The following is a 57,671-nucleotide window of genomic DNA, read 5'->3' on the forward strand; positions in this document are numbered from 1 at the left end:
CTACATATCCAATCGTGGCGAGATCGATGTGCACCTTTTGAGCCACCTCTTCGATAAGCGCACGTTGAGCATCTTCGCTCGGCATTGTTAATGACAGGGTACGACCGTCCTGATTGACGCCCGTTCCCGCGATCACACCATGAATAACGTCTCCATCCCGCTTTGCGTCCGCAAGTCGCTTGAGCAGGACGATGCCAGCACCCTCCCCGCGGCCATAGCCATCCGCATCAGCAGAAAAGCTTTTGCAGCGCCCATCAGCCGCCAGAAAGTGCCCTTTGGACATGGTGATGGAAGCTGGTGGAGCAACCATGATGTTGACGCCACCGGCCACGACGACATCAGTTTCCCCATTCAGCAGGCTGATACGGGCCTGATGAATGGCCACCAATGATGATGAGCATGCCGTATCGATAGACATGCATGGTCCCTGAAGACCAAGATTATGCGAAATACGCGCGGCGAGCATCGTGGCTGACGCTGCGGTTGCGGCAAAATGATCCGTGATCAGGGGCCGGTTAAGTGGGGAACCGCAAGCAACGAGCCAGTCCAGAGAAAACGTTCCGATGAAAACACCGGTGCGGGTTCCTGCCAGAGCGGCAGGAAGAATTCCGGCATTTTCCATCGCCTCCCAGACGACTTCCAAAAGAAGCCGCTGCTGAGGATCCATGAGAGTGGCTTCACGCGGCGAAATACCGAAAAACAACGGGTCCATTTCATCGATCTTCTGATCAATGAATGACCCACGTCGCATATAGGTCTTGTTGGGGGTTTCGTATTCAGGATCGTAAAAACGCTTGATACCCCACCGATCGGCCGGAACATCGGATGTGGCGTCGCCTTGTTTACACAAAAAGCGCCAGAGAGCCTCGGTTGTCTCTATTCCCCCGGGAAGGCGACATCCGATCCCGACGACTGCCACTTCATGTCCGTAATCGATCATTTAAAACCCGCTTTTTGTCTTCTAATCTGTATGGAACGGAGCATATAAAATATTATTGTTCAGGAGGGTTTGACTGCCTTCTGTAAAGCCACTCTGTCAGGCTGGCCGTCCTCGGTCCGGGGAAGAGCATCAATCCACACAGCCGCCGCATCCGGCAGATTGGGAAAATCCTGCCTCATCCATTTTGAAAGCAGTTCCAGGTTAAAATCATCTTCTGTCACGAGAGCGACCCATGGCATCGGAAGTCCCTGATCATCAGGGACAACAAACATCGCGCCATCCTTGACACCGGCACATGCCAGAAGGCGCGCGTCCAACCTCTCCAGATCGAACTTGTCCCCGCCAAAACTGATCAGATCGTCCGCGCGGCCCCGCAGGTGTAATGTTCCATTCGCGTCCACAAAACCGGTATCACCAGGGTAGAACCATCCGTCCCGAAATTGTATTGCAGTCGCAACCGGGTCCAGATCGTATCCGCCGATAACCCCAGTGCCGCTGACACGAATGCGCCCCACTTCACCGGCAGAAACGCGTTGATGATTTTCGTCCACGATCTCCAGTCCAACCCAGGGAAGTGGCTTTCCAACCTCATCATCGCTGGACTGAACGTCCGTCGAGACAATGGTAATCACTCCACATTCATCAGCGCCGTAAACAACCTGAACATTCGGGGTGAGCTTTTGCCGGATGGAGGCACAAAGCGCTTTTGGTAACTTCCCTCCCGCAACCGTCAGAAACAGATTGTCCAAGGGACTCATGCCGGGTGGTAGCTGAGAAAGTATGCCCTCCACATGCCGAGGAGAAACAACGGCAACTGTCGGAATATCCTGGCTGAAGACGAGCCCTAACTCGGAACCCGTCATCATTTGCAAACGCGTCCCGGCTACCAGGGCAGAGAGAATGATGAGAAAGCCGCTAGAAGTCTCCGCCCCCAGCGTCGGTAAGACGCGCAGGTTTTCAGGACGATGGGTGTGGGACAACACATCCTGAAACAGCACATGATAAACCGCTGTTTCTACGTATCGCGATGTCAGGGCGATACGACGCGCATCCTGGCTTGTCCCGCCGGCTACAGAGAAACGCACGACGTCGTCAGGCTGAACTGTGATGGTTTCAGCACATTCTGCCCCGGTCTGGCAGACATGCTCAAACCAGGCGTCGTTCAGTACCAGAACCTGTTGCTCGAGCCCGTCGACAGGCTCATCAAGCAATATGATGTCCGGAGACAGGATTTTCACAGAGCGGTGGAAGTTCGCATCCACATATCCCGGCAACGAAGCCGAGGGTATTCCGAGCCGGGCCAAAGCAAGAATGAAAACCCAGTGTCTGTATGGATGTACGCATCGAATGGCCACAACTGACGGGAGAAGATCCCGAAGTTGAAAAAGTGCGTTGGCAACTCGGCTGACATCGTGGGAAAGCTGATCGAAGCTTGCTTCTCCCTCAAACCAGCTCATCGCAATTGAGGCCGGATGTCCGGCTGCATATTTCAGGGCCAGACGTTCAAACATATTGCGTCAACCTATTCCTCGGAACTCTATGAAAATCCTGCAAATAGAAAGAAGGAAGTAACGTGCGTTCCTGAAACGCACGTTACTTCCATTTCGTTCAACTTTCTAAGCAGTTTTTCAGGATGCGATGACAGCTACGTTGTCAGTCTCATCTTCAAGCAGGTATGGCCCTGCATTCTTCACTTCAATTGTCAGAACAGCAATCGAAAGATCCTGACGCGCAGGAAGCTTCAGAACAGCGTTGCCATTCGTCCACCGAACGCCACCCTCTTCGCGGTTGTTCCAACCCGACAGCTCGTCTTCCGTGATGTGTGCAGTCAGGCTCTTCTGACCGTTACCTGCCCAGAGGCTGATACCCCCGACCAGAACGCCAAGGTAACGACGGTCATCAACCACCGGACCAAAGACATCGGCCGGACGAGACGCACGGGACATGATACGGACTTCGTCAACGCCAGCAGGAAGCATGAAAACAAAGTCACCGTTTTCTGCACGACGTGCCGCGTTAATCCGATGACCAGCAGGCGTCACAAGATGCAGGTTGGCATCTTCGGTTACAACAACGGGCTTCCGCTGGTCTGGAATGGACATTTCTACAGCGCGTTCTTCAAGTGCACGGTAGATTGGCTCAACCAGATCACGCGTCACTGCCAGCGGTGCCGCTGCATCAACACTCCACTCACGAACCGGACCACTGACAAGACGGACAACACCACCCTGCTGACCGAATTCACGACGGTTTCCAGTGTCCAGATAGCTTTCGCTGAGGGCACCGTTGGACCACAGAATGGAATGATTTTCCGTCTCGACGTGGAAGTACTCGTAGTTCGTCATTGTCAGATCGTAGAAAACGCTACGACCGTTAACGAGCATACGTGCCGGGACGAAGCGCCCTTCGAAATACAGGCAATGCTCGGGAGTAACCACGAGATCCTGATGAGGCACGCCAGGAGAGATAGCATCCTTGAGGATACGGACAGGATATCCAGCCTGATCAACCGGCAGATCCGTACGAACCTGCGCCGTGCGATGACCAACCCAAGTGATAGGCTCAATGACTTCACGACCAGCCACATATGTGATGGCGCGGTCACCAATCTGAAGATCCTCGACGCGCTTTTCGCCATCTTCTGTAAGGATCAGCGTCCCGGCGCAGAAGCAAACGAATGTTGCAATCGTGCTGCCATCGGTGTCACGGCCAATCACAAAATAGTCGGTGCTCTTGAAGGTGCCACCAAACGTTGTCTGCCAGGTGGAACCACCTTCGGAAATCGTAAGGGTGTTACCGTCAAGCTTGACAGTGCCGCCCGAAGCGTAGGTCAGCGTATCGACATCGATAACTGCACCCTGAGCAACCTGTGTTCCAGACAGGACAGCGCCAGCAACAACTGTGAGCGAGCCGCCGGACGAGACTGTGACGTTGTAAGACGTTGCACCGGAAGCAACAGATTCCTTGCCGCCGCTGAGCACTGTGCCGCCAGAAATGACACCACCAGACAGCACGCTCTCCGTACCGCCAGACGATACAGTCACGCTGGATGCAGTTGCGCCACTTGAGACAGTAAGCTTGCCCCCGGCGCTCACGACCGCACCGCGGAGAATAGCGGCAGCATTCAGCTGAACCACACCACCAGAAATGTTTGTCGCACTGATGGTAGCGCCACCGCTCGCAACCGTCGTACCACCAGAGGCAACAATCGTCCCACTAGTGATAGCACCACTATACAGGTTCTGAACGCCACCACTGTTAACAGTGTTGCTGATCGTGAGGCCACCGGCAGAAACATACTGACTGCCCTGGATCAGGGATCCCCGATCAGTACCACCACTCGTGATGATTTCCTGTGCCCCAGCATGCAAGGTGCCAGCCGAGACAATGCCAGGCCCACTTAGATTTGTCAGTCCCTTGGACGTCAGGATCGCAGAAGCAGACGTGTTGAGCGACTGATCGCCAACAAAAACTGCGCCACCTGCTGCTACATTATAATTCGTAACGGTTCCACCGTTAAAGGCCAGAACTGCGGCAGAGTTTCCAACCGTTGCGCCAGTAATGGTACCGCCGGAAGCAAGCAGAGCGCCCGCAGACGTCGCAGAGAGATTTGTTCCGACGTCGCCAGTTTGAGCTATAATAGCTCCGTACTGCGCCGCAGTAGAACCAGAAAGCGTATTATTTATTAGAAAATAGGATTCATTAACGGTCACATCTCCAAAAATATCTGTCGATGTAGAGCCCGATATTGTCCCACCATTAGCAAGTGAGTACTGCCGAGTACTATTATACGTTGTTCCGCCAGCCATGCTTAATTCCTCCATCACCAGAAGCGTTAAGCATTTATTAACGAATTATAAATTGTTAATCCGTGCTCAGCGCCGGAATCGAACATAAGGTAGTACGTTAATTTTAATCAATAGGAATCATTGATGATGTTGATATAAAAAAAACCAAATAACTATCGATTAACGATATCGGTTATCGTTCCGCAAATTTCGGCGTAAATTAATCGTCATACGGTATGGGTCAAGGTAAAATTCTCGGCATCATTCTCAATTTCTTCCACGCTCATGCAGCATATTGATCAATATCAAATTAGCCGAGTGCTCGACCTCAGAGCCATTACAATGCGACATGCGCGCAGCCGCACAGCACGAGCCGATGCTGCGCGGCTTGCTCTTTATGATTGCTTTAAGGGTGCTGTTACGAAGTAGAAAGGCAAACTACAGGCCGTTTACCTATCAAGCAGATGGGCGCGCATCGCTTTAAAACGGCTTCAACGAGCATGCATCTCGTTTCACTCGTAAATTATTCGTAAATCTCTTCCGACGCTAAAAACTGTGGCGCTCTTATGTATACACCCACAGTTCAGTCGTGACGCTTCGCTTTCCGGGCTTCTCTATTAAGACGCAACTGTTCGCGCCGCTCCGCTCTTCGTCCCGCTGGATTTTTCTGCTCCTGCAGCAGGATTTCATGCTTCATCTTAAGCCAGTTATTCCAGCGCCGCTCATCAAGCTTCCCATCTTCACGAGCCTTCCGGACCGCACAACCGGGCTCGGCTTCATGTTTGCAGTCCCGGAAGCGGCATTGCTGAGCAATCTCCTCGACTTCAGCATTGAATTCCCCGAATGCGGCGGCGAGACCCTCCGCGGCATTCACCATGCCAAGTTCACGCATTCCTGGCGTGTCGATCAGCAGTCCACCCGAAGGAAGGCTCACCATTTCCCTGTGGGTCGTTGTATGCCTGCCCTGCCCGTCATACTCGGAGACAGCCCCCGTTGCAGCATGGTCGGTTTTCATTAGGGCGTTAAGAAGGGTCGATTTTCCTGCCCCGGAACTTCCCACCATGACGCCAGTACGATGCCCGTCGAGATATGCCGAAATCTCGCTCAGCCCCGTCCCCTCAAGAGAAGATACGATCCTGAGATCAACCCCAGGGGCGCAAGTCTGGGCAGCATTGGCGACTTGCTCAATATCCTCACACAGATCAGCCTTGGTCAGGACCATGACAGGCTTTGCGCCGCTTTCTCTTGTGAGCGCCAGATACCGTTCAAGGCGGGACAGGTTGAAATCTGCCCCAGTTGTCATAACCAGGAATGCGACATCAATATTGGCTGCAATAACCTGCGACTGCGTCCGCTTTCCGACTTCTTTACGGACAAAACAGGTCGTGCGCGGCAGGACAGCCTGAATAGTGCCACGTCGTTCGTAAAACCTCGGATGGCACACCACCCAGTCACCAATAGCCGGCCGATCCAATGGATCCGACGTATGCAGAAGCTTCCCTGCAGTATCAGCCTGAATCAGACCACTTTCAGTAATGACACCAAGAAGGCCTCGTTGCTGTGCAACGACACGCCCAGGGATCAGCTCACTTCCGGAGTAAGGCTGGAAGGCCAACGCAGTTTCAGCGCTCCACCCATAAGATGTCAGTACGGTCAGGGATCTTGTCTTTCGTTCAGGCTTGGGTCTCTGCCTGCTTTATAAGCACTGTCCCAGCGTTTTGGTATGCTCCTTTATTGGGGCACTGGGTAGTCCTTTAAGCAGCAAGTCCTGTAGCCCCAACAAAAAGTACCCTAACCCTCAAAGATGTGGGGCACGCCGCCAAGGTGATGTCGCTCTGTGCCGCCATGGCATGGCAACATATTCCAGCAGCAGCAGCATTGCGAAAGAGCCAATGCCAATCAACGTCATCAGAAGCATGGCACCATAAACCCCTACAGAATTCATCTGGGCGTTCGCCGCCAGCAAGTATGTTCCCAGTCCCATTTTGGAAGATGCTGTCCACTCCCCGATCACCGCCCCCGTTACAGCATAAGAAGCGCCGATTTTAAGGCCGGAAAAAAGCGGTCCCAGACAGGCTGGCAGGCGGATGTAGAGAAATGTACGAAGGGGCGTCGCGCCAAGCAGACGAGCGAGATTGATCTGGTCACGATCTATATGTGCCAGCCCGTCCATCATATTGACCACGACCGGAAAGAAGACGATCCAGGCCACAATAATAAGCTTTGGCGTCATACCGAAGCCGAAAATGATTACGAGCGGCGCTGCGATACCCACAATCGGAATGGCCTGAGATGTAACAAGTGCCGGATACAGCAAGCGCCCCAGCCCCGGCAACTGTGACATCACGACGGCCAGGAGCACACCAACTGCTGCGCCGACAAGATAGCCTGCCACCGTTTCCTTCAAAGTCTGCCACAACAGTCCGCGTATCATGACCTCATTCTGGAACAAGGCACTTATCGTGGCGACTGGCGACGGAATGACAAAAGCTGGCAGATGAAACACGAAAACGACGGCCTGCCACACCCCCAAAAGCATGAGCATGGCCACAGACCAAAAACTCATGGATTTGGCCACAGGATGAATGCAAATCGACCGGATCAGGCTCATTTCAAAATTCATTTCTGATAAGGGTCAACGATAAAGAAGATCAAGCGCTTCGGCTTTCAATGATATGAATGTGCTGGACGTCATGCATGAAACATCTCGAGGGCGCTCCAGATCAACGTTGAGAATACGACCGATCCGTCCCGGCCGTGGCAGCAACACGACGATCCGATCTGCGAGGAAGATCGCCTCATCCACATCATGAGTGACAAACATGATTGTACGTCCTGTTTCAGCCCAGACCTGTAGCAACCATTGCTGCATACTCAGTCGCGTCTGACTGTCCAGTGCGCCAAATGGCTCATCCAGCAACATAAGATCCCGGCCAGCCGTAATGGTCCGCATAAGTGCAATACGCTGGCGCATCCCTCCTGAGAGGGTCGCGGGATAATTGTTCAGATAGCTACCAAGACCATAATGCGTGGCAAGCGCCGTAGCCCGAAGCCGGTCATCCTGAGTGGCACCGCGGGTCAGAGATGCCCCAAGAACAATGTTATCCAGCGCTGTCAGCCACGGAAGGAGCAGGTCCTTCTGCAGCATATAACCCACATTACCCGGCTTTCCGACGATATCTTCTCCATCAAGCCTGATGCTACCCGTAGTGATAGGCAACAAGCCGGACACCGCATTAAACAGCGTGCTTTTTCCGCAGCCAGATGCCCCCAGAACGCATACAAACTCTCCCGGTGCGATATCGAGGCTGACATTGTCCAGCACGAGATTATCACCGAATGCATGCGACACCCCATCAATAGAAAGCTTAACGGCACGACCTGCAGTATTCCCGTTCGCACCTGTATGCGCCTGCGAAAAGAGTGCTTCAAAGGTATTGGGCATCATGAGGTCTTTCTGTTGAAGGCGCATCCAAGGCGTGCCTCAGCCAAGCCCGGCACGGTGATCGTGTATGACCGTCAGACCATTTTAACTAAGCCATGATCGAAGTAATAAATTTCCTCATATTTTACGGCCAGAGAGCTACCAACCTTCGCGATATGAGGCTCGAATGTGAAATAATTCACACTCCCGAGAAGGTGTTCATTTCCTTTCTCCATAATAATGAAATCATCGGTAGAAGCAGCGATGCTGTGACCATACGCATCGAGCAAATCGAGGTTTTCATAGCCATTTTCAGAGACCAGTGCAGACATCTTCTGATGTACATCCCCGAATGTCATGTCTGGCTGAATAGTCTTTATGAAGACGCCATGAAGATAGGCTTCAAAATCCATGGCCTGCGCCTCTTCCTCACCGGCGTCAGCGGCGGACACGATAATCCCGTTACGCAGGAAATAGGTCCGCGCGCTATCTCCGAAGTAATCATCAATGCGAGGGCCCACATCAATCGTAATGGTTTCGTTTTCGCCAAACAGCTTCGGAGACGGAACATAACTGCTATCAAAAACAGATAGTCGAAGCCGCTCTCCCGCCAATACAAAAGCGGGCGTATTGCCCCAAAAATCGGTTGCTCCATGCGCAAGCATGAGGTCATGGCATGCCTTGTGCACACTCGCCTCAGATGCACCGGGCACGATGTGGGCTGTAATATCGGTCAACACTGCACGAGCAATGTCCTGTGCAGCGGTGTAGTGACTCAGATCTGAGGGAAGTGATGCAGTCATGATCTACCTCGGCAGAAAATCGTTGGTGTAATAAGTGGCCAGCGGACGAACTTTTGAAATCAGACCAATGCGATGCATTTCACTCGCAAGCCCTGACCAGGACTGTGATGTCTGGCTCAAAGCGGTGTCACTATTTCCAAAATAAGGGACAGCCGCCGCCCAGCCAGCTTTATCGTAGAGCGGACTATCCACTTCCGGATAAATTTTGCTGAAGAGGGCTGCCGCCTCGGTCGGGTGAGCCATCGCCCAGAGAAGACCTTCACGCGTCGCAGCTAGCCAGGCCTTGGCATCCGCACCATGCAATCTCAGCCACTGAGGCGTTGCCGTGAAGGACCAGATGGGAATGTCTGGCACCCCGGTGACATTCGGACATGCAAGACTAGGCATTTGTCCGTCTTGAGCTATGGACGCCGCGATCGCAAAGGACGCCGCATTGGTGGCAAGATCCAGACGGCCGGAGAGCAGTAATGGCAAATCCTCAAACTGTGTAATGATCTGCTGGACATTCTCCGCATTTTTCACACCACTTTTCTCAAACAGCAGATGCATCATCACCGCCGTCCATGAGTCGGTAAAAATTCCTATTTTCTTACCTTCAAGGGTGCGGAGATCTATGGGCTCGCCCGGTCTGCCGACAACGCACCAGCTATTATGCTGATCGTAATTGGCAATGGAGACCAGCGGCAGTGAAACCTCTGCCGCAAAAACCACATCCGTCCGCGCTTCCATGCCGATTTCGGCCTGCTCTGTTGCGAGCATACGCGCCGTAGTCTGAGCATCTGGAGGCAAAACAATGGATACATCCAGTCCATATCGTCGATAAATGCCCTGCTCCTGAGCAACGACGATAGGAATTAGAAGAAAGCCCTGTACCGGCCAAAAATAAACCAGGCGGACATGATGCAGACTATCTGAAGCACGCGCTTTGTGGGGCAAGCACGCCAGCAAGAAACATGCTGAGACACCAGCAGCAGCCCACTTGCGCCAGAGCCGCCCGTTCACAGAACTTGCCTTATTCTGTGTCATCCGTTCAGGGAAGAAGGACGGTCATTTGTACACGTCCCTTCGATAGGGGTCCAACCGTGCCCCGCCAGACGAAACATGGGGATATGCCCTATCGCCTGAACCAGCGCGGGAAGATCCGGCCCGATTTCGCTCAAAGCCCTGTACCAGGCCCATCCTTCGGTCAGAGGCGCCACAACGCCAACTATATCTGCTCCCGCCTTGCGTAGAAGCCTGATGGCCGCCCCTGCGGTCTGACCCGTGTTAATGACGTCATCCACAATAACAACACGCCGCCCTTGCACGCGTTCTACAAGCGCGGGGTCAAGATAAAGCCGCTTGTTGTGAAGTGGGCTGGTTGAAGAAACCAGTGGCTCAGAAAGTTCTTCATCGTACCAGAACTTGCACGAATGCCCGAGTGCCACATAATCGTCCAAGCCAATATTCTGAGCTACAGGACGCGCATAAGCCAGTCCCATCGTCGGCACCCCTACGATGACTTCAGGGGCAAGATCATGAACCAGATCAGTCAGCAGGCGAATGATCTCATGCTCGACAGCAAAGCTTGTCTGATTAGACATAAGGAGCGCAATTGCCATTTCTCCACCTGGAAGCGCTCGCAGGGGCAGCTGAAGCACCGAACCGTCCCTTAGCGGAACAGAGTAACTCTCGGAATATATCGTCGCTTCCTCTAAAGATGACCTGGGGAACCAGCGAGCGTGATAGGGCTTGACCTGCGTCATGAGTGTTCCCCTGCATGGCTTTGGGCACCACTTCCAATGCGACAGAAGCCCGGAGGAAAATGCTGAGAGACCTGAGCAAAACAGGCTTCATCGAGCATTCCAAGATTGACGTGCATGACGCGCGAGCGAACACCCCGCCCATCATCATGCAGATCTGTCGCCAAGAGCGTTTTAACCTGCAGTCCCGTCTGCTGCGCAATGAAATCCCGGCCTTTGTTCTCAGTCTTTTCGCCGATCGTAAAAATTTCAAGGACCTCGGCCCCGGCGGTGGTGATCGCCTGAATAAGCGAAACCAGTGTTCCTCCAGTACTAATCAGGTCGTCGATCAGAATAATACGGTCCGTGGGGCGGACACCGTTCAGGTACAGATCCGTGGACCCTTCTGCGAGATACTCGTTACTCAATGGGACTTTAACTTCCCCAGGAGCACCTGAAGGCGTCCAGCGTGCAAGGGTGCGAGGGAGACGATACTGCCGCAGAATATCCGCAGTGATCATAGCGCCTCTATCTTCCTCCCCCACACCCAGCGTCGCATCGTCTGCGTGCGCTATATGGAGGCGAGAAAGCAAACAGATAGCATCCGCCAGCTCAGGCGAAAGCGGAGGAATATTATCCGTTACAGAGGTTGGGAAAAAAGAAAAAGTCTTTCCTCCCTTTCCCGATACAACATTGGTACCCCGGTCATGAAAATCTTTCACCACCAAGCGAATGGCATCCACAACCGCGCTACTGTTGATTGGAACGCCTAGGGTGTGAGCGGTGAAAGCCATATATGACACGGGACCTCACTTGATCAGTAAACCGGTTTACAATGACTAACTTTCGGACCATATCATTGTCAATAATCAACATAACGATTCCGATTTGGAGTTTCATGGCCTCATTCCCTGAGATGCAGCTCTAAATCGTACCAACCCCATGCCTGACAAGTTGAGCTTCAGATGAGTAAAGGCCCCACGATCAGTGACGTCGCCACTTTAGCTGGCCTCTCGAAAGGCGCCGTTTCTCGCTATCTGAACAACAAACTCGTGCTGCCTGCCGAAACTGCAGCGCGACTGGAGGCAGCCATTCAAACCCTTGGCTTCCGTAGAAACCACTTTGCGCAACGCTTAAGCCAAGGGAAAAGCGAAACGATCGGGCTAGTTGTGCCTGAAATTTCAGATCAGTTTTTCGCAGAACTTGCCGAAGGTGCTGAACTCGAAGCCGCATCAGCTAACTATGGCCTCATTCTGGGAATTGGCCGCAATGACGTGTCGCGGGAGATTGATTTTCTTCGATGGCTCGACACTCACATGGTTGATGGTCTGCTCTTCGTTTCAAACCGACCGGATGATGGACAACTCCGAGATCACCTTAATCGCTATCGGAATATTGTTATTCTGGATGAAGATATTCCCGGCAGCCATGCAAGCAAGGTCTTCTGTGACAACGTGCAGGGCGCACTCTACGGCGTCAGACATCTTATCAGCACAGGGCATCGACGTATTGCTCACGTGAGCGGCCCATCTGCTTTGATGAGCGCGGGTGAACGGCTTGCGGGTTACAGACAGGCTCTGGAGGAAGCGAACCTCCTATTTGACCCCGCTCTTGTACTGAATGGCCTTTATAGCCGTGATTATGGTCGTCAGGCGGCTATAGCTTTATCTGCCATGCACCCCAGACCTGATGCAGTCTTCGCTGGCAGTGACTATATTGCGATTGGCCTGATCGAAGGATTTCTTGACCTAGGCCTTACCGTGCCTGGCGATCTGTCCATTCTTGGATTTGATGATATCGCTCCGGCTGACATGGTCACACCCCGCCTGACGACTATTCGACAGAATGCACAGACCATGGGACGCGAAGGTGTACGCCAATTGCTGGCAACCATGGGTAACCCAGCACGTCCCGCCACGGAAATCAGAACACCGATCGCATTGGTACGGCGTGGCTCCATCAGATACAGGGGGCGAAATCCATCTATATAAGTAAATATTACTAAATATAAAAATTCCACAATAAGATAAATTACTAATTGTTATTATTTTATTTCCAATTGCAACATTCGAGAACATAATTTGAAATTTCAAATTTAAAAATACCGTTTTATTTTAAAAACAAATTTAGGTTACGTTTCCGTTATGGATTAAATCCGCATTATCGCTCGGTCGAAATCCATAATGATAAGAAACAAAAACAACTTGGTTCCACATGAAAGGAAGCCATGTGATGCGTTCTCGTGCTCCGAAAATTCGCTCGTTAAATCGGCGCCTCCTCGTCATGACTTGCCTGGGAACCAGCCTACCAGCCGGAATCATTGACGCCACATCCTTCTCGGAAGCACAGGCCGCAGCGACCGAGCAAGAGGCGGAAAAATCTACTCCTCATCGGGAGGCCCGCTCACGTCGCCACGACATTCCCAGTGTCTCAGAACATCCGAAACCCCGACATGCGCGTACGGAGATTAATTCCACAGCAGATGAAACTGTTCACGTGTCCAGCGTACAGCGAAGCCGAGGCGGCGGGATGATGCGTGTTGAAACTGCCCCATACGCAGTACAGACCATTACAAAATCGTTTATTGATATGCGGAGCCCCACAAGTACTGCGCTCGAACTGGTTCGAAATCTTCCAAGCGTTAACATTGCAGTCACCGACACGTCTGGCTTGCAAGGTGGGCGCATTCAAAGCCGAAGCCTGACAGATGCTGATATGGCACTCATGATTGATGGCGGCCCTGCAGCCAGCGCGGCGTATATGGCAGAAAACGTTGAATCCGAAGACGTCGACAGCGTCAGCATGATGCCGGGTTCGTCTCCAATCGATCTTCCCGTAACATCAGCAGCCGCTGGCGTTTTGAATCAGGCCACTCATGATCCCTCACACAAATTTGGGGGAACGATGGATTTTTCATACGGCACAAATAATCTGGCACGCCAGTTCATTCGCCTTGAATCAGGAGACGTTGGAAACACGGGAAGCAGAGGGTTTGTCTCATTCGCGCATACCCAGGCACGCTCATGGTTTGGTGGAGGACGCAATGAGAAGATTCACGTGGATGTCGGCGTGCGAAAAGACTGGGCCAATGGCTCATATGCCCGCGCATTCATGGGATGGAACCTCGAAGACTTCGTTGTCGACAGATATGGCACCGCCAATCAGTTTTATGATTTCAAACGGACGGGAAATAGCTACGGTCGGAAGGCCGAATTCGATGCGGTTGGTAACGATTACTGGAAAAACAACATCAACCACTGGATGCAGCTTTTCCTGACCGCGCCAATGCATGTTGTCCTCACACGACACCTGCATTTTGATCTCCGCCCCTACTACAACTGGGGACGCGGCTGGAGCGGAAGCGCGGGCGCTTTTTCAGGCGCAACGAGCGGCAATACCTATAAATCCGGAGTACCTGTCGCCACCGGAACTCCCGTAACCAGCTTTTTCTTGCAGGATGGCGCATTCAGCGTCGGCCTAACAGCAATTCTTGGATACGATATCGATAAGCATAATCACTTTGAACTTGGCTACTGGTACCAAAATCAGGATTACACCCAGCACTTTCCAAGCAGCGTGACAACTGCCGAAGGCGCTAACCCAAGTCCCAATAATTCTACTTATCAGATCTATCGAAACGGCAGCCGCGTTTACCCAGGCAACACGGCAGGCTTTGAAATTCATTCATTATTTTTTCAGGACACCGCAAAATACTTCCACGACCACCTTTTGGTTAACGCTGGCTTCAAATATGTCATGTCGAATGTTTGGTATATCGTTTATCCAAGCAAGCAAAAGCTTGGACAGAACCTGACTGCCCCATTGCCGCATGTGTCAATCAGCTATCACTTCAATGAGCACCATCAACTTTACATGAACGCAGAAGGTGACTTCAGACAGCCCGCCTCCTCTGCGGTAGCGAATACGAATATCGATGGAACATTGCCTAAAAATCAGTATTCGATCAGAGAAGAGCTCGGCTATCGTTATAACGATAAATACCTCATTGTCGATCTTGATCTGTTCAATTACAATATAACAAACCGCCTCCTCTCTACTTATGTCGGGAATAACCAGACTGGCGTCGTAAATGCTGGAAATCAAACCGCTCGCGGCGTGGACTTGATGGTATCAACACAGCCCATTCACGGGCTCAGCCCTTATTTTTCCATGGAATATCTCAACGCCACAACTGATACCAATATTGCTGCTTCAGATATTAACGGAAGTCTTACGGCCTTTGCGAGTAAAGGAAAGCAGGCCCCGTTAGCTCCACATTTCATGGCAAACTTTGGCCTGACGTACACCTATAAAGGTATATTTGCGAACGGTGCCCTTCACTATACTGGCCCGCAATCCACAACGCTTGCGGGGGACCAGCGGATGCCGGGTTATTTCACAAATACGCTTTCACTCGGTTATCACTTCAAGCCCCTCTGGCATGCAAAGTCACCAACTATCCGACTGAACTTTACCAATCTTACCGGTGCAATCCTGCGCACAGGGGTGGTTGGCGTCGGTACAAATGCCAGCCAGGTACGCCTTATGAACGGAAATCTCTCTAATCCGGGTTCTGGTGCACAGTTTATTCTGGAACCCCGATTTACAGTTACAGGCACGGTCTCAACAGCTTTTTAAAAGTTGTCAGAGATCTTTTACGAGGCGCTTAAAGAAGACGGGAAATTCATATTCAATGTAATTTCCCGTCTTTGAAAAGGAGTTTTTATAACAAAATCTATTACTTAGGATGAGAAAATATATGATGCGCCGACAAGGTCCCAACATGCCTGGAGCGCCAATAATTATAATGATGCGACACCCTCAGAAATTTCAAAAATCACGAAACATTTGCCTGCTTCTAAAAATTGGCCGAAAGACTATGTATGTCGGAAGCAGAAACCACTCTCGTCCTCCTCGCCATGATCGTTGTAAGCAGTCTGGCAGTTAAGGCGCTTTCCAATCGTGTCCCTGCCCCTCTGGTTCAGATCCTGCTCGGTATTATTGCGTCTCTTCTCGGATTGCATATTGGACTGAAGCCAAGCCTGTTCATGCTGGTTTTCCTGCCCCCACTCCTTTTCACAGACGCTTTTCGTATGCCGTTGCGTGAGTTTTCAGAACTCCGTAGCGTAATTCTGTTTCTGGCATTCGGCCTGGTTGTGATTTCGACTGTCCTTTGCGGCTACGCAATTCACTGGATGATCCCGGCCGTTAGTCTCGCGGTATGCTTTACACTGGCGGCCGCCCTCTCTCCCACAGATACTGTTGCAGTCTCCAGCCTTATTGCAGGGCGCCGGGTGTCTGAGCGGCTGATCCATATCCTGAACGGCGAAGCTCTGTTCAATGACGCGTCGGGCCTTGTATGCTTTCATTTTGCAATGATTGCCGCAATGACGGGAGAATTTTCATACCGTCATGCTTTCAGTTCGTTCCTGCTGGTCTCTTTCGGAGGATTAGCCATCGGAGCTGGACTGGCGTGGATTGCCGTACGCGCTGAGCGCATCCTGCTTCGCCGCGGATTTGACGATCCTCTCATGCAGGTTTTGATGATCGTGCTTCTGCCATTCGGTATCTATCTCGCAGCCGAGACAGCACATGCTTCAGGCATTCTGGCAGCTGTCGCCGGATGTATGGTTATCAAACTGACAGGAGTATCAGACGAAGCTGCAACCTCGACCCGACTGCAGGCAAGCACGGTTCTCGACACTGTCAGTTATGTTTTTAACGCCTTGATCTTCCTCCTTCTAGGGCTACAACTCCCCTGGCTACTTGATGCTGGCGTCGAGTTGGCTCACGAGCACAGCGCGCATTTCTGGCAACTCTCGCTACTGGTCGCGAGTGTTTACGCCATTATGTTCATTATTCGCTTTTGCGGAATTTGGGTTTCCATCATTCGCAGATGGGCAACTGCCCGAATGTCACATCGCACCTTCGCGTTCCCACATATCCTCGAGGTTGTGTTGCTCGCCTTCTCGGGCGTCCGTGGCGCTGTTACGCTGGCAGCAGTGCTTTCGCTCCCAGCTATCGGGATTGACCCGGAAGCATTTCCTGAACGCAGCTTTGTAATTACTGTCGCAACTGGGGTCATTGTTCTTTCCCTCGTTATGGCAGCGATCGCTATTCCGCTGTGTATCCGATATCTGCCACGCGATATGGCAGACAAGCATGCTCAGGAAGAAAGTCTTGCCCGCCAGCGCCTGCTTCAAGCGACTTTGCAGCTTCTGCACCGTGAACAAAGCCGCACAGAGAAAGACCGAAGTGAATCCCTTGACCAGGCAGACAGTGATCATAGCAACGAAGATATGAGGCTGGAGGTTCTCGGACGCCTGCTACAGACCTATGAAAACCGCCTCAGCCAAATTGATGGCCCAACCCAGTCCCCAGTGTTGACGCGGACGACAGCGCTGCGCCGTGAACGGATCGAACTCGCATTACGCCTGATTGTCCTGAGGCTGCAGCGACAAACACTTCATGCGCTGGTGGACGCACGCGACATCAATGATCAGACGGAATGGGACATTCAGCGTGAACTCGACTACGAGGAGCAGGTAATCCGCAGTCGCGTTCAAAGATTGCCGCAAGATATTTAAAATTAATAAATGAAATACAATTAATATGAAGTAATTAACTAAAAATACTTTCCGCGCACCTATGACATTATAAAATATTAAACCTGAAAAGCGGTTATCCTATTTTCGATTTTTTAAGCTCGCGTTCGATCTCAATAAGCCTGTGTTTCCGCCAAAGTCCACCACCATATCCCGTCAAGGAGCCGTCCGCGCCAATAACGCGGTGGCATGGGATCATCAGCGCTATCTGGTTGGCACCATTGGCGCGCGCAACAGCTCTCACTGCGGAAGGACGGCCGATTTGCCGTGCAATGTCAGAATAGCTTCTGGTTTCACCAGCAGGAATTGTTCGCAAAGCCTCCCACACCTTTTGTGTAAAGGCGCTTCCGCTCACAGCAAGAGGGGTATGAAAACTGTCTGATCGCGCAGAAAAATAGGCTTCGAGTTCGGCCTCAGCCTGCTCCGATGGCGGCATGCGGCCGATACCAATTCCCTCCGGCGAGGCCTTGTTAAGTTTCTTGAGCTCTGCGGGCAGCGCTTTTCGATCTACGAACTCTAAAAGATGCAGATGACTGCGACTGCTGACAGCCATCATATCGCCCAAAGGTGTGGGTATCCATGTCGCCTGTAAAAGCTTATTGGGGCGCAATTCTCCCGGTGCGCATCCCAGCAGACGAGAAAAAGCCGCACGAAACGCACTTGCTGACTCAAAGCTGGCCTCATGCTGAGCCGTAATGACCTTGCCGCCCTCAGCTAACGCTTCGAACCCTTCTCTCAGACGCCTCTGACGCGCCATTTCCAGAAATGTCATTCCAAACTGTCGCTTGAAGCTCCGGCGGATTGTAGAAGGGTCGTACCCCAATCTGATAATACAGTCTTCGGACCACCGCACATCAGGACGTGTATCCAAAGCCTGCAAAAAGGCCAAAATTGCGGGGTCGGCAAGCGCAGCAGCCTGAAGAGGATGACAACGCTTGCATGGACGAAAACCCGCTTCAATACAGTCCCCAATAGTCGGGTAAAACGTACAATGCTCGCGCTTCGGTTTTCTGGCCGGACAGGTCAGGCGACAAAACACCCCGGTTGACGACACGCAGACGAATGCTTGTCCGTCGAAATATTCATCGCGGGCGAGCAGAGCGGCATAGAGAGTATCTGGGTCAGGAAGATCGAATAGCATTCAGAAAACCTATAGCCACTAACTCTCAAATGTCGCCGGTTTTCAGGCGTTGATTTTTTATTTTCGGCGTAGCCTCTTCCTTGGCACCCAAATACCCGCCAAGGGACGGGTATCGTTTTCTAAAGTTCGCTCGTCTAACGCCTCCATGAGAGGCGCAGATTTCAATTTTCTTCAGTCCGCAGATGAAAACACGTGATCTCGGATGGTCTGCCAAGCCGCAGTGCAAAACCTGGCCACAACCCGGTCCCATTACTGACGTAGAGCGTCATATTACCCACGCTGTAGCGCCCGGAGACGTACCCGTTATTACCGCGTGCCACCAAACGATCTAACCCCAAAATCATTCCGCCGTGCGTGTGACCGGATAACTGCAGGGCAACGCCATATTCGGCTGAGACACGCGCATCCCCAGGTTGATGATCGAGCAATATGACCGGCGCTCCGTCCGGGCTCCCCTTAAGGGCTTCCTCTAAATCTGGGCCAGGCTTCCCATGGCCAGGCGCTGACCTGTCTGTTACGCCGGCAAATACCAACTGATCTGCCCCTCTGGTAACCACTGCATGGTCATTCAACAGCATATGGAAGCCTAATCCCGACAGATGCTGCATCCAGTCGGAATAATTGAAAAAATATTCATGATTTCCCGGTATTGCCAGTACACCATCACGCGCCCGCAATCGGGCGAGTGGTGCGACATCAGCACGCCGCATCTCCACAGATCCGTCGATAAAATCTCCCGTCACAACGATCATGTCTGCTGCTGCCGAGTTGGCACACTCGACCATTGCTGCGGCCCACGTGGCCGGAAACAGCCGACTGATGTGCATGTCACTCAACTGGAGCAGCCTGTATCCATCAAACACCCTGGGCAGACCGCGGATGGTGATCGTCACATCTTTGACTGGCGGTACGCGCAAAGCATTCGCAACACTCACAGCAGCCAAAAATCCCGCAAGCCCGCCAATAGCCTCTCGCGCACTAGCGGAGATATGGACTGGCTGCCATTCCGCGAGAGCGAAGACCAGTGCACCAACATCAAGCGCGATCTGGAACAGCGTGAGAAACAGGATTGCCCCAAAACCCCAGTTGAACAGGACGACGAAAGGTCGAGGAAATTCCGGAGCGAAAACGGAGCCCGACGAGAGCCTAGACCAGTAATGATAAAGCGCTGCGACGATCACCAGAACGCTTCCGAGCATTTTCGCAGCGAGAGGCAACGGAAGCGGCCAGAGCCAGTTCAGGATCACGACAAGGAGGGGCAAACCGAAAACAACAACACGCACGGCAATCAGCCTCCTTGCATGAAAGCACCAAGAGACGCCCATCGCCTCTTAGCCTTAGAAATATTCACTGCGTCCATGTGCTGGGCGTCAAAACTACGCATGATCTCAAAACATGAGACATGCTTACATTTCAGGAAAAGCTCTCTCCAACCATCTCTTCGCTCTTCTTCCAAAGAGCCTCGGCATGAGCCAGATCGAGCGCATAAGACCGCACGCCCTCATCCCCCAGACCAAGCGGCTGATCATCAGAGACGATTGGGCTCACGTGGCAGTCTTCACAGTAGCGACCACCTATAGCATCTGCATCCGCCACGATCCCTGCCCAAACTGATGTAGCGGCGCCTTGCGGGATGGTCTTGAACTGGAATGGTGGCTTTCCCTCCTTGGCCGCCTGTTCATTGATGCCTGTGACCATAGCCTCGATTGCTCCTGCAGGCATATGACGAGGGAGTTCAGTCAAGATACCGCCGGGATGAACGGCTGTAGCCCGCACGCCACGAGCACGATGACGCGCGTCGAACGCAACAGCAAAGAGGATATTTGCGGTCTTGGAGCGCCCGTAAGCAACAAATGGCTCATAGGAAGCGTGGTCAAAATTTGGATCTTCCAGATCGACATCTGAAAAGCGATGGCCCGCCGAAGACAGGTTCACCAGTCGGGCGCCATTGTTCATAAGCCCCGCTATCCGGTTAATGAGCACGAAGTGACCAAGATGATTGGTTCCGAACTGTGTCTCGAACCCGTTCTTCGTATGCCCGAACGGGGTAGCCATGACGCCAGCATTGGCAATGACCAGATCAAAAGATAGACCAACACTGTTCAACTGGTCCGCACACGCCCGAACACTGCCAAGATCTGCAAGATCCAGCGCAATCAGCTCAAACTGTCCTCCCCCAGATTCGGCGTCTGCACGAACCTGAGTAGTCGCATTTTCAGCTTTATCCAGATTGCGCGCTGCCCCCACAACATGTGCACCATGAGCGGCAAGAGCGCGTGCAGTTTCGATGCCCAGGCCCGCAGAAACGCCTGTTACGAGAATGCGTTTTCCCTTGAGAGACAGACCAGAGAGAACATCATCGGTTGTTGATCTTGCGCCAAAAATCTTCGTCATTCGTGAAACTCCTGGGCGTGGTGAAACCACACGCGAGATGATATATGGAGCATTGCTCCGTTTCACATATGCGGAGGGATACTCCGTTTAACAAGAGGGAGCCAATGGCTGAGGACAAAAAACTTCGACGCAGACCGCGCAGCGATGGTCAGCGCAACAGAGAGCACTTGCTAAATGTGGCGAAAACCGCGTTCACGGCGGGTGAAATCGACATTCCCCTGGATGAAGTTGCGCGACGTGCAGGTGTCGGGATCGGCACGCTTTATCGGCACTTTCCCAACCGCGATGCTCTTATTGAGGCTGTTTACCGTGTTGAACTCGACCGTCTCGCAGACGCAGCACCTGTTCTAGCCGCACAGCATCCACCGGTCGAAGCGCTTCGCGCATGGATGCGCCTGTTCGTGGATTACATTGCCGCAAAGCAGGTCATTGCACCTGCACTTAACGGGTTGGTTGGCGGCACAAGCGCGCTCTATGCTCAGTCCGGGATTGTGCTTCAAGGAGCGATTGACACACTCGTAGCAGCTGCTGTTGCAAGTGGAGATCTCAACGCTGAGATCGAACCGATCGACCTGCTCAGAGCGTTGGCTGGCGTGTCGAACTTTTCAGCCGGCCCAGGGTGGGAAACAAGTGCAAAACGCCTCGTCGACATTCTTATTGCCGGATCAAGGGCATCCTGATTGTAAACGAAAAAGGACGACTGATATTCAGCCTCCCTACTCTATCTAAAATACTGAATGACTGCGCCGCGTTAGGGAACCTCCCTTGATACGTCCATAGAGCATTACTTGATCTGTTTTTACGAAAATAACGAATCTTCATGATGATAGTCGGGTTTCCATAATAGAAACCCGACCTAAAAAACAGATCAGTGAGCCTGAGACGTCTGCCCATCATCAAGAGCGTAGGCGAGAATATAATCGCCTGTTCGTGTTCCCATGCCGGCGTGGCCTCCAGCGGCAATAACAATGTATTGCTTGCCATTGATCATGTAGGACATCGGGTTTGCCTGCCCACCCGCTGGCAGACGTGCTTTCCAGACAACCTTGCCGGTGCTTTCATCAACAGCCCGCAGGTAATCATCTGCCGTCGCACCGAGGAAGACCAGTCCGCCTCCCGTCACCATCGTACCGCCGATGTTGAACATACCGGTTGGTAATGGAAGATTGGTGTGGGTTCCAAACGGCCCCGTATCACGGGTCGTACCAATCGGGTGCTGCCAGACGATTTTCCGGCTGACAAGATCGATTGCTGTCAACGTACCCCAAGGTGGCGCGTCACAAGGAACCATAAGCGGATTGAGCCATGGATGAACGTACCCGACATAGGGCGTACCATATTGCGGGCCATATACTCCGCCCTTCACATGAGGTTCGTTGCCGCTGCCGTCCCATGTCGGCACAAAACCCGCCTTTTCGACCGGTCCACGCGGCGCCATACGCAACATGAATGGAATGTAGTTGGCTGTGGAGATGACAAGTTTGTTGACCGGATCGACCGACGCGCCATTCCAGTCCACAACACCATCAAACGCCGGATAAACGATCGTTTCCTTTAGCTGTGGCGGCGTAAACTGGCCCTGATACGCGGCCTTACGGAATTCGATCCGGCATAGCATCTCATCAATCGGCGTAGCGCCCCATAGATGCTTTTCTGTCAGATCCTTGGGGGCAACAGAGGGAAGCCCAACCGAATATGGCTGCGTAGGTGTTGTCCAGTCGCCCGGAACAGCCCCTTGTGGCGTCTTTTTCTCCTGAACTTCCGCCACAGGTTTTCCAGTCTCGCGGTTGAGCATGAAGAACTCGCCACGCTTGGTAGTTTGTACGAGCGCCGGGATCGTTGATCCGTCAGGACCCGGTAAATCAATCAAAGATGGACCAACCGGGACATCCATGTCCCAGACGTCATGATGAACGGTTTGGAAATGCCAGCGCAATTCACCGGTTTTTGCATCCAACGCAATGATGGAACTACTAAACTTGTCATCGAATGGACGTCGGTGACCACCAAAGTAGTCCGGTGGTGCGTTGCCAGTGGGCAGATAGACAAGACCAAGTTTCGGGTCCGCCGTATAAACGCCCCACGCATTCGGCGTATCACGGGTAAGCTCGTCGTTAGGCCCAGGAGTCCAGGTTTGCGGATTATGGCCCACGTCCCATGCCCATACGATCTTACCTGTCACTGGGTCGAACGCGCGAACTGCACCGGATGGTTCAAACGTCGCCTGATTGTCGAAAATCCATCCTCCCGTAATGACCCGATCACTGATGATCATCGGGGGCGACGTCACAAAATGAAACCCGTCAGGAACGTGCCCCAGGTACTGCGTCAATGAAATGAAACCGTGATCACCAAAGTCTTCGCAAGGCTTACCTGTCTTGGCATTAAGAGCCATCAACCGGGCATCAAGAACCGGAGCGATGATCCGTTCCGGGCATTCGCTACTCGCCCCTTCAGGCGCCTTGTAATAAGCGACACCGCGGCATGCGAGATATACGTCTGGTCCGGTGTTGGCCTTGGGATCATATTTCCATTTAATCTTTCCCGTCGCAGCATCAATCGCTTCAACCCAGCTATGACCGGTGCAGACGTAGAGAGTGTCGTCCACCTTGATGGGCGTATTCTCAAAATTGAATTCATGGCCACCATCCGTGCCGCCCTGATCTTCACCAGCATGCATGGTGTCACCGGTGTGCATACTCCATGCCAGCTTTAGGTCTTTGATATTGCTAGCATTAATCTGTTTCAGAGGAGAAAAACGGTCCTGCCCTTGCGTTCGACCGTAATATCGCCAGTCCTGATCAGGAACAGAACTATCAGAACCCTCTGTTCCATTAGACGCCAACTGCGCACTGCCAGAAATCCCGTTGGGCTGAAGCGCAGCGATTACAAGAGTTAAAAATGCGGCGGCTGTAACCCCTCCGACTGAATATGTCGCGGCACGTGATATCGGTGAAAGCCGACCTCTAAACCATGGGAGCAGCGTCAAAAGGCCTAAGATAATGAACGCAACAAGCCGTGGCTCAAGCTCCCAGAAAGACAGGTGAACTTCCGCGATCGACCAGATCAAGGTGCCTAATATGGTAAGCGCTACAATCCATAAAGCGAGACCATTCCTGGCCCAAGCCAGAACTGCGCTCGCAGCCAATGCTAAACCACTAACTAGATAGTACGGACTTCCTCCCAAGAAAATAAGCTCTATTCCCCCGATAACTAGGTTTAAACTCACTATAAAAATCAGACCACTTATCACCCATGGTCTTGATTTTTCTTGAACATCGCTCGACATTTTACCTCCAATGTGAACGCTATGCGTTAAATCTGATAATTTCATCTTCTGGTTTTTAGATTTTTTCTTCAGTTACTTTTTCTCCTTTATTTATTTCTTATTCATAAATATCAGGCAGATAATTTTCCTAATTATTAAAATACAAAATTACCCACTGCATGAGGAAACAGTAATTTTTCCTTCAATATGAATAATTAGTATTTTCAGATACATTAATGAAACATACATATCATATATTATTGACTCCGTATTTATTTCACATCATTTCCTTTAAGGGAAAATTTTCATTTTTCTCATCAATCGACCGTGAATATCTTTTTTGTGATACTATGAAGAAATTGGACAATTAATAATGAAAATGGAATCTTTGGCTCTAAATTAAATTTCCCAATACTAATCAATAATTATTCCGGACGAGTAATGTCTATTTTAATTTGAGATCAACCCAACCAAAAATTTCAATATAGAGGCATTTAAAAATTCATTATAAATGACAATAGATTCAGATTATTATCAACACTGGAAGCAGTATTTGGACAGATCTCGATATAAACGGCCGTCTAATATTTAGAATACCCGCGAGCACCAAAAATAAAGGCATTGTTTTCAGAGCCTGACAGTATGCCTCAATTGCCTTCTTCGCAAACAATCGCCGTCAACTTGGTGTGACGGCCCCTCACCGTTAGGTAGGATTGCTGTACTTTCGGAGCTCTTCAAAAAGCGTGCGAATGACAGGTCGCACGCCGTGACCAGAAAACTGCTCGATATAATAATTTCCCAACCCAGGGATCGCAGGTAAAGCGCCGCACACAGTCAACCCGAGAGCCTCAACCAGATTTTGAGACGCCGGCCAGGGAACAAGAGCCAGAGAAGAACGCTCCTTGACCATCATGAGAGCAAGAGGCGTTGTGTCCACAGATTCAATCGTTAAAGACGTGTCTTCAAAAACACCGGGATAACGAGCCAAGAGTGTGTTCCACCCGACCGCATGTGACCTAACGTCCAGCAGCTTGAAATCTGCCACCGCGTCTACAGTCGTAATACGATCTACGTCTTCCGGCCGGCCGACCACCACGTGGCTTATTCCCATTAACCAGCCGGGATGTTCACGCGTGGACATGGCATAATCAAAACGGATAACGAGATCCGGTTCTCGATGCCTCTGCGCATCTTCGATGATCAGATCCACCCGCACGGATGGATGCTTTTTCTCAAAGGCACATAGGCGCCGCGGTAACCAGCTCAGAGCCATAAGCTGACTTGCAACAAGCGAAACACGCTCAAGCTCACGCCGAGGAAACAAAGACGCAGATTTCGCCTCGATAGCCCTAAGAGAAACCTGCACGGTCGGTAGGAACTCATTTCCTTCCAGCGTAAGCCGAACCTTGTTGGCACTTCTCAGAAACAACGGCTTCTTAAGATAGGTTTCCAGCGCCAGGATCTGCTGGCTGACAGCGGCAGCAGACATGTTCAGCTCACGCCCTGCAGAGGCAAAACTCTGATGTCGCGCTGCGGCATCGAAAACGCGAAGCCAGTTCAAGGAAGGGATACGGTACGACTGCATCCCTAAAGCGTAAGCTCAGCTTATGCTTTCTGCCAAGAAGAAATATATTCCGATATCGCATTTAAAATTCTAAATCGATCCAGTGAGCCTTTCCTGACACGCGTTTAGCGGAAACTTCATGAATGCCAATTCGTGCGACATGTCTCCTTATTCCGTTCCTGCTTCTGGCATGTCCGCCGTCTGTCGTCGCAGAAGATTATCCTCGCCACATCACAATCGCTACGGAGGGGACCTATCCACCATGGGCGTTCGCAAAACCGGATGGCTCTTACGCTGGTTATGAAATGGATCTCGTGAAGGCTCTCTGTCAGCGAATGAATGCAACCTGTAAAATCGTTACACAGGATTGGAACGGCCTTATTCCCGGGCTGCGCGTTGGGCAATACGACGCGATTATTGCCTCCATGGGCATTACAGATGAGCGCAGTAAAATTGTCTCATTTTCGCATCCCTACACCCATGCTCCGAATGGATTTCTTACCTCTGGCAAGAGCGCTCTCACCCACCTGCCCAGAGCTGGCATTCCCGTGGATCTGACACGTTCCCCCCAAGATGCCAAGGCTGCACTGGAAGAGCTGAACCTTGCGTTCGCAGGAAAAATACTTGGTGTTCAAACAGGCTCGACCGCCGCAGGATTTGCCGAAGCTTATCTGCCGGGTTTGAAAGTCATGGAATACTCTTCCGTCGACCAGTTAGGGCTTGAGTTAATGGCCGGCCGTATTGACATTGCCATCGCCAACGTCACGACCTTCAAGACAATGATCGAAGGGGCTCCCAAGGGCGCACTCGTGTTGACCGGACCTACATTTTCCGGCGGCGTACTGGGATCAGACACGACCAATATCGCATTCCGACCAGATGATGACAGCCTGCGCAGCGCCTTCAACGCAGCTCTAACATCCGTCAACACCGATGGAACCAATCAGGCGCTCTCTGAAAAATGGTTCGGCACGGATATTTCGATTCATGAATGACATCAAAACGCATGTCTTGCCGCCCGAGACATCTGCTCCGGATACGGCTGAGCAATCCTTTTCTGCTGATACAGGTTTCAAGCTGTTCGCCGCACTCGGCCCGGTCCCAGACGCCATTACTCTATTTCTGGACGGCCAACCGATCATTGTTCGCCAAGGTGATACTGTCGCCGTCTGCATGCTCCGGGCAGGCATCCCGTATAACCGTCTGAGCCCTGTCTCCGGTGCCCCGCGTTTGCCCTACTGCATGATCGGACACTGCTTCGAATGTCTTGTGGAGATTGACGGCATTGCCAATCAACAGGCGTGCCTGACGGTCGTACGTGACGGCATGAAAATCCGCCGTCAGTTGGGTGCGCCTCTGGCTTTGAAACACCCTGAAGTATGACACAAGACAACATTCCTCCGTACGACGCAGACGTGATCATCGTTGGGTGCGGCCCTGCCGGAATGACGGCGGCTGTTGAGCTCGTTCAGGCTGGCTGCTCCGTCATTGTTCTGGACATGCAGCCGACCCCAGGCGGCCAGATTTTCCGTAATCTTGAAGCTAATCTGCACGACAACAGCCCATCAGGACAAACGCTACTGGCCGCCCTCGGACCAGCCTATAAAGCGGGCGCTGAGCTGATCCAGCGCTTCCGGACATCCCGTGGGATTGACTATCGCCCCCAGACAACCGTGTGGGAAGTGCGGCCTGATGGAACCGTCGGCTGGTTACAGGGTACGAATGCTGGCTATGTGCGGGGACGTCAGGTTCTTCTGGCTCACGGCGCTATGGAGCGGCCCGTCCCATTCCCGGGATGGACGCTGCCCGGCGTCATGACAGCTGGGGCCGTCCAGACACTTCTGAAGGCAGGACACCTCAAACTTACCGGCAACATTGTCCTTGCTGGCACAGGCCCTTTGTTGCTGTTATTGGCAAACCAGCTGCATCAACTGGGCATCAAACCAGCATTGATTGGCCGTACTGATCGCTTTGCTGATGCGCTTTCCGGCGTGAGCGATCTGCGTCCGGGTGGCTTATTTCCCCTCATAAAGGGGCTCGGATGGATTGCGCGTTTGAAAGCTGCGGGTGTGAAGTCTGTGACAGGACTGAAGGACCTTGCCGCACATGGACACCGGAAAGTCGAAGCAATCAGTTTTACCGTGAACGGCAGACAGCAAACGCAAGCCTGCGACCTGCTGATCGTCCATGACGGCATTGTGCCATCCATCGATATCCCCAACAGCGCGGGACTTCGCCTTCAGTGGGACGATGCAAATGCAAGCTGGCGACCGGATACAACCTTTGACGGCCAGACAGCTTCGGCTCTCCCACCAGAACTGTATGCCGGACGTTGCGTCATTCGCGTCACGGGGGATGCCCGAAGGATCGGAGGGGCAGATGCCGCAATGACGCACGGCAGACTGGCAGCCCAATCTATCCTGGCTGATCTGGGTCAGGGGACAGGACCATGCAGCAAGGCTGTTCGTTCCGTCAGAAAGTCCCTCTCAGTACGACCATTTCTGGATGCTGCGTTTCCACCCGGTCTGTCTCGTGCCCTTCCAGAGAACGACACGATTGTCTGCCGTTGCGAGGAACTGACAGCCGGAAATCTCAGGGAGAAGATACGCTCCGGTTTCAGAAACATGGATGCGCTACGCGGTGAAACGCGTTGTGGTATGGGTCCATGTCAGGGACGCAGTTGCATGGTGACAGCCGCCCGCCTGCTCCAGGAACACACTCCCGCTACCACCTGTTTGCCTACGTTCAGAGGACGCCCCCCAATCCGTCCCATACCGCTAGGTGCGATAGCGAACCTGTCTGGCCTTGACCCCAGAGCCACCATACGCCTGACACTCGAAGACAAGCCCGAACATGGCGTAGAGGAGACGGTTGATGTTCCGGCAGAATGAAACCGCACTTATAATTGGCGCCGGACTTCAGGGCTGTTCGATTGCGCTGTTCCTGGCAAGAGCGGGCTGGAACGTGACGCTACTCGATAAGAATGTCGCAGGGCGCCATGCGTCCAGCGTCAATGCCGGGGGCTTGCGGACTTTGATGCGCGACTGGCGGGAATACCCTCTTTCCGAACTGGCCATGCATCACTGGAAACATCTTGACCAGCTCGTCGGACAAGACGCCGCAGCGTCCTGTGAAGTCCGCCTTGGAGTTGGTCAAATTGCCGTCGCACTTGATGAGGCCGAGCTCTCCTGGACGTATAACCGCGCTAAGGACATGAAAGAGCGTGGATTAGGCGCAGAAGAGCTCCTGTCAGCAAAAGACGTCCGACAAATGCTGCCCGGCCTTACAGACCAAGCCCTAGGGGGCCTCGTATCGAGAGGCGACGGACACGCAAATCCGGCGGCAAGTACCCGCGCCTTCAGAGAGGCAGCTATCGCCGCAGGTGCACAGATTGTCGAGAACTGCCGTGTTCTGGGTCTAGATCGGGTGCCTGGCGGCGGATGGGCTATTGAGACGTCATCAGGTGCATATGAAACTGGCGTTCTCATTAACTGCGCTGGAGCCTGGGGAGCACAGATCGCAACCATGGCTGGACAGACACTTCCCCTGAAAGTCGTTGCCCCCTCCATGATGGTTACGGCGCGGACGCAACCCTTTCTGGAACCTGTTGTGATCGGGATCGACCGTCCGCTATCGTTCAAGCAGAGCGCCGTCGGATCGCTGGTGATCGGAGGAGGAATTCTTGGAAAGCCCTGCGCGGACCATGATACCTCCTTCACCGTGATGGACCGGATGACGCAGGGTGCCGCGGCTACTCTGGAAGCCTTTCCTGGGCTGGCGCACGTGCCAGTCCTGCGCACATGGACCGGGCTCGAAGGCTCCACACCTGATGGAATTCCCTTCATAGGGCCAGGCGAAAACACTTCAGATTTCTGGAATGTCTTCGGGTTCTGCGGTCATGGCTTCCAGCTTGCCCCAGCCGTTGGCCATGTCGTGAGCCGGTCGCTTGTCAGCGGAAAGGTTGATCCGCTTCTGACGCCGTTTTCCTGTGCTCGCTTTAATACGGGAGAGGCAGGATGAACACACAAAGTCTGGCTCTCGTCGGGTTTGGCCCAGACGGTTGGGGGAAACTTCTGCTGTTAGCTGCGGGTCTGACACTGGCAGCAGCAGTGTGCAGCTTCGCACTCGGCAGTCTTCTCGGGACTATCGGCGCAGCTCTGAAACTTGCCCCAAACCATGCTCTGCGTTGGATAGGAACATTCTACACAACCCTGTTCCGCGGCATTCCGGAAATTCTGGTCGTCTACCTTTTCTATTTTGGGGGATCACTTGCCCTGACGCATCTAATGCATCTGGCAGGCTTCCCCGGTTTCTTTTCGCTCCCGTCGTTCGTCATCGGGGTCGTTGCCATCGCTCTGGTTTCCGGCGCCTATCAGACGGAAGCTTTTCGCAGTGCATATTGTCGTCTGGAACGTGGGCAAATCGAAGCAGGCAAGGCCTGTGGGATGTCGTCTACTGTCTTACTGTGGCGCATCATAGCTCCCCAGACACTCCGATTTGCGCTCCCGGCTCTTGGCAATATCTGGCAGTCCGGTTTGAAGGAAACAGCTCTTCTGTCCATCATCGGACTTGTAGAACTTCTCCGACAATCCACGATTGCATCCGGCGCAACGCGGCAGCCTTTATTGTTTTATGGGGTGGCGGCCCTCGTCTATCTCATCATGGGGCAGACGACGGCTCTCGGTATCAGGGCCGTCGAAAAGCGCTTTTCCCGCTGCTGGGGCCGATAAAATGGATTGGTCCTTCCTTTTCGAAACACTCAAAACGCTTCTCACGGGCGTTCCGCTTACGTTGCAACTGGCGGCAACGTCACTCTGTACCGGATTTGTCCTAGCCGCTTGCATAGCGACATTAGGAGAAAGCGCCTTTGCTCCCGCGCGCTGGTTTTCACGCCTTTATGTCATACTCTTTCAAGGAACGCCCCTGCTGGTGCAGATCTTTGTCATTTATTACGGGTTCGGACAGATAAATTTTCTCCGCTCTTCCTTTGCATGGCCTCTTCTGGCGCAAGCTTACTGGTGTGCCATTCTGGCCCTGTCGCTAAACACATCAGCTTATGGGGCAGAAATTATCCGTGGCGCTATTGCAGCCGTTCCTGAACGTGAAATCGAAGCCGGACGTGCGATCGGGATGGCAGGGCTTCTTCTGCGCCGCAGAGTTATCTGGCCGCAAGCTCTGCGATATGGACTGGCCAATTACGGGAACGAAGCCATCCTGCTGCTCAAGGCTACATCGCTGGCCAGTGTGATCACGCTGATGGACGTCACCGGTCTCGCCTACAGACTGGTTTCAAAGACCTACCGTTCGGAAGAAATCTTCACTGTTGCGGGCCTGATCTACCTTGCGATGACCTTTGTGATCGCCACCTGCGTCCATATGCTTGAACGCCATCTTAACCCCAGTCGCCGGGTCTGACCCAGACAAGCCGTCTTTTCCGGAGTTTTCATGGAACCGTTCCCGCAAGAAACAGCCCCGCTGCCCGGCGCAACCGTTATCAAAGCCGTCGGATTAACGAAGCGCTACGGCGTTTTAGACGTCCTTCAAGGAATTGATCTGGAAGCCCACGAAGGGGAGGTCATTTCCATTCTGGGGGCGTCTGGTTCAGGGAAATCGACTTTCCTTCGTTGTCTGAACCTTCTGGAGGTTCCCTCAAGCGGCGCTCTTAATATTTTGGGTGAAGATATTCGTTTTCGGCTCAAAAGAGGCGAGCAGCACATTGCTGACGCTCGGCAGATCAATCGCCTGCGATCGCAGGTTGGTATGGTTTTCCAGAATTTTTGCCTGTGGAGCCACCGAACGGTTTTACAGAATGTTATGGAAGGCCCGATCCACGTTCAGGGGCGAAACCGCCATGAAGTCCGTGATGAAGCCGAAAAGGCATTGGCCCGCGTCGGGATGCTGAACAGGGCAGAGTATTACCCGTCCCAGCTTTCCGGCGGCCAGCAGCAGCGTGTAGCGATTGCGCGCGCCATTGTCATGCGCCCGCGTGTCCTGCTGTTCGACGAACCGACCTCTGCACTGGACCCGGAACTGGTGGGTGAAGTCTTGAAAGTCATGCGGGATCTGGCATCGGAGGGCCGAACCATGCTCATTGTGACGCATGAAATGGCCTTTGCACGGGATGTTTCAAGCCGGATCGTTTTCCTGGAAAAAGGCACCGTTCGAGCCCAGGGAAACCCGCAAGACTTGTTCAAAGGCGGAATGGATGAGAGCTTTGACAGATTTATCAGCCATTTTTCCCGGCCGGGCTGATGCCCTGTAACAGAATACAGCACATCATGCGGTCAGTAGACCGTGTGTCGGAAAGGAGTTGAGATGAAGACGTGTCAGATCCTGGGTGTTCCCACACAAAGTGGAACATCCGAAAGAGGATGCATCATGGGCCCGACAGCCTTCCGCATAGCTGGTCTTCCAGAGATCCTGCAGGACCTTGGATGGACGGTGACGGATGTGGGAGATGCCGTGCCTACAGAAATGCCAGACGTAAGCCATTCCAACCCCGCTGTGCGAAATCTGGATGCGATCATCGCCTGGACCAAAAGTGTGGGCGAGCGGGCCTATGAAATGGCCAAAGCCTGCGACTTTCCTATCTTCCTGGGTGGCGATCACTCCATGTCAGCCGGAACAGTCTCCGGTGTTGCCCGTCACTCACAGGATCTGGATCAGCCTCAGTTCGTCCTGTGGCTGGACGCACATACAGATCTGCACACCCTCCACACGACGACCAGCGGTAATCTGCACGGCACACCTGTCGCTTACTTCACAGGTCAGTCGGGTTTCGAGGGGTTCCCACCTCCTGCCGCCCCCGTTGATCCCCGCAACATGTGCATGATGGGCATCCGCTCGGTCGATCAGGCTGAAAAACGCCATGTCGCGGAAATCGGGATTACGGTTTTCGACATGCGCGCGATCGACGAGCAAGGAATTGTCGCTCCGCTTAACAGCTTTCTGGACCGCGTACGGGCTGCCAACGGGCGCCTGCATGTGAGCCTTGATGTTGATTTCCTTGATCCGGACATTGCTCCTGCCGTCGGCACAACTGTGTGCGGCGGGGCAACATTCCGCGAAGCGCACCTCATCATGGAAATTCTTCATGACAGTGGCCTCGTGACGTCGCTGGACCTGGCGGAACTCAACCCCTTCCTTGATGTCCGCGCAAAAACTGCCCTGCTCATGACCGATCTGGCCGCCAGCCTCTTCGGCCGCCGTGTTCTCGAACGTAAAACAAGGACCTATTGAGATGCCTTTTTCTGCTCCCGCCCCTTCACATCTCGCCTTTGTGCCGTTCGTGTCGGTCCAGAACATGATGGCGCTCGTCCATACGATCGGGATTGAGACCTTTCTGCGCGAACTTGGAGAATATCTGGAGGCTGACTTCAAGCGCTGGCCTGAATTCGACAAAACCCCACGTGTAGCCGCTCACTCCGCCGAAGGCGTCATCGAACTGATGCCCACGAGCGACAGCAGCCTGTACGGCTTCAAATACGTCAACGGCCATCCGAAAAACATGAAGGAAGGTCTTCAGACCGTAACGGCCTTTGGCATGCTGGCGGATGTCGCATCTGGCTACCCGGTGCTCCTGTCCGAAATGACGCTGCTGACCGCGCTTCGCACGGCCGCAACGTCCGCCATGGCAGCAAAATATCTGGCTCCGGCCAACGCCAAGACAATGGCCATCATCGGAAACGGCGCACAGTCTGAATTCCAGGCCATGGCCTTCCGCGAAATAGTCGGCATTCAGGCGCTGCGTCTGTATGATCTGGACCGGGCGGCTTCGGAAAAATGTGCCCGCAACCTGAGCGGACACGGCTTTGACATTACGATCTGCAAGACGAGTGAGGAGGCCGTAGAAGGCGCCGACATCATCACGACCGTCACAGCGGACAAGCAATGCGCAACAATTTTGTCCGACAATATGGTCGGAGCTGGCATTCATATTAACGCCGTTGGTGGTGACTGCCCGGGCAAGACAGAACTTCAGCGCGATATTCTGCTGCGTTCCACGATTTTTGCGGAATATCCGCCTCAGACGCGCATTGAAGGTGAAATCCAGCAGCTTCCGGAAGACCATCCCGTCACGGAACTGTGGCAGGTCATTAACGGTGAGGCCAAAGGCCGCGCCAGTGACAGCCAGATCACGCTGTTTGATTCCGTAGGTTTCGCAATCGAGGACTTCTCCGCCCTGCGCTATGTTCGCGACAAGCTGGAAGCAACCGGTCTGTACGAAAAGCTCGATATGGTGGCCGATCCTGATGATCCGCGCGATCTATTCGGGATGCTTCAGCGCTCCAAGGGCACGGATACGCCTTGAAACAGTATTCTGGCTGCCGCCACGAGGCAGCCAGATCAGGCCTTAGAGGCCGCCCTGCTCGACGATGAAACGGGCGATTTCGGGCACGCCCTCGCCAGCGCGGATATTGGCGAATACAAAGGGCCGCACACCACGCATCTTTTTGCTGTCGCGGTCCATCACGCCCAAATCGGCACCGACATACGGCGCAAGATCGATCTTGTTGATGACCAGAAGGTCGCTCCGGGTAATGCCGGGGCCGCCCTTGCGGGGAATCTTGTCACCGGCTGACACGTCGATCACATAGATCGTCAGGTCAGCCAGTTCGGGGCTGAAGGTCGCAGCCAGATTGTCGCCGCCACTTTCCACGAGAACCAGATCCAGCCCCTCGAAACGCTCCGTCAGTTCGGCGATGCCTGCCAGATTGATGCTGGCGTCTTCGCGGATGGCCGTATGGGGGCAGCCGCCCGTTTCGATCCCCTTGATCCGTTCCGGCGGGAGGGAGCCCGCGCGGGTCAGGAATTCGGCATCCTCACGGGTGTAAATATCGTTCGTGATCGCGGCGATGTTGTAATCATCGCGGAAGGTCCGGCACAGGGCATCCATCAGGGCGGTCTTGCCCGTTCCCACCGGTCCGCCGATGCCGACCCGCAGCGGGCCGTGTTTTGCTTTTGTCATGTTCTGAACAACCTCGTTGTCTGGGTTTCGTGATGCATGGCCGCAAGGTCGGAGCGGAAGCACGCGCCCCCGACATCCTCTAGGGTCCGGTGTTCCGTAACATTCACGGCGCGTGAGAGACGCGATTCAAGCCGGGCCAGAGCGTGCAGGCCGTCCGTCTGCCCGAGCGGCACCAGACGTACTGCCGCGGAGACAAGAGCGGCGATGGTGGCGTATCCACCCGACAGCAGCGCCTGCTCCCGCGTGATGCCGCCGCGCCGGAAGACCATCCCCTGCGCGACCGACAGTGGCCAGCGCGTGCCGCGCAGTTCGGACGGATCGGGCGTGACCGGCCAGACGGACGCGGCCTTGAGGAAAGCTTCGCCCTGATAGACTGTTTCGTCATAGCGCTCCCGCGAGGAGGCGCAGGCGCAGGCAAATTCCGCCAGAGCGCGCAGGCGGGGCATGTCGTGTGCGGCGCGCCAGGCTTCCTGAAGGATAATCAGGTCGCTGCCCGGCGCGCCGTGCTCCAGCAGGCAGCCGATCCAGTCGCAGAGTGTGGCGACATCCGTGACGTCTCCGCTTTCCACCGCCCATTCCAGACCGTGGCTGTAAGCGTATCCGCCCGTTGGAAAGGCTGGCGACACCCATGACAGGAGGCGCAGGAAGGCGGCGCCTGTCTGCGGGAGCGGGGTTTCAGTCATGCGTGTGGTGATGGTGCCCGTCCCCGTGTTGGTGCGGTTCGTGGCCGCCCGCGCGGGAGGCATAGGCCCCGCTTTCCGGGTCGAACGGGGCTTCCACCCGGCGCACATGGCCGCCCAGACCGTGGATCATGTCGGCGATGACGTGATCGTAGCGTACGAGGATGCGATGTTCGGCAATCGCGGCGGGCAGGTGGCGGTTGCCCAGATGCCATGCGAGCTGAAGCAGTTGCAGGGGGCTGTGGGCCGTGACTTCCATCAGCTCTTCGGGCAGGGCTTCCACGCGGATGATGCGGCCATCCTCCAGACGCAGGCCCTCCCCGGCCTGAAGCAGGCGGGCATGTTCCAGCTCCAGCCGGATTTTTTCACCGTTTTGCAGGGTCAGCATCATCCGGCGACGATGACGCCCTTCGTAATCGGCGGCGAAGGTGCCGCTGGCCTCGGTTTCGGGCCAGCTTCCGGCGGGAAGGATATCCAGGATTTGGGTCATCAGAACAGGAAATACCTCTGGGCCATGGGCAGGACTTCGGCGGGCTCGCAGGTCAGGAGCACGCCATCGGCCCGCACTTCATAGGTTTCGGGATCGACTTCGATATGGGGCATGGCGTCGTTATGGATCATGCTGCGCTTGCCGATCCCGCCGCGCACGTTCGAGACGGCCGAGAGCGGCCGGCGCAGACCCAGCTTTTTGCCGATATCGTCTTCCAGAGCGGCCTGTGACACGAAGGTCAGGCTGGTATGGGTCAGCGCGCCGCCATAGCCGCCGAACATCATGCGGCCATGCACGGGCTGCGGCGTGGGGATCGAGGCGTTCGGGTCGCCCATCATCGCATAGACGATGGCGCCGCCCTTGATGACCAGATCGGGTTTGACGCCGAAGAAAGCGGGTTCCCACAGGACCAGATCCGCGAGCTTGCCGACTTCGATTGATCCGACTTCATGGGACAGGCCATGCGAGATGGCGGGGTTGATGGTGTATTTGGCGATATAGCGCTTCACGCGGGCATTATCCGCCGCGCCATCCCCGGCCAGAGAACCGCGCTGGATTTTCATTTTATGGGCTGTCTGCCATGTGCGCAGCGGGACTTCGCCGACGCGGCCCATGGCCTGACTGTCCGACGACATCATCGAGAGCACGCCCATGTCGTGGAAAATGTCTTCGGCGGCGATTGTCTCGCGGCGGATGCGGCTTTCGGCGAAGGCGATGTCTTCCGGCACGCGCTGGTCCAGATGATGGCAGACCATCAGCATGTCCAGATGTTCGTCCAGCGTGTTGACGGTGAACGGGCGTGTGGGGTTGGTCGAGGACGGCAGGACGTTGGGCAGGCCAGCCACGCGGATGATGTCCGGCGCATGGCCTCCTCCCGCGCCTTCCGTATGAAACGCATGGATCGTGCGGCCCTGAAAGGCGGCGATCGTGTCCTCGACGAAGCCACTTTCGTTCAGCGTATCGGTATGGATCATGACCTGCACGTCCATGCGGTCCGCAACGCTCAGGCAGCAGTCGATGGCGGCGGGGGTCGAGCCCCAGTCTTCATGCAGTTTGAGGCAGCAGGCCCCGGCGCGCACCATTTCCCCCAGCCCGTCCGGGCGGGAGGCGTTGCCCTTGCCCGCGAACGCCAGATTGACCGGGAAGGCTTCCGCCGCCTGAAGCATCCGCGCCAGATGCCATGGGCCAGGTGTGCAGGTTGTGGCGGCCGTGCCGGTGGCGGGGCCGGTGCCGCCGCCGAGCATGGTCGTGATGCCCGATGCCAGTGCTTCCTCGATCTGCTGCGGGCAGATGAAATGGATGTGGCTGTCGATCCCGCCGGCGGTCAGGATCTTGCCCTCACCCGCGATGATTTCCGTACCCGGGCCGATGATGATGTCCACGCCCGGCTGGATGTCGGGGTTGCCTGCCTTGCCGATGGCCGCGATCCGCCCGTCACGGAGTGCGACATCGGCCTTCACGATTCCCCAGTGATCGATGATGACGGCGTTCGTGATGACGGTATCCGCCGCACCCTCGGCCCGCGTGACCTGCGACTGGCCCATGCCGTCACGGATGGTCTTGCCGCCGCCGAAGCGGACTTCCTCGCCATAGGTCGTGTAGTCGCGCTCGATCTCGACCAGAAGGGCTGTATCGGCGAGGCGCAGGCGGTCGCCGACCGTGGGGCCGAACTGTCCGGCATAGTCATGTCTGGAAAGACGCATCACTGATCCACACTCCCCATCACATCGCCCCGGAAGCCCACGACACGCCGCAGGCCACGCAGGGGAACAAGCGTGACTTCCCGGTCCTGCCCCGGTTCAAAACGGATCGCCCCGCCGGATGGTACATCAAGGCGCCAGCCCCGTGCCCGCGTGCGATCGAATTTCAGCGCCGGATTGACCTCGGCAAAATGATAGTGGCTTCCAATCTGCACCGGACGGTCGCCGGTATTGGTCACCAGAAGCGTCTGGCGCGGCTGGCCTTCGTTGAGGACGATCTTGCCTTCGGCTGGGAGTATTTCTCCCGGTATGGCACCGGCTGCGAGGGATTCAGCGTATCGGGTCATGAACGGTCACCAGCTTTGTGCCATCGGGGAAAGTCGCTTCCACCTGCACGTCATGAATCATTTCGGCCACGCCCTGCATGACCTGGTCGCGCGTCAGAACACGGCCGCCACTGGCCATGAGTTCGGACACGCTTTTGCCGTCCCGCGCGCCTTCGACGACGTGATCGGTGATGAGGGCCACGGCTTCCGGATAATTGAGCACGACACCGCGTTCCAGCCGTCGGCGCGCGACGTTTGCCGCCATTGCCACCAGCAGCTTGTCTTTTTCCCGGGGGGTAAGTTTCATGTCCTGCTCCGTTCCGAACTCTGTGTCATGACCGCCATGTGGCCGGCATGGGGCGCCCGTCCCGCAGGACCGGCAGGATCTGCCTGATCGTCTTTTCCAGCGACCAGCCTCCTGACGCCACTCCGCGAATGACCAGCATGCCATTCCATGCCGATGCTGCAAATTCATGCGGCCCGACAGCCTCCAGCTTTTCCCTGACAGGCACAAGAAGCCCTTCTGCGGCAGGTGACACCAGCACCAGTGTGGCCACCGCAAACTGATCGTCGGCTATCGCTTTTTGTGCCAGGAGGGTCGACACATCTGAACCTTCCAGACGCAGAAGATCTTCCAGAATCAAACGGCCATTTCGGCGCACCGTCAACCGGTCACGAAGATTTAGCATCTGCATGACCTCTCCTGAGCCGATCCGCCCAAACATACGGCTTTCCAGAAAAAGAAAGCTGGAGGAAGCCTCCATCTCAACCGTCATATGACGTCGCAACTGGCTACCATCAAAAAAGATCGTTCCGTGCGGAATCCAGTCCAGACGTGCCTGCGCGGCGATATGGCAAGAGGTGAGAATTTCTGAGGGTTTGTCTACCGTGCGGACTCGATAAACGCGCTCTGCAGCTTGGGATGTGACCAGTAGTTCCGTGTCGGGGCTACAGATAATGCGCCCTTCGAGCCGATCTCCGCCTGCGATACCACCGGAAATATTGACCGTGACCGCCTCCAGAGCGCCCTTATCCACGCGCGGAAACAAGAGACGGCAACATCCTCCCTGCTCCAGATCACCGCATACGGTCGCTCCGTCTCGCAGTTTCGCGGTCAGGCTAAACCACCCTCTGGCGCGTTGAAGAACCGCAGCAGTCATGCGAACTTCCCGCATTTTTCTGGTCGACAAAAAGACGTGTCAATCTGCATTTCAGATATTCCCACGCATGTCTTCCAGTCCTGTCTCACGTTCTGGCTTCAGCCAGATCCATCCAATAACGGAAGCACCGAAAACAAACGCGCCAATCATTTCAAAATGCGCTGACACGAAACCCGCGAAATCTGTGAGCATGCTCAGGCCATGCAGCTTATCCGCAAAAAGGTTAGTTATTTCAATGAGCGCAATCACAAACGCCAGCATAACGGATGCCAGGGTTAAGGCGAGATTGCAGGCGGTCCCACGCTCGGCTCTTTCGTAAAGACCGTGCATCAGCATACTGTCCGCAGTGTCCAGCAACGCCATTCCGGCTGTAAAAAGCAGTGGGAACATCATGATTTCCCACACCGGCAGTCCATGCTCACCCTGGACGATGGAAATGCCGAGCAAGCTGATTTCGGAAGCCGTATCAAAACCTAGCCCAAACAGAAACCCGACTGGATAGAGATGCCAGCTGACGGACACCTGTCGCAGTACAGGCTCCAGCACACGAGATAGCCCTCTTGGAGCATTATTAACCCTGCCGCTCCGTCTGCGCCAAAGATCGCGGAAAGTCAGTGCGTTTATGAGCGCCACCATGCAGAGGAACAGCGCCGAAACCCATGTTCCGAACAGGCCGCCCTGTACTGCGAATGCGTCTATCTGCGTATGATAACGCTGGCCGGCCAGAACAACGATGAGGGTCGCCAGACAGACAATCGTAGAGTGCCCAAGCGAGAAGAAGAGACCTGCTGCGCGTGCTTCTCTCTTTTCCCGCAAAGCCGCTCTCGTCACATTGTCGATAACGGCAATATGGTCTGCATCGAGAGCGTGCCGTAGCCCCAGTCCATAGGAGAGACCCGCTGCACCCAGCAGGAGCGAATTTTTATGGAAGAAAATGAAGGCCAATAGCCATACCAAGCCATTGATCAATACAAGACCCACAATCAAAGAACGCCTCTGCGGACATGGACGGGCATTGTTATCTGTCAGAGAGCCTCTCCCATTGTCTGACATGCGCTTTTGTCGTTTCACAAGACGATTATTGCTCCCCAAGGACAATGTCGCATCATGCATTTTTCCACAATGGCAACATCATCCGGGTAGGATTTATTCTCAGAAGTTCAGATTGGCCTGTAGATAATAATATCCGCCGTTATAGCCAAGTTGCTCGATCTGATAGTCATATTGGAATGCTCCAAGATAACGGAACTCCTTTGGGATGCGGCGTTGCTTTGCATTGCCGACATTATTTCCCCCAAGCGTTAGCCCGAGCTGCGGCAAGACCTGATAGGAGACGGCAAGATTGGTCTCGAACCGCGCCTTATTCACATATCGCATGAAATCAGTGTTCGAGTAGGCCAGTGACCCCTCGTAATAGGTCAGCGACGATGTGGCATGCCCGTAACGGACTTCATGCACAGAGACACCGAGCTTCTTGTATTGCCACGTTCCACCAAAAATTAGCTTGTTCTTCGGGGTGTAGCTTGTGATATAGGCCGCCTGCTGGGAGTTGAGAAGGCTATTGCCGTTCCCGTCTTTGCCAACATGCGTCAGGTCGGTTTCGTTAAGATTGAGCGCTACGTCCCAGTCAATCTTTCCCCAGTTCTGTAGTCGCGTCTGATAACGCGCTGTGACGTCCAGCCCTCGTGTCCGCGTATTGGCTGCATTCGCATAATAGGATGCTGTCACAGCATTGGATTCAAGTGTGGATGGGACTGAGAAGCCATTCAGACGCAGGGCTTCAATGGCATTGGCTCCGTTATAGACACCGGCTGCCAGAATTCGGTTTTTGATAGCAATCTGATACGCATCGACAGTGATGTGCAATCGCGGCAGAGGATCCAGCGTAAATCCGGCGCTGTAGCTCATCGTATGCTCAGGATGGAGTGGCTTCGCCCCGATTAAACGCGCGCCAGCGGAGTTAACGGGCAAATAGCCTGTCGCATAAGTCGGTGCCACAGACAGGTTGGACCAATGCTCCTGCAAAAGCGACGGCGCACTAAAGCCGTTCGAAATGGTACCCCGCAGAGCGAAATATTTATTGAAATCATAGCGTGTCGAGACCTTACCCGTCTTGGTGTCTCCGGCATCCGTGTAATACTCATACCGGCCCGCAAAGTCGACCTGCCAGTTTTTAAGCGGCCTTGTAGAGAGTTCGACATAACCTGCCGTCACATCACGGTTGCTCTCACTCGCATTCTGGGGGCTCAGGCCGTGCAGACCCTGCGGTCCCGTACCATAATATGAGTTGGCATCACCCGCCATAATATCGAATTCGTCATATCGATACTGCGCGCCCATCGCGAGATTGATCGGACCAGCAAAAAGAGGCGTGTGGAAACTGCGATGAATTCCGAAATCGTTTGTCCATTGCGTGTTTGTAAACGCCATTTCATGGAAACGAGACGGTGAAGCACCCGTCGCAGCATAAAGCGACGGATTGACGGTGTTAAAGAGATCCATGGATGTATGATCACTGCCATACGTTGTGCTGAGATCCCAGTTCCAGCCGAATTTCTCTCCTTTTAGACCTAAGGTTACGCTGTAATCATCTTCGGTAACGCTCTCCTTTGGGCTGAAGCCATTGGGATACATGGGCCAATCCGTGGAGGCGACGCGCGCGTCCTGGTAACTCTCGCCGTAGCGATGCCCATACGTCGAAAAGGAATACAGAGACAGATCAGGAAGAAAGTCATACTGCATATTGTAGGACAGAGTTCCCCGATGCTGCCGCGGGTCTCCCTCGTCTTTAAAATCGTATTTTCCGGTACGACTGTCAGGCGAATTCCGGATCGTATGGTCTTGGTATTTGTATTCGGCACTCAGATCAAAAAACCCATGACCCATCAGGTCAAAACCGGCATTGATCGACTCACCTGATTGAAAGCCATCCCCTGCATACCGGCCACCATTTGTGGACTGCATCGTGATGCCAGACTTGCGATGCTTGAGAATGATATTGATGACACCTGCGACAGCGTCCGAACCATAAAGTGCCGCAGCACCGTCCTGAAGGATTTCCACATGGTCTATTGCCGAAATCGGGATCATGTCGATATCGACGCCGTTTGATCCTTGCTGCGGCCCGGAATTGTTCGAAAGGACCGAAGTGGAATGCCGACGCTTCCCGTCTACAAGAATAAGGGTATGATTTGGAGATAGGCCACGCAGACGAAGCACATCCACCATGTTGGCATTCCCGATCAGCAGCGGAGCACGCGTCAGAGATGGTGTCAGCTGTGTGAGGGCGTCACGAAGGTCGGACTGACCGGTTCTGGAAATTTCTGCAGACGTCACAACCTGAATAGGACTGGCGCTTTTTCGGACAGTCTGGTGAGGGTCACGCGTTCCTGTAACAATCAGCGTCTCGTCTTCTTTAGGGCGAGAGACATTTTTCTTCTTGGAGGTAATATGAGCGCTCGCTTTCTGAGAAGACTGAACATCTCCGCCATGCAGCTTCATATCGGCTGCATAAGCATGCATAGCGACCAACTGGCTCGCCGTACATGTGAGCAACATCACACCAAGAGGAATTGAGAGTTTCTTCATCGCTGATGTTCTTCCCGTCCATCTGCCCCCTGCCCGTCGCCCAATTTAGACATCAGAGAGTTCAGAGCATGTCTCCAGTGATCCTCCGCATTTCGCCGATCACTCTGGAAGAAAACTTAACGGGTTTTGAAACGATAACGGAATGTATGTTTTTTTCCGCCCCAGCGTAAGCTGATCTTATCCTTGCTGAAGCGCATCGATATGGAAATTTCAGGCATGATTTCGTGGTCCTGACGATAATAAGTAACCACAATTAAAAATACTGAAATTCACGAGAAGGGTATGCTATTTAGACGTAAACATAAGAATGGAGGGTAGGTTTAATTCCTCCCGCCCTCCATTTTTGATGAACCTTAAAAGTGAGCGTCAATTCGGCCGAAGTAATATCCGCCAGTCATTGGAACTTGAGCGGAGTTAGCATCATAGATTCTCGCTCCATAATTATTGTTTAGGTCGTTAACCCGACGAGGGCGAATATTGAAAATATTATTGGCTCCCACAGTGAGATGCCAGTGCGAATTAACACGGTATCCGACTTCAAGATCAGTAAGCCACCGTGGCGTATTTTTGAATTGAGCAAAGCACTTGTTGGAATACCGTAATGCACTAGCAACACCGTTGCTAACGCACTGGGCACTGCTTGGGGTCCAGTCCTGATATGCCAGCATCGCCGTTGTTTCACCATACCGGGTCTGCCGCAGGTTGATATCCCAGTTATCAACCGTCCAGTAAGCATTCAGGATAAGTTTGCTGCGGGGATAAGACGTCGTGATGTAGCTGGCACTGGCAGCCGTCAAAAGGGGTGTCGTCACGCCATTGACGGTTGTAGTCCCCACATGGCTCAGGCGCGTCCGGTTTAGATCAAGTGAAGCAGAGAGCGCCAGATTTCCGTAGTTATGCAGATGCAGAAGATAATCAGCTTTTACGTCAAGCCCCTGCGTTCGCGTACTGGCCCCGTTCGCAAAATAGTACGTACTGACAGCATTGGGGTCGAGACCAGACGGCAGCACAAAGCCTAACTGTTGAACGGCATTAATGGCCGTCTGCCCGTTGGTCGAACCACCCGCAATGATACGATCGCGAACATTGATCTGGTACGCATCGACTTCGACATGAAAGTCTTTCAGAGGCTGCAGAACAAAGCCTCCACTGGCATTTGTGGATCTTTCAGGTTTGAGAGCGGCGGCTCCAAGGATACGGGCAGATTCAGAACTGACGGGTAACAGACCGGACACGCTGGTTGCACCAACATTGATGGCACTAAAATGCTGTTCAGCCAGCGTTGGCGCGCGAAACCCGTTACTGATAGTCGCCCGAACGGCAATGCGCGGCGTAATATCATAGCGCGTCGAAATTTTTCCGTTTTCGGTATTTCCAACGTCCGTATAATGCTCAAAACGACCTGCGAAATCCAGGTCCCAGTTTTTCGTCGGATGGAAGTCCCCATCCAGATATCCCGCCCAGATATCGCGGCTCCAGTTTCCCGCATTCTGCGGTTGAAGGCCTACATATCCTGCCATTCCACCAGCTTCGTAAGAGGGTGGCGTCCCCTCCTCGATTTTGTAGGTCTCAAGGCGATGTTCTGCGCCAAACGCGACAGTGACCGGAACTCGGGAAGCAATGTTGAAGTTTCTCTTAAAATCGAGATTGTTCGTCCATTGCGCCATACGGTACGTTTCAGCGCGCGTTGTCGTAGGAGACCATCCACAGCCATCAGTCGAAAGATAGGGACTTGTGCTTCCAGGGTTCGCTGAACGCACGAGGCAATTGCTGCTCAACATGCCGGCGTTAATACTGTTTTTATCGCCTATATCGTTCTCGTCCGCGCCGTATGTGGTGCTAAAATCCCATGAAAAGCCGAGAAAATTATTCCCTTTCAGACCGAGAGTTGCCGCGTAATCATTTTCTTCAATCGTTTCGATCGGAGAAAAACCATAAGGGTAGACAGATGGGAGTGTGCTGGGAACGCGATAGTTCTGATAAGATTCAGCATGCCGATGTGCATACGTGATCAAACCATAACCTTCGATACCGTCCGTCAGCTTCTTCCCGAAATCTATACTCAGGTTCTGTCGGGTTTCCTCTGGCGTGCTTGTAACCTTATTTGAATCTTTGGGCACGGAGACTGAGCCGGTATACATTGAGGTTCCCGCACCTGCGGGTTTGTAGTTCAGCAGGCGATGATCTTCAGTATACGGCACCATATGATCCGTATGATACAACTGACCGCTGATGTGCAGGTATCCATCACGCCCCAAAGACAGTCCACCGTCGACACTGGCCTGATACTGCCACCCGTCGCCGTTGTAAGCATTGGCACCAGTCTGAAAACTGGTGTTCAGGCCGTGGTTTGTCTTCTTGGTGATGATGTTCACCACGCCTGCGATGGCATCAGATCCGTAAAGCGCCGCCGCACCATCCTCCAGAACCTCGATATGGTCGATCGCAGCCGCCGGAATCATGTTGAGGTCGACCGGCGTCGCCCCGAAGGCAGGACCCGCATCTGCATAGATATTCGCCGTCGTATGACGTCTCTTGCCATCTACCAGAACAAGAACCTGATTGGGATTTAGCCCACGCATTCGAAAGGCTGATGTCAGAGCTCCCGCATCATTGCCCATGTTGCTGACGTTGATGGAAGAATATGTGCGTGTAATGGCTTGAGCGAGGTTCATTTCTCCGGAACGACGCAACACCTCGGCCGAGATAACGGAAATTGGCGTTGTGCTCTGCCGGGCTTTACGATTTGTTGCATGTGTTCCCGTGACAATCAGCGTCTCATTGCTGCCAGCCTCAGCAGAATGACCTGGCTTCGTTTTTGCGGAATGCTGCTTTACGGGCGCAGACTTAGCTTTCGAGGAGCCCACAGCATCTTCTGAGTAGGCGTTTGCACTCAAAAGCGACGAAAACAGGCACGAAGTTACAAAGAGGGATTTTCTGATTTTCATGAAGACGTTTTCCAGGCAGGAACCAGCGGTCAGTGAACCAGGCTCTCCTACAGCCAACCTGCTGCGAAAAGGATGAAATAAATATGAAACCGCAGGTTATATTATATAATATTTCTTGATTAATTATCGATTTATATTTCTAAATTAATCCTGATGCTTGCATTCATCCAGAGAAATACCGGGAGCTCCAACTTTGTCACATTGCAATCGCCGCACTCTACTGCAGACTGCCAGCCTCGTCCTTCCTGCTATCGCCACGATCGGAGCGCGATCGGTTGCACATGCCGCAGAGCTGAAACATGCGCGGCTTAATGTTACAGAGAATCCTTTTGGTCCCTCTCCTGCCGCAAAACGCGCCATTGCACAGAGCATTTCGCAAGCCGCTTACTACGTGGAAGACGAACACGCTCTGCGAGACATTATTGGAAAGCGGGAGAACCTACCCCGCGAGAAAGTCGCGCTTTCCAACGGCTCATTGGATGCTCTCTCTCTTCTTTGCACCGATATCGGCCTGAAAGGTCATATCATTGCCCCTCAACCCGGATATTCCACTCATTTATCGTATGCTGCACGTCGCGGCGTTAAAACTCGTTTTGTTCCACTGAAAAACCATCAGGTCGATTTGGCGGCCATGAAAAATGCCATCAACGCAGAAACGGCCCTAGTCTATTTATGCAACCCCAATAACCCGACAGGTCAGATGATCCCACACGATCAGCTGACAGCTTTCTGCCGCGAAGTTGCAAAAAGCATTCCAGTCATCATTGATGAAGCTTACTTTGAACTGCTTCCCGCCGCGATGCAGCAGACAATGGCGTCACTCGTCCAATCTGATCTGGATATCATTGTGACGCGGACGTTTTCAAAAGTCTATGGAATGGCCGGCCTCAGAATTGGATATGTCCTGGCGCAACCAGCGCGCGTCCGTCAGCTCTACAGCCTCACAACAACATCTCGCAATCAGCCTGGATACGCCGCGGCAATGGCGTGCCTTGGTGATGAACACTACTTAGCTGGTGCGATTGAATACCTCAAAACCTGCCGAAACATGCTTTACAAGATTTGTGACGAGAACAAACTTTCCTACCTCGAAAGCCAAGGAACGTTTGTTTATATCGACACAGAAAGATCTGCTTCGGCTGTAAAGGAAGCGCTTGCACAACGGGGCGTAGATATCCGGACGTTCGATGCTCCGGGTTATGAAACATGGATCCGCGTGGGAACGGCAACGCCAGACGAACTCAAACTTTTCCAGAAGACGTTACCTGCAGTTTTGGCGGCAGTCTCTCGAAGTCCCAAGCACGGATAACATAGACAGACTTCCATGTGCTCAGGCCTGCTTTAGCTTTTTGCAGAAACAGGCCTGAAGCGATCACGATCAACGGGGTGTATAAGCTTATTTTTTTTCGAGGCGCTATATCACGATTATAAAATCAGAAATGAGCTCTGATAACAGGGCTTTCACCCGCATTCTGAGCAACAAGAGAAAATCCCGTCACAACCAATAAATCTCGTCGTTACAAAATTTTTACTGAACATCTTGAAAACATACCGTCCGGACGGTATTTGTAAATCTATGGCAAACCTTTCCAAACGCACCAACCGCCCGAAAGCCGTGAAAAGCGACCTTCTGAATGCTGCCGCGCAGATCCTGACAACACGTGGAATTCAGGCCTTCACACTTGAGTTGGTGGCGAAGGAAGCGGGCGTGAGCAAAGGAGGTCTTCTGCATCATTTCAGCAATAAGAAGGCTCTCCTCGATGGTCTTTTCATCCGGGAGATGGAGGCCTTTCGACAGCACATTCTTGCAACGATGCAAAATGACCCCGTCAAAGTCGGCCGTGCTGCACGTGCCTACATTGGCATCGGACAAGCCCCTACATCCGCACCACCAGGCATTATTCGTCATCTTCTGGCTGCCATGCTGATTGATCCACAAATCAGTCAGGAATGGACACACCATTATTGGCAAACCATCAAATCCATTGGACTTTTCGAGAACATCACTACACCCCAGCTTCTAGCGTGCTTAGCGATGGATGGCTTGTCTCTGTGGGATATTCTTGAAACCGATCTCCTAAGCCAGAAGAGCCGCGACGATCTGGAGAAATTCATGATCGAACTTACAGGAAAATCAGAGAAAAATTCCTGAAATGCTTGGGTATCTCTATATTTTCATCACGGTCCTTTCTGAAGTCGCTGCGACCACAGCTCAAAAAGAAACGGATGACTTCACCAAGATAATTCCTACGGCCATTATGGTTGTAGGATACGTTTCGTCATTTACATTTCTCTCACTCTCTCTTCGACTTGTCCCTATGGGAACAGTTTACGCAGGATCAGCCGGGCTTGCTATTGTCATGGCAAATCTCGCTGGCTGGATCTACTTCCGTGAAGGACTGGATTCATCCCAAATTATTGGCATTGTTCTTATTTTACTGGGAATTTCAGTAATAGCACGTGCGCGGGTAGCAGGATGACCCACCTTTCTCTCTTGGAAAATACGCTGCTTGCTCGTTGTCGTTTTCCTCGCATCGCTCGGGTGATAGCAACAATACCAGCTCTCTGGCTTGCAGGGTGCAAACCGGCAAATACATCAGCGCCCCCATCAACGTCTCCTTCCGTGCAGACGATGCGAGTACAGAGTGCCGATTTGGAAGCTCAGTCCTTCATTGGCACGTACCAAACAAGGCGCACGATCCCATTGGGCCCGAGCCAAGCGGGCCGGATAGCGACGATAAAAGTTGTTAACGGCCAGTATGTGCACCAGGGAGAGGTACTGGTTGGTTTGGAAAATAGGCTCTTACTGGAAGCGGTAGCGCAGGCCCAAGGCGAAGTCGACGCGTCTCGTGCGGATGCGAAGCAAGCTGTGTCCGCGCTCAGAAGAAGCCAGGGCTTGGATGTTGCAGGGGGGATTTCAAGCGGGACTTTGGAAGAACGTGCCGCTTTAGCTGAGGCCGCTCAAGGAAAATACAGAGCCTCCATCGCCGCGTTGCATCAAGCTCAAATCCAGCTGGCGGAAGCAGATATACGCGCACCGGAAGATGGGTGGGTCATTAGCGTTTCAGGCGTAGCCGGACGTCTTGAAGATGCAGGAACTGAAGTTTTACGCCTAGCAGCCGGAGAGCCCGATATTCACATCAAGGTGCCTGCCCGGTCTCACTTTAAGGTTGGTGATGCGGCTGAAGCTACCGATCAATCAGATCAACACGCTCAATTTGTGCATGCCACAGTCAGAGAACTTAGCCCTGTTGATGAGACCTCCCAAATGCAGGACGTCTACATCCGGCCGGATCATTCCCTGCCCGTGCCCTTAGGCAGTCTCGTCACTGTTGCGTTGGCTCCTCCCGTTCAACCAGACGTAGTTCGTGTTCCTCTCACAGCACTTATCTCGGATGATCAGAACCACGCGCATCTTTGGAGCCTCACAGAGGACAAAGTCCCACAGCTTGTTCAGACATCTGTCATCATCATTGGATTAAGAGGGGCAGATGCCCTTGTTGGCGGCCTAAAGCCACAAACACGGATTGTCACCAGCGGCGTAGATTCACTCCAAGCCGGAGAACGCGTTCATATCTCCAGCATTACAAGTGAACGCTAATGATGGACCGTTTCAACGTCTCCCGGTGGGCTGTTGGCCATCCAGCTTTGATCATTTTCATGATGGTCGGCCTTTTCCTGGCTGGTGGCTACGGCTTTCTGAACCTAGGGCGCGCGGAAGACCCAGCGTTCACCCTTAAAAACATGATTGTTTCGGCACAGTGGCCAGGCGCGAGCGCTGAAAAAATGCAGCGACACGTTGCAGAACCGCTGGAACAGAGCCTGCGAAACATTGAAGCCATCGATATTCTGAGCACCTATTGCGTATCATCAGCCTGTGTCACGCAAGTTTACCTGAGAGACGATGAGCACAAAGAAAAGGTTCCAGCAATTTGGCAACAAATTCGTAACAGACTGACGGACCTCACACCTGACCTTGCAACGAATGTCACGCTAGCGGCTAATGATGACTACGCAGATGTCTACGGGTATGTTTTTGCCCTGACCGGCGCAGAGAATGCGACACTTATTAAAACGGCAGAAACATTGAAGAGAGCATTTCAACGCGTCCACGGCGTTGGAAAAGTTCAGATCAGTGGCGAAGTTCCCCAGCAGATCAATGTTGACATTGATCTGCAAAAAATTGCTGCCCGAGGACTGGTTCTTGAGGATATCGCACGGTCGCTCCGGCAACGATCAGTTTTAGGGGCCGCCGGGTCAGTAGATTTTACAACGACCGTTCCACTGAGCATTTCCGGGAACCTGGAAAGCCTGAAATCTGCCGAAGATACGCCCATAGCTGGCCAGGCTGGCTCGTTACGGGTCAAGGACGTCGCACAGGTTAGCCGCGATTATGCAAGCCCTGCCCCCTCTGTGATCCGGTACGGAGGAAAGCCCGCAGTCATCATTGCTGTCGCGATGTCTTCAGGCGGAGACGGCCTTACCCTTGGTGCCTCACTCCGCAAAGTCACGAGCGCATTCGATCTCCCTGCAGGCATGAAATTGACGCAGGTTGAGGACCAAAGCCTTGTGATTGGAGAGGCTGTAAACACGTTTCTAATAAAATTTGCGGTTGCGCTCATCGTTGTTCTTCTGGTGGCTTTTGTAAGTCTGGGATGGAGATCCGGCATCATTGTCGCCTGTTCCGTTCCCCTGACACTCGCCGGCGTCAGCCTTTACATGGGTATGAAGCATATCGGGCTGGATCGCATTTCGCTTGGCGCCCTCATTCTTTCTCTGGGTCTTCTGGTCGATGACGCCATCATCAGCATTGAGGCCATGGTGGTGCAACTGGAACAGGGGAGCAGCCGGGAAGAAGCAGCCTCTTTTGCCTGGACACACACGGCCTTCCCCATGCTGACAGGTACGCTTTTGACTGTTGTCAGCTTTCTGCCTGTCGGCCTGGCCACATCCACGACAGGCGAATATGCCGGTGAAATTTTCTGGGTGAGCGGTGCGGCGCTCCTGTTCAGCTGGATCGTCGCGGTTGTCTTTATTCCGTTTCTGGGTGTTCACCTTCTGCCAGAACCAAACCATACAGCAAACGATATTCCGCAGATTTCTTCGGGAGCAGCAAAGCTCCAGAAATTCCTCTTATTCGTTCTGAACTATAAAAAAGCGGTAGCGGCAGGAACGATTGGTCTTCTTGCCCTGGCATGTGGTGGCTTTTTCTTCGTTGATCAACAGTTTTTCCCACAGTCTGATCGTCCGGAACTCATTGTGGACGTCGCAATGCCCCCCGGTACATCCATCAAAGAAACAGATCAGGCCGTCGGCTTTCTGGAGCGTCATCTCGCCGGTCTCTCCTCACTGCGTCACATGGAAGCGCATATCGGAGACGGTGCGCCCCGCTTTTATCTTCCATACGCTCCCGCTACCCCCAGTGCCGCACATGCGACCCTGCTTTTGGTCGCGAAAGATCTGAAAGCCCGGGAAGAGCTCGCTCGTCAGATTACGACAATTCCGGTTCCCATCGCCGTACACCTCCATGTGCAGCGCCTGTCCTTAGGCCCCACAGCCGATTTCCCTGTACAGTATCGCATCATCGGCCCTGCCGCAGACAAGCTGCTTACAATCGCTCATGAAGTAAACGCAATCGTCGCTGCGACTGGCGCAGCAGTCTCAGTACAATCCGACTGGGGCAGCAAAGCTCCGACCCTGACGCTGGAAGCAGATCCTGACAAACTGGCACGCTTCCAAATAGACCGTGCCAATCTCGCTGCTCAACTCCAAGCAAGTATTTCTGGTGAAAACGCAGGAGACATTTCTAAAGATCACCATGCCATCCCCGTGATCGTACGAGCAGCGCAAGGCATGCGCTCCGATCCAGGGCAGTGGCAATCCATGCCAATCATGACAGGCGCTGGAATTCTTCCCCTTGGTCAGCTTGGAACAATACAGGTGACAAGTGCCTTTCCGATCATATGGCAGAGAAATGGTGAACTCTGCATGACCGTTCAGTCCGGTGTGACTGGAAATATACAGCCTCCTCGAGTCTTGCAGCTTGCGGCTCCCGCGATGGATGCGCTCCAGCAAAGGCTTCCGGCAGGTTATCGCATTGAAATCGGTGGAGATGCAGAACTCTCATCAACAGCAAATCATGCGATCTTCGCGCTGTTACCGGTCACAGGCGGCCTGATGCTCTTGTTCCTGATGCTTCAGTTACAGAGTTTCAGCCGTTCTCTGCTGGTCATCTTTTCAGCTCCGCTCGGCATCATCGGCATGGTGGCTGGCCTCCTGATATCTGGTGCGCCCTTCGGATTTGTCGCTTTGCTTGGGCTGATTGCTCTCGCGGGCATGATCATGCGCAACACAATCCTTCTCGTTGATCAGATCCAGGCCAACCATACCAACGAGACTTCGCTCCATGATGCAATCATCAAAGCGACGCTGCTGCGTGCCCGACCGGTCTGCCCGACAGCCATAGCAGCTGTTCTGGCCTTCATCCCTTTAAGCTTCAACGTGTTCTGGGGGCCTATGGCCATTGTCATGATTAGCGGCCTTATCGGCGGCACTCTGCTGACGCTTGTCGCTCTACCTGCGTTTTATGCGCTTCTGTTTGATCGCTCACCGTCAGCATCTAACGGTTCACGTCATGCCTAAACCATATTTTGGATCAAAAACGGCGTTTATCGTCCTGTGTGCTGCTATCATTGGCTTGGACGGATGTACCATGGGCCCCAATTTCGTCAGCCCAAAGCCTGTTCTGACGGATCATTGGCAAAACGCAGCTCCCAACCCGAGCGATCAGCAAGCACGAGCTCAATGGTGGACTGTTTTTAACAGTCCCTGCTTAAATACCCTGATACGTCGTTCCGAAAGCGGCAACCCAGACCTCGCCATGTCCCGCGAGCGGATCAGAGCCGCCCGAATACAGCGTGGCGCCGCATCGGCGGAAAGTCTTCCTACACTGAATGGGCAGGCAGCTTATAGCCGTGAACGGCTTGCCACAGCGGGGATAGGACAGGTTCTTCAACCACTTCTTGGTCTCTCTTCCAGCACTACGGGCAATGAGCCTGAAGGTGTGTCTTACAACAACTATAACATTGGTGCCGTAGCGTCGTGGGAGCTCGATCTCTGGGGCCACCAGCGGCGCTTGCAGGAAGCCGCTGCATCTGAGCTTTTAGCCGTAGAAGCCGACGCAGATGCGATGCGCCTTTCAAATCAGGCTGAAATTGCTCGAACCTATTTCCAATGGCTCGACACGAACGAGCGCCTCGGATGGTCAGAAGAAACACTCAAAATCGCACAAAGGTTACTCTCGATCGCTCAGACAGTGCGTGCACATGGGCTTCTCGCAACTATCGACCTTGATGAGCAAAACACCTTTTGCCGCAACGCCCAGGCTGAACGCGACAAACTGGCTGCGCAAAAAGCCTCGCTTTATCGGGCGTTGAGCACCCTTGTGGCAGGCAGACCCGATGCCGCGATGCCAGAGCTCGACGCCAAGGCCTCATTGCATGACATCAAAATTCCAGAAATTTCTGCCGGTGTTCCTTCGGAAATGGTGCGTAAGCGCCCTGATATCCGTGCGGCAGAAGCACGCCTTCACGCTGCAACAGCAGCTATCGGTATGGCAAAGGCCGACTTCTACCCGCAGCTTACGCTCACGGGCCAATTCAGCCTGGATGCCCTGACAGTTGCAGAACTCGGATGGAATGCACGGAATACATCCTTTGGCCCAACCCTCTCCCTTCCGATCTTCAATGGCGGGCGCCTCTCTCGACAGCTGGAACTTCGTCACTCCGAGCAGCGCAGCGCAGGCCTTTATTACCAGAGTACTGTTTTAAACGCATGGGTCGAGGTTGAAAATCTTCTGGCAAGCCGTACACTTCTCCAAGAACGGCACAAAAGCCAGAACTCACTCTCCGAAGAAAAAGAAGAAAAGAGTCAAATTCTTGAAAAACTATATCACCGCGGAGAGATTGCTCAGAAAGATCTATTCACGTCAAAGATTTCAAATATAGAATTTCAGAATGACCGTACAGGAACGCTAACTGCGCGCCTCATCAATGCAGTAGATCTCACAACAGCATTAGGTCAATAGCCTTGAAATCAGGGCAATTTAATATTAATAAAAATGTTACGTTGTGATGATCACATCAAGAAATATCGCGGTGTCAAACTAGAAGTACTCGTTGCTCTTGTGTAGATGCATAGACGCTACTCCCCTGCTTTAGCGACAGGGAAATAGCATTCTGTCATTCACAAGGCTGGTTTTGTGCCACCATGGAGCTCCAACCAGCTCCCCGCAACATCCACCGAAATCGTCGCAGGTTTATAAGCCTCTTTCGGCGCGAGCATGATATTTTCTACGTAAGTCTGAGGGTTTCGATCATACAGCGGAAACCAACTCGACTGGACCTGTATCATAATCCGGTGTCCCGGTAGAAACGTATGATTGACCATCGGCAAGCGCACTGGATAAACCTGCTTCACATTCGCAGGGATCGCTTCGGGGTGCTCAAAACTTTTCCGATACCGCCCGCGAAGAATATTTCCAGAAACCATGAGCTGGTAACCACCCATGGAAGACTGTTGAGCCACTTCATCTGGGTAAACGTCAATCAGCTTCACAACAAAATCGCCGTCCGTTCCTGTCGTGGCGGCAGTCAGATGCATCAACGGCTGACCCGTTATCGTGAATGGCTTCGTCAGAACGTCAGACGTCAGAGACAGAACATCGGACCGCGCAGCAGCGTTACGCTGATCCGTCGCCAGCCACCAGCGCCATTCGGAGCCTGCCTGCCCTTTTGAGATGACAGGACGGGAAACATAGGACACTGGATGTTCAGGATCAGAAACATAACTCAGTTGCCCCGCATTAACCGGAGGCTTGCCAAAGGCAAGTCCATGATCAGGCTGGAAATGCAGGATCGAGCATCGGCTGTCACAATCCGGCGAAGGAAGAGCATCCATAATCTCCCACTCGTTCTCGCCTGACCGATAAGCCGTCACACGCGCGGGTAACGGGACTGTTCCATCCTTGAGATAATGCGCAAGGAACGGACTCAGGACATGTTTCCGAAAGTACAGCCCGGTATCGGAATGAAGATCCACTGCCCCTAGCGTACTGGCGGCATGAATTTCGCCCCCGTGATTCCACGGGCCTATTGCCAGCCAAAGATTGGATCGTGCATCGGAATTCTTACGCAACGCGTCGTACATCGCGATAGCGCCATAGTTGTCTTCCTGATCCCAGAGGCTGTGAACCAGCATCGTCGGAACTTTCAGACCCTCTTTAGGTAGAAGTCGGTCAAGCGCCTGCAACTGCCACCATGAATCATACGCGGGATGAGCCAAAATCTGCTTGAAAAAGCCAATTTGATCCATACCGCGTGACTTACCAACAGCCCCAGCGGAAACACCGTTCAGAAAGAGCGTGTATGAATCATAAGCGCTATTCCACCATTCGACAGTGTTTTTCCGAGTAGCTCCCTGGTCGTAAATGTAGGGCAGCATTTCCTCACGAAACGCACCGTTATGGAACCAGTCGTCGCCCATCCAGCCATCAACCATCGGGTTCATCGGCACAGACACCTTCAATGCGGGATGAGGATGGAACAGAGCTGTGATAGCCGTGTATCCGTCATAGGACACCCCGAGAATGCCGACCTTCCCGTTACTTTGCGGAACGTTATGAGTCAGCCATTCGATAGTATCCCAGGTATCGGTACTCTCATCGACGTCCGTGCCATTCAGTGCGCCCCGCATCGGGCGGTTCATGACAAAAGCACCTTCAGAACCGTATTTTCCACGAATATCCTGAAGAACCCGAATATATCCGCCCTCGGTTATGACATCCGGCATGTTGTCATAACCGGGCAGGATCGACGCCAGATGATTGCTTGAGCCGAGCGATGCCATATGCGCAGCATTGTAAGGAGTACGCGTCATCAGCATTCCAGCGTTTTGCGCGCCTTTTGGAACGAGGATAACGGTGTGTAGTTTCACGCCGTCCCGCATCGGAATCATGACGTCTCGACGCGTATAATCGAAACTGGCATCGGAAATATGAAATTCAGCCGGCATGTCCGTGTAAACTGAGCCGTCAGCCTGCTGGGCCAGAGCAGACTGCGAGAAAGCCAGCACACAAGCCGACACCATAAGAATTTTTTTCATAATCGTTCCAAGAATAAAGGACGCGCACGGTGCGGGTGGCATGTATATTACACCCGATTGCACCGCACCATCATGTCACGTCAGAACTCAGCAGAGACTGTGCCGAAATATTGACGCGGCGCTGCGACGAAGAGATTGGCGTTATTGTCGCCTGAGACTGATGCCGCCCCGTAAATTCCGCCGATGTAGTTAGTGTCAAACAGGTTGGTGATACCGAAGGTGGCTTTTAAATTCTGTGCAAAGCCAACTTTGCCGAAATTATAAGCCAGATTAAGATTTGCCTGCCAATAAGACGGAACATACTGGTCGTTGAGGTAGGTCATCGGACGCGCACCAACGTAATTGACGTTGAAGTTAAACATTGCCCGATGCCATGTATAATTCAAATTCGCCTTATACATGAATTTTGGATAATAGACCTGATGCTTACCCTTCAGGCTATATGTGCGACCGCTATAATTAATTGAAGACGTCTGATACTCGGCGTCGTTCCAGCTAAAGCTGTTCGTAATTTCCAGCCCACGAAACGGGCGGATCGTGGCGACTGCGTCAGCACCATTCATGGTCTCCCGCCCAACGTTCAGATAAGCGCTGTGTGCGGTCGCAGTGCTACCCTCCGTGATAGATGCCAGTCGATTATAGTAATCGGTATGGTAAAAATCTGCACTACCCGAGAAAAAGCGGGAATCATATCGATATCCCACGATATAATTCCAAGTTCTCTCAGGCTTGATGACCTTTTTATTTGCATCGAACACGGATTGAGCAGACTGAGACGAATTGCCCAGACCACCCCACGGCGTCGCGCTGGACGTCTGTGAATAGTAGTCGTAGGCACGCAGGTTTTCGGCGATATCCCAGTAAATTTCATGATGATCGAGGAAATGATAATCAAAATTGAAATGAGGCAGGAATGCACCTGACGCTGTCAGCGTACCACTTGCTGCATGACGATAATACGTGTTCCACCCTTCAGCAGCGAGTTGATCTGTATAATCGTTTTTTGTACCGCCATGGGTCGTTTGTGTCAGTGACTTGAAACCGGCAAGCAGCGTCATGCCAGGCATGATCTTCCAGCGATCCTGGAGGAAGAACTGAAACGTGTTGGTATTATAGGCGTCATTATACCATGTGCTGCCGGTCCCTTTTTTGAACCCGGACAGCGGATTATGACCAGTTGTCAGACCGTCTTCATAGAGCATGGAATCATATATCCAGCGGCTATTTTCATACCAGACGCCACTTTCAATATAGTTGTCATGCGGGGCTTCATACGAGAACTTCTGTGTGAAGCCCAGTCGGCGCATATCGGCATGTGACATGCCCAGCGCCATGGGAACTCCCGTGACCGAACCGTCCGCCTGCAACGAGGGCGTGCCATAGCTCGGCGATGTCACAAAGTTATTGGTTCCGCCATACAGACCACTGCTGACATTTCCATATGCCACCGTGTCCGAGTGAATTTTTTCGGAGAGATCGAAATGCCCCGTCACGGCCGAAAGATAGGTTCTCTGCACCTGAGAGGCGTCCCACGCATAATCACCAATCTCATCATTGGACAGTTTCCCCTCATAACCCGGTGGAACATCCGACGTGTACTGAGCGTAATAGGCCCACTGTTTGGCCTTCTCGTAGTCCGGCTTCAGATAGGTCGTATCGCGTCCCATCTGCCGCCACATGTTTTTGGTGAGCGTCAGATAATTCATCTGCTGGAAATTGCCGTAACCAAAGAACCCCGTGAGCTTTCCGTGCTCGCCCACAGGCTGAACAATCTTGGCATCAGCCTGTAATTCGCTTTGTCCCCCTGCCCCTTTCCACATGTCCGTGTCAGTGCGCGCAAAAGAGGCATAGAATTTTGTGCCCGTAGGGTTCAGGATACCGCTGTCTGCACGAACATACGTTCGGTAGGCATTGTAGCTACCAAACGTCTGGCTGATCTTGCCGCCTGCCTTGTCCTTCGGATCAGAGGACGTGTACGTCATGGCGCCGCCAAGGTTCTGAG

General features: G+C 53.3%; 46 protein-coding genes (2 of these 46 running past the window's edge). 19 read left to right on the forward strand and 27 right to left on the reverse strand.

The genetic code is table 11. The features are described 5' to 3' along the window. The 10 genes from KP707_RS10270 to KP707_RS10315 form a co-directional block, all read right to left on the reverse strand. Nucleotides 1–940: the beginning of a type I polyketide synthase gene (locus KP707_RS10270; RefSeq protein ID WP_215751599.1), read on the reverse strand. The gene continues 5,414 nt to the left of window position 1, outside the view; only the first 940 of its 6,354 coding nucleotides appear in the window; it begins with the start codon at nucleotides 938–940; the stop codon falls past the left edge of the window. Nucleotides 941–999: 59 nt separating this feature from the next. After that, the gene (locus KP707_RS10275) at nucleotides 1,000–2,451 is read right to left on the reverse strand and encodes an AMP-binding protein (RefSeq protein ID WP_211506737.1); all 1,452 of its coding nucleotides are present in this window, start codon (nucleotides 2,449–2,451) and stop codon (nucleotides 1,000–1,002) included. A gap of 117 nt (nucleotides 2,452–2,568) precedes the next feature. Next, complete coding sequence (locus tag KP707_RS10280) at nucleotides 2,569–4,749, reverse strand: Hint domain-containing protein (protein ID WP_211506738.1); 2,181 nt, start codon at nucleotides 4,747–4,749, stop codon at nucleotides 2,569–2,571. Nucleotides 4,750–5,311: 562 nt separating this feature from the next. Then, nucleotides 5,312–6,343, reverse strand: a complete 1,032-nt coding sequence (rsgA, locus tag KP707_RS10285; RefSeq protein ID WP_211496171.1) for a ribosome small subunit-dependent GTPase A — start codon at nucleotides 6,341–6,343, stop codon at nucleotides 5,312–5,314. A 183-nt stretch (nucleotides 6,344–6,526) separates the two neighbouring features. Beyond that, a complete protein-coding gene (locus tag KP707_RS10290) occupies nucleotides 6,527–7,294 on the reverse strand; it encodes an ABC transporter permease (protein WP_211502954.1) in 768 nt (255 codons plus the stop codon). Between the two features lie 69 nt (nucleotides 7,295–7,363). Then, nucleotides 7,364–8,176: an ABC transporter ATP-binding protein gene (locus tag KP707_RS10295; protein ID WP_211499193.1), complete on the reverse strand. Its 813-nt coding sequence runs from the start codon at nucleotides 8,174–8,176 to the stop codon at nucleotides 7,364–7,366. A gap of 71 nt (nucleotides 8,177–8,247) precedes the next feature. Next, on the reverse strand, nucleotides 8,248–8,955 hold the full coding sequence (locus KP707_RS10300) for a M24 family metallopeptidase (RefSeq protein WP_211499194.1): 708 nt from the start codon (nucleotides 8,953–8,955) through the stop codon (nucleotides 8,248–8,250). A 3-nt stretch (nucleotides 8,956–8,958) separates the two neighbouring features. Next, nucleotides 8,959–9,981, reverse strand: coding sequence for an ABC transporter substrate-binding protein (locus tag KP707_RS10305; RefSeq protein WP_211502952.1), 1,023 nt, complete (start codon nucleotides 9,979–9,981; stop codon nucleotides 8,959–8,961). Beyond that, nucleotides 9,978–10,700 carry a phosphoribosyltransferase gene (locus tag KP707_RS10310; protein WP_211502951.1) on the reverse strand — a complete coding sequence of 241 codons (723 nt, stop codon included), beginning with the start codon at nucleotides 10,698–10,700 and terminating at the stop codon, nucleotides 9,978–9,980. The genes KP707_RS10305 and KP707_RS10310 overlap by 4 nt, the downstream gene beginning before the upstream one ends. After that, nucleotides 10,697–11,470 (reverse strand): hypothetical protein, encoded by a 774-nt coding sequence (locus tag KP707_RS10315; protein ID WP_211502950.1) that lies wholly within the window; start codon nucleotides 11,468–11,470, stop codon nucleotides 10,697–10,699. Before KP707_RS10315 ends, KP707_RS10310 begins: the two co-directional genes overlap by 4 nt. Nucleotides 11,471–11,641: 171 nt before the next feature. On the opposite strand from KP707_RS10315, the gene KP707_RS10320 reads away from it, so the two are divergent. From KP707_RS10320 to KP707_RS10330, 3 genes are all read left to right on the forward strand, one after another. Next, a complete protein-coding gene (locus tag KP707_RS10320) occupies nucleotides 11,642–12,667 on the forward strand; it encodes a LacI family DNA-binding transcriptional regulator (protein ID WP_211502949.1) in 1,026 nt (341 codons plus the stop codon). Between the two features lie 538 nt (nucleotides 12,668–13,205). Further along, the gene (locus KP707_RS10325) at nucleotides 13,206–15,314 is read left to right on the forward strand and encodes a TonB-dependent receptor (protein ID WP_211506740.1); all 2,109 of its coding nucleotides are present in this window, start codon (nucleotides 13,206–13,208) and stop codon (nucleotides 15,312–15,314) included. 245 nt (nucleotides 15,315–15,559) lie between these two features. Next, on the forward strand, nucleotides 15,560–17,263 hold the full coding sequence (locus tag KP707_RS10330) for a Na+/H+ antiporter (protein WP_099212798.1): 1,704 nt from the start codon (nucleotides 15,560–15,562) through the stop codon (nucleotides 17,261–17,263). Nucleotides 17,264–17,357: 94 nt separating this feature from the next. Here KP707_RS10330 and KP707_RS10335 read toward each other — a convergent pair whose 3' ends face one another. From KP707_RS10335 to KP707_RS10345, 3 genes are all read right to left on the reverse strand, one after another. After that, entirely contained in the window at nucleotides 17,358–18,422 is a 1,065-nt protein-coding gene (locus KP707_RS10335; RefSeq protein ID WP_211502947.1) for a bifunctional transcriptional activator/DNA repair enzyme AdaA, read from the reverse strand. A gap of 161 nt (nucleotides 18,423–18,583) precedes the next feature. Beyond that, nucleotides 18,584–19,705 carry a metallophosphoesterase gene (locus KP707_RS10340; protein ID WP_211502946.1) on the reverse strand — a complete coding sequence of 374 codons (1,122 nt, stop codon included), beginning with the start codon at nucleotides 19,703–19,705 and terminating at the stop codon, nucleotides 18,584–18,586. A 130-nt stretch (nucleotides 19,706–19,835) separates the two neighbouring features. Further along, nucleotides 19,836–20,816 carry an SDR family NAD(P)-dependent oxidoreductase gene (locus KP707_RS10345; protein WP_211502945.1) on the reverse strand — a complete coding sequence of 327 codons (981 nt, stop codon included), beginning with the start codon at nucleotides 20,814–20,816 and terminating at the stop codon, nucleotides 19,836–19,838. Between the two features lie 104 nt (nucleotides 20,817–20,920). Between KP707_RS10345 and KP707_RS10350 the strand changes: the two genes are divergently transcribed. Beyond that, nucleotides 20,921–21,496, forward strand: a complete 576-nt coding sequence (locus tag KP707_RS10350) for a TetR/AcrR family transcriptional regulator (protein ID WP_211502944.1) — start codon at nucleotides 20,921–20,923, stop codon at nucleotides 21,494–21,496. A 188-nt stretch (nucleotides 21,497–21,684) separates the two neighbouring features. Here the strand turns inward: KP707_RS10350 and KP707_RS10355 are convergent, their stop codons facing one another. Both KP707_RS10355 and KP707_RS10360 read right to left on the reverse strand, forming a co-directional pair. Continuing rightward, nucleotides 21,685–24,105, reverse strand: a complete 2,421-nt coding sequence (locus KP707_RS10355) for a membrane-bound PQQ-dependent dehydrogenase, glucose/quinate/shikimate family (protein WP_215751601.1) — start codon at nucleotides 24,103–24,105, stop codon at nucleotides 21,685–21,687. Between the two features lie 682 nt (nucleotides 24,106–24,787). Then, nucleotides 24,788–25,669, reverse strand: coding sequence for a LysR family transcriptional regulator (locus KP707_RS10360; RefSeq protein WP_211502942.1), 882 nt, complete (start codon nucleotides 25,667–25,669; stop codon nucleotides 24,788–24,790). A 122-nt stretch (nucleotides 25,670–25,791) separates the two neighbouring features. Here KP707_RS10360 and KP707_RS10365 point away from each other — a divergent pair, with 122 nt between their 5' ends. The 9 genes from KP707_RS10365 (at nucleotide 25,792) to KP707_RS10405 (ending at nucleotide 33,959) form a co-directional block, all read left to right on the forward strand. Then, complete coding sequence (locus tag KP707_RS10365) at nucleotides 25,792–26,643, forward strand: transporter substrate-binding domain-containing protein (protein ID WP_211502941.1); 852 nt, start codon at nucleotides 25,792–25,794, stop codon at nucleotides 26,641–26,643. Continuing rightward, the gene (locus tag KP707_RS10370; protein ID WP_306792308.1) at nucleotides 26,636–27,031 is read left to right on the forward strand and encodes a (2Fe-2S)-binding protein; all 396 of its coding nucleotides are present in this window, start codon (nucleotides 26,636–26,638) and stop codon (nucleotides 27,029–27,031) included. The genes KP707_RS10365 and KP707_RS10370 overlap by 8 nt, the downstream gene beginning before the upstream one ends. Continuing rightward, nucleotides 27,028–28,539: an NAD(P)/FAD-dependent oxidoreductase gene (locus tag KP707_RS10375; RefSeq protein WP_211502940.1), complete on the forward strand. Its 1,512-nt coding sequence runs from the start codon at nucleotides 27,028–27,030 to the stop codon at nucleotides 28,537–28,539. Before KP707_RS10370 ends, KP707_RS10375 begins: the two co-directional genes overlap by 4 nt. Continuing rightward, nucleotides 28,523–29,668, forward strand: coding sequence for an FAD-binding oxidoreductase (locus tag KP707_RS10380; protein WP_211502939.1), 1,146 nt, complete (start codon nucleotides 28,523–28,525; stop codon nucleotides 29,666–29,668). Before KP707_RS10375 ends, KP707_RS10380 begins: the two co-directional genes overlap by 17 nt. Further along, nucleotides 29,665–30,378 carry an ABC transporter permease gene (locus KP707_RS10385; protein WP_211502938.1) on the forward strand — a complete coding sequence of 238 codons (714 nt, stop codon included), beginning with the start codon at nucleotides 29,665–29,667 and terminating at the stop codon, nucleotides 30,376–30,378. The genes KP707_RS10380 and KP707_RS10385 overlap by 4 nt, the downstream gene beginning before the upstream one ends. Before the next feature lies 1 nt (nucleotide 30,379). Next, entirely contained in the window at nucleotides 30,380–31,063 is a 684-nt protein-coding gene (locus KP707_RS10390; RefSeq protein WP_211502937.1) for an ABC transporter permease, read from the forward strand. A 30-nt stretch (nucleotides 31,064–31,093) separates the two neighbouring features. Beyond that, nucleotides 31,094–31,900, forward strand: coding sequence for an ATP-binding cassette domain-containing protein (locus tag KP707_RS10395; RefSeq protein WP_211500929.1), 807 nt, complete (start codon nucleotides 31,094–31,096; stop codon nucleotides 31,898–31,900). 63 nt (nucleotides 31,901–31,963) lie between these two features. Then, nucleotides 31,964–32,887 carry an arginase gene (rocF, locus tag KP707_RS10400; RefSeq protein ID WP_211502936.1) on the forward strand — a complete coding sequence of 308 codons (924 nt, stop codon included), beginning with the start codon at nucleotides 31,964–31,966 and terminating at the stop codon, nucleotides 32,885–32,887. 1 nt (nucleotide 32,888) lies between these two features. Further along, nucleotides 32,889–33,959 (forward strand): ornithine cyclodeaminase, encoded by a 1,071-nt coding sequence (locus KP707_RS10405; RefSeq protein WP_211500930.1) that lies wholly within the window; start codon nucleotides 32,889–32,891, stop codon nucleotides 33,957–33,959. A gap of 42 nt (nucleotides 33,960–34,001) precedes the next feature. On the opposite strand, the gene ureG is transcribed toward KP707_RS10405, so the two are convergent. From ureG to KP707_RS10455, 10 genes are all read right to left on the reverse strand, one after another. After that, complete coding sequence (ureG, locus tag KP707_RS10410) at nucleotides 34,002–34,616, reverse strand: urease accessory protein UreG (RefSeq protein WP_211502935.1); 615 nt, start codon at nucleotides 34,614–34,616, stop codon at nucleotides 34,002–34,004. Further along, the gene (locus KP707_RS10415; RefSeq protein ID WP_211503168.1) at nucleotides 34,613–35,299 is read right to left on the reverse strand and encodes an urease accessory protein UreF; all 687 of its coding nucleotides are present in this window, start codon (nucleotides 35,297–35,299) and stop codon (nucleotides 34,613–34,615) included. Before KP707_RS10415 ends, ureG begins: the two co-directional genes overlap by 4 nt. Continuing rightward, entirely contained in the window at nucleotides 35,292–35,786 is a 495-nt protein-coding gene (locus KP707_RS10420) for an urease accessory protein UreE (RefSeq protein WP_211502934.1), read from the reverse strand. The genes KP707_RS10415 and KP707_RS10420 overlap by 8 nt, the downstream gene beginning before the upstream one ends. Next, nucleotides 35,786–37,492 (reverse strand): urease subunit alpha, encoded by a 1,707-nt coding sequence (gene ureC, locus KP707_RS10425; protein ID WP_211502933.1) that lies wholly within the window; start codon nucleotides 37,490–37,492, stop codon nucleotides 35,786–35,788. Before ureC ends, KP707_RS10420 begins: the two co-directional genes overlap by 1 nt. Next, nucleotides 37,489–37,833, reverse strand: a complete 345-nt coding sequence (locus KP707_RS10430) for an urease subunit beta (RefSeq protein ID WP_211502932.1) — start codon at nucleotides 37,831–37,833, stop codon at nucleotides 37,489–37,491. The genes ureC and KP707_RS10430 overlap by 4 nt, the downstream gene beginning before the upstream one ends. Next, nucleotides 37,817–38,119, reverse strand: a complete 303-nt coding sequence (locus KP707_RS10435) for an urease subunit gamma (RefSeq protein WP_077803551.1) — start codon at nucleotides 38,117–38,119, stop codon at nucleotides 37,817–37,819. The genes KP707_RS10430 and KP707_RS10435 overlap by 17 nt, the downstream gene beginning before the upstream one ends. A 25-nt stretch (nucleotides 38,120–38,144) precedes the next feature. After that, entirely contained in the window at nucleotides 38,145–38,972 is an 828-nt protein-coding gene (locus KP707_RS10440; RefSeq protein WP_211502931.1) for an urease accessory protein UreD, read from the reverse strand. 51 nt (nucleotides 38,973–39,023) lie between these two features. Beyond that, nucleotides 39,024–39,953: a HoxN/HupN/NixA family nickel/cobalt transporter gene (locus tag KP707_RS10445; protein WP_211502930.1), complete on the reverse strand. Its 930-nt coding sequence runs from the start codon at nucleotides 39,951–39,953 to the stop codon at nucleotides 39,024–39,026. Nucleotides 39,954–40,124: 171 nt separating this feature from the next. Continuing rightward, nucleotides 40,125–42,560, reverse strand: a complete 2,436-nt coding sequence (locus KP707_RS10450; protein ID WP_211502929.1) for a TonB-dependent siderophore receptor — start codon at nucleotides 42,558–42,560, stop codon at nucleotides 40,125–40,127. Nucleotides 42,561–42,913: 353 nt separating this feature from the next. Further along, the gene (locus KP707_RS10455) at nucleotides 42,914–45,508 is read right to left on the reverse strand and encodes a TonB-dependent siderophore receptor (protein ID WP_211502928.1); all 2,595 of its coding nucleotides are present in this window, start codon (nucleotides 45,506–45,508) and stop codon (nucleotides 42,914–42,916) included. A gap of 193 nt (nucleotides 45,509–45,701) precedes the next feature. Here KP707_RS10455 and KP707_RS10460 point away from each other — a divergent pair, with 193 nt between their 5' ends. From KP707_RS10460 to KP707_RS10485, 6 genes are all read left to right on the forward strand, one after another. Then, nucleotides 45,702–46,817: a histidinol-phosphate transaminase gene (locus KP707_RS10460; protein ID WP_211502927.1), complete on the forward strand. Its 1,116-nt coding sequence runs from the start codon at nucleotides 45,702–45,704 to the stop codon at nucleotides 46,815–46,817. A gap of 267 nt (nucleotides 46,818–47,084) precedes the next feature. Beyond that, nucleotides 47,085–47,660 (forward strand): TetR/AcrR family transcriptional regulator, encoded by a 576-nt coding sequence (locus KP707_RS10465; protein ID WP_211502926.1) that lies wholly within the window; start codon nucleotides 47,085–47,087, stop codon nucleotides 47,658–47,660. A 1-nt stretch (nucleotide 47,661) separates the two neighbouring features. Further along, nucleotides 47,662–47,988 (forward strand): multidrug efflux SMR transporter, encoded by a 327-nt coding sequence (locus tag KP707_RS10470; RefSeq protein WP_211496137.1) that lies wholly within the window; start codon nucleotides 47,662–47,664, stop codon nucleotides 47,986–47,988. 152 nt (nucleotides 47,989–48,140) lie between these two features. Further along, nucleotides 48,141–49,109, forward strand: a complete 969-nt coding sequence (locus KP707_RS10475) for an efflux RND transporter periplasmic adaptor subunit (RefSeq protein ID WP_211503167.1) — start codon at nucleotides 48,141–48,143, stop codon at nucleotides 49,107–49,109. Then, complete coding sequence (locus KP707_RS10480; RefSeq protein ID WP_215751602.1) at nucleotides 49,109–52,150, forward strand: efflux RND transporter permease subunit; 3,042 nt, start codon at nucleotides 49,109–49,111, stop codon at nucleotides 52,148–52,150. The genes KP707_RS10475 and KP707_RS10480 overlap by 1 nt, the downstream gene beginning before the upstream one ends. Continuing rightward, nucleotides 52,143–53,594 carry an efflux transporter outer membrane subunit gene (locus KP707_RS10485; protein ID WP_211502924.1) on the forward strand — a complete coding sequence of 484 codons (1,452 nt, stop codon included), beginning with the start codon at nucleotides 52,143–52,145 and terminating at the stop codon, nucleotides 53,592–53,594. Before KP707_RS10480 ends, KP707_RS10485 begins: the two co-directional genes overlap by 8 nt. A 158-nt stretch (nucleotides 53,595–53,752) precedes the next feature. Here the strand turns inward: KP707_RS10485 and KP707_RS10490 are convergent, their stop codons facing one another. Next, nucleotides 53,753–55,669, reverse strand: coding sequence for a CocE/NonD family hydrolase (locus KP707_RS10490; RefSeq protein ID WP_211502923.1), 1,917 nt, complete (start codon nucleotides 55,667–55,669; stop codon nucleotides 53,753–53,755). Between the two features lie 80 nt (nucleotides 55,670–55,749). Then, nucleotides 55,750–57,671, reverse strand: the 3' portion of a protein-coding gene (locus tag KP707_RS10495; protein WP_338085321.1) for a TonB-dependent receptor domain-containing protein. 502 nt of this gene lie beyond the right edge of the window; the window shows 1,922 of its 2,424 coding nt (coding positions 503–2,424); the start codon falls outside the window, past its right edge; the stop codon is at nucleotides 55,750–55,752.

It is taken from the genome of Gluconobacter sp. P5E10, assembly GCF_018812145.1.
Taxonomy (GTDB): Bacteria; Pseudomonadota; Alphaproteobacteria; order Acetobacterales; family Acetobacteraceae; genus Gluconobacter; species Gluconobacter cerinus.

Excerpts from the sequence above, each read along its gene's own strand:
- KP707_RS10275 (WP_211506737.1), bottom strand. The coding sequence starts at position 2,451 with ATGTTTGAACGTCTGGCCCTGAAATATGCAGCCGGACATCCGGCCTCA.
- KP707_RS10280 (WP_211506738.1), bottom strand. The coding sequence starts at position 4,749 with ATGGCTGGCGGAACAACGTATAATAGTACTCGGCAGTACTCACTTGCT.
- KP707_RS10290 (WP_211502954.1), bottom strand. The coding sequence starts at position 7,294 with ATGAGTTTTTGGTCTGTGGCCATGCTCATGCTTTTGGGGGTGTGGCAG.
- KP707_RS10295 (WP_211499193.1), bottom strand. The coding sequence starts at position 8,176 with ATGATGCCCAATACCTTTGAAGCACTCTTTTCGCAGGCGCATACAGGT.
- KP707_RS10300 (WP_211499194.1), bottom strand. The coding sequence starts at position 8,955 with ATGACTGCATCACTTCCCTCAGATCTGAGTCACTACACCGCTGCACAG.
- KP707_RS10305 (WP_211502952.1), bottom strand. The coding sequence starts at position 9,981 with ATGACACAGAATAAGGCAAGTTCTGTGAACGGGCGGCTCTGGCGCAAG.
- KP707_RS10310 (WP_211502951.1), bottom strand. The coding sequence starts at position 10,700 with ATGACGCAGGTCAAGCCCTATCACGCTCGCTGGTTCCCCAGGTCATCT.
- KP707_RS10315 (WP_211502950.1), bottom strand. The coding sequence starts at position 11,470 with ATGGCTTTCACCGCTCACACCCTAGGCGTTCCAATCAACAGTAGCGCG.
- KP707_RS10320 (WP_211502949.1), top strand. The coding sequence starts at position 11,642 with ATGAGTAAAGGCCCCACGATCAGTGACGTCGCCACTTTAGCTGGCCTC.
- KP707_RS10325 (WP_211506740.1), top strand. The coding sequence starts at position 13,206 with ATGATGCGTGTTGAAACTGCCCCATACGCAGTACAGACCATTACAAAA.
- KP707_RS10330 (WP_099212798.1), top strand. The coding sequence starts at position 15,560 with ATGTCGGAAGCAGAAACCACTCTCGTCCTCCTCGCCATGATCGTTGTA.
- KP707_RS10335 (WP_211502947.1), bottom strand. The coding sequence starts at position 18,422 with ATGCTATTCGATCTTCCTGACCCAGATACTCTCTATGCCGCTCTGCTC.
- KP707_RS10345 (WP_211502945.1), bottom strand. The coding sequence starts at position 20,816 with ATGACGAAGATTTTTGGCGCAAGATCAACAACCGATGATGTTCTCTCT.
- KP707_RS10350 (WP_211502944.1), top strand. The coding sequence starts at position 20,921 with ATGGCTGAGGACAAAAAACTTCGACGCAGACCGCGCAGCGATGGTCAG.
- KP707_RS10355 (WP_215751601.1), bottom strand. The coding sequence starts at position 24,105 with ATGTCGAGCGATGTTCAAGAAAAATCAAGACCATGGGTGATAAGTGGT.
- KP707_RS10360 (WP_211502942.1), bottom strand. The coding sequence starts at position 25,669 with ATGCAGTCGTACCGTATCCCTTCCTTGAACTGGCTTCGCGTTTTCGAT.
- KP707_RS10365 (WP_211502941.1), top strand. The coding sequence starts at position 25,792 with ATGCCAATTCGTGCGACATGTCTCCTTATTCCGTTCCTGCTTCTGGCA.
- KP707_RS10370 (WP_306792308.1), top strand. The coding sequence starts at position 26,636 with ATGAATGACATCAAAACGCATGTCTTGCCGCCCGAGACATCTGCTCCG.
- KP707_RS10375 (WP_211502940.1), top strand. The coding sequence starts at position 27,028 with ATGACACAAGACAACATTCCTCCGTACGACGCAGACGTGATCATCGTT.
- KP707_RS10380 (WP_211502939.1), top strand. The coding sequence starts at position 28,523 with ATGTTCCGGCAGAATGAAACCGCACTTATAATTGGCGCCGGACTTCAG.
- KP707_RS10385 (WP_211502938.1), top strand. The coding sequence starts at position 29,665 with ATGAACACACAAAGTCTGGCTCTCGTCGGGTTTGGCCCAGACGGTTGG.
- KP707_RS10390 (WP_211502937.1), top strand. The coding sequence starts at position 30,380 with ATGGATTGGTCCTTCCTTTTCGAAACACTCAAAACGCTTCTCACGGGC.
- KP707_RS10395 (WP_211500929.1), top strand. The coding sequence starts at position 31,094 with ATGGAACCGTTCCCGCAAGAAACAGCCCCGCTGCCCGGCGCAACCGTT.
- rocF (WP_211502936.1), top strand. The coding sequence starts at position 31,964 with ATGAAGACGTGTCAGATCCTGGGTGTTCCCACACAAAGTGGAACATCC.
- KP707_RS10405 (WP_211500930.1), top strand. The coding sequence starts at position 32,889 with ATGCCTTTTTCTGCTCCCGCCCCTTCACATCTCGCCTTTGTGCCGTTC.
- ureG (WP_211502935.1), bottom strand. The coding sequence starts at position 34,616 with ATGACAAAAGCAAAACACGGCCCGCTGCGGGTCGGCATCGGCGGACCG.
- KP707_RS10415 (WP_211503168.1), bottom strand. The coding sequence starts at position 35,299 with ATGACTGAAACCCCGCTCCCGCAGACAGGCGCCGCCTTCCTGCGCCTC.
- KP707_RS10420 (WP_211502934.1), bottom strand. The coding sequence starts at position 35,786 with ATGACCCAAATCCTGGATATCCTTCCCGCCGGAAGCTGGCCCGAAACC.
- KP707_RS10430 (WP_211502932.1), bottom strand. The coding sequence starts at position 37,833 with ATGACCCGATACGCTGAATCCCTCGCAGCCGGTGCCATACCGGGAGAA.
- KP707_RS10435 (WP_077803551.1), bottom strand. The coding sequence starts at position 38,119 with ATGAAACTTACCCCCCGGGAAAAAGACAAGCTGCTGGTGGCAATGGCG.
- KP707_RS10440 (WP_211502931.1), bottom strand. The coding sequence starts at position 38,972 with ATGACTGCTGCGGTTCTTCAACGCGCCAGAGGGTGGTTTAGCCTGACC.
- KP707_RS10450 (WP_211502929.1), bottom strand. The coding sequence starts at position 42,560 with ATGAAGAAACTCTCAATTCCTCTTGGTGTGATGTTGCTCACATGTACG.
- KP707_RS10455 (WP_211502928.1), bottom strand. The coding sequence starts at position 45,508 with ATGAAAATCAGAAAATCCCTCTTTGTAACTTCGTGCCTGTTTTCGTCG.
- KP707_RS10465 (WP_211502926.1), top strand. The coding sequence starts at position 47,085 with ATGGCAAACCTTTCCAAACGCACCAACCGCCCGAAAGCCGTGAAAAGC.
- KP707_RS10470 (WP_211496137.1), top strand. The coding sequence starts at position 47,662 with ATGCTTGGGTATCTCTATATTTTCATCACGGTCCTTTCTGAAGTCGCT.
- KP707_RS10475 (WP_211503167.1), top strand. The coding sequence starts at position 48,141 with ATGCGAGTACAGAGTGCCGATTTGGAAGCTCAGTCCTTCATTGGCACG.
- KP707_RS10480 (WP_215751602.1), top strand. The coding sequence starts at position 49,109 with ATGATGGACCGTTTCAACGTCTCCCGGTGGGCTGTTGGCCATCCAGCT.
- KP707_RS10485 (WP_211502924.1), top strand. The coding sequence starts at position 52,143 with ATGCCTAAACCATATTTTGGATCAAAAACGGCGTTTATCGTCCTGTGT.
- KP707_RS10490 (WP_211502923.1), bottom strand. The coding sequence starts at position 55,669 with ATGAAAAAAATTCTTATGGTGTCGGCTTGTGTGCTGGCTTTCTCGCAG.